This window comes from Dysgonomonas sp. 521, assembly GCF_010501055.1.
GTDB lineage: Bacteria > Bacteroidota > Bacteroidia > Bacteroidales > Dysgonomonadaceae > Dysgonomonas.
This window is the reverse complement of record NZ_QVMO01000029.1, coordinates 1-44,028: the sequence shown is the minus strand read 5'-3', so window position 1 is coordinate 44,028 and position 44,028 is coordinate 1. Positions and strand designations below refer to the sequence as shown.

Annotated in this window: 38 protein-coding genes; 11 read left to right on the top strand and 27 right to left on the bottom strand. The window is 40.2% G+C overall.

Annotated elements, in window-relative coordinates:
• Positions 1–149: 149 nt before the first annotated feature.
• Both D0T84_RS10000 and D0T84_RS09995 read right to left on the bottom strand, forming a co-directional pair.
• Positions 150–1,010: an RNA polymerase sigma factor RpoD/SigA gene (locus tag D0T84_RS10000; protein ID WP_006797564.1), complete on the bottom strand. Its 861-nt coding sequence runs from the start codon at positions 1,008–1,010 to the stop codon at positions 150–152.
• Between the two features lie 464 nt (positions 1,011–1,474).
• Positions 1,475–2,989 carry a Do family serine endopeptidase gene (locus D0T84_RS09995; RefSeq protein ID WP_163307742.1) on the bottom strand — a complete coding sequence of 505 codons (1,515 nt, stop codon included), beginning with the start codon at positions 2,987–2,989 and terminating at the stop codon, positions 1,475–1,477.
• 223 nt (positions 2,990–3,212) lie between these two features.
• Here D0T84_RS09995 and D0T84_RS09990 point away from each other — a divergent pair, with 223 nt between their 5' ends.
• Together D0T84_RS09990 and glpE are read left to right on the top strand one after the other, a co-directional pair.
• Entirely contained in the window at positions 3,213–4,664 is a 1,452-nt protein-coding gene (locus D0T84_RS09990; RefSeq protein ID WP_163307741.1) for a sodium:solute symporter, read from the top strand.
• A gap of 53 nt (positions 4,665–4,717) precedes the next feature.
• Positions 4,718–5,008 (top strand): thiosulfate sulfurtransferase GlpE, encoded by a 291-nt coding sequence (glpE, locus tag D0T84_RS09985; RefSeq protein ID WP_163307740.1) that lies wholly within the window; start codon positions 4,718–4,720, stop codon positions 5,006–5,008.
• Between the two features lie 176 nt (positions 5,009–5,184).
• Here glpE and D0T84_RS09980 read toward each other — a convergent pair whose 3' ends face one another.
• The 15 genes from D0T84_RS09980 to D0T84_RS09910 form a co-directional block, all read right to left on the bottom strand.
• A complete protein-coding gene (locus D0T84_RS09980; RefSeq protein WP_163307739.1) occupies positions 5,185–6,153 on the bottom strand; it encodes a hypothetical protein in 969 nt (322 codons plus the stop codon).
• Between the two features lie 51 nt (positions 6,154–6,204).
• Complete coding sequence (locus D0T84_RS09975) at positions 6,205–6,900, bottom strand: WbqC family protein (protein ID WP_163307738.1); 696 nt, start codon at positions 6,898–6,900, stop codon at positions 6,205–6,207.
• 31 nt (positions 6,901–6,931) lie between these two features.
• A complete protein-coding gene (locus tag D0T84_RS09970) occupies positions 6,932–8,053 on the bottom strand; it encodes a DegT/DnrJ/EryC1/StrS aminotransferase family protein (protein WP_163307737.1) in 1,122 nt (373 codons plus the stop codon).
• Between the two features lie 74 nt (positions 8,054–8,127).
• Positions 8,128–8,973 (bottom strand): glycosyltransferase, encoded by an 846-nt coding sequence (locus tag D0T84_RS09965; RefSeq protein WP_163307736.1) that lies wholly within the window; start codon positions 8,971–8,973, stop codon positions 8,128–8,130.
• A 54-nt stretch (positions 8,974–9,027) separates the two neighbouring features.
• Positions 9,028–9,876, bottom strand: coding sequence for a glycosyltransferase family A protein (locus tag D0T84_RS09960; RefSeq protein ID WP_163307735.1), 849 nt, complete (start codon positions 9,874–9,876; stop codon positions 9,028–9,030).
• Positions 9,877–9,889: 13 nt separating this feature from the next.
• Entirely contained in the window at positions 9,890–10,678 is a 789-nt protein-coding gene (locus D0T84_RS09955; protein WP_163307734.1) for a glycosyltransferase family 2 protein, read from the bottom strand.
• Positions 10,675–11,580, bottom strand: coding sequence for a glycosyltransferase family 2 protein (locus D0T84_RS09950; protein ID WP_163307733.1), 906 nt, complete (start codon positions 11,578–11,580; stop codon positions 10,675–10,677). The genes D0T84_RS09955 and D0T84_RS09950 overlap by 4 nt, the downstream gene beginning before the upstream one ends.
• The gene (locus D0T84_RS09945) at positions 11,577–12,344 is read right to left on the bottom strand and encodes a glycosyltransferase family 2 protein (protein WP_163307732.1); all 768 of its coding nucleotides are present in this window, start codon (positions 12,342–12,344) and stop codon (positions 11,577–11,579) included. Before D0T84_RS09945 ends, D0T84_RS09950 begins: the two co-directional genes overlap by 4 nt.
• Before the next feature lie 4 nt (positions 12,345–12,348).
• The gene (locus tag D0T84_RS09940; protein WP_163307731.1) at positions 12,349–13,095 is read right to left on the bottom strand and encodes an FkbM family methyltransferase; all 747 of its coding nucleotides are present in this window, start codon (positions 13,093–13,095) and stop codon (positions 12,349–12,351) included.
• 4 nt (positions 13,096–13,099) lie between these two features.
• Positions 13,100–14,401, bottom strand: a complete 1,302-nt coding sequence (locus D0T84_RS09935; RefSeq protein ID WP_163307730.1) for a polysaccharide ABC transporter ATP-binding protein — start codon at positions 14,399–14,401, stop codon at positions 13,100–13,102.
• Between the two features lie 13 nt (positions 14,402–14,414).
• Entirely contained in the window at positions 14,415–15,215 is an 801-nt protein-coding gene (locus tag D0T84_RS09930; protein ID WP_163307729.1) for a glycosyltransferase, read from the bottom strand.
• On the bottom strand, positions 15,209–16,042 hold the full coding sequence (locus D0T84_RS09925) for a hypothetical protein (protein WP_163307728.1): 834 nt from the start codon (positions 16,040–16,042) through the stop codon (positions 15,209–15,211). The genes D0T84_RS09930 and D0T84_RS09925 overlap by 7 nt, the downstream gene beginning before the upstream one ends.
• A gap of 110 nt (positions 16,043–16,152) precedes the next feature.
• Positions 16,153–17,013, bottom strand: coding sequence for an ABC transporter permease (locus D0T84_RS09920; protein ID WP_163307727.1), 861 nt, complete (start codon positions 17,011–17,013; stop codon positions 16,153–16,155).
• 160 nt (positions 17,014–17,173) lie between these two features.
• A complete protein-coding gene (locus tag D0T84_RS09915) occupies positions 17,174–17,395 on the bottom strand; it encodes a hypothetical protein (protein WP_163307726.1) in 222 nt (73 codons plus the stop codon).
• 177 nt (positions 17,396–17,572) lie between these two features.
• Entirely contained in the window at positions 17,573–19,240 is a 1,668-nt protein-coding gene (locus D0T84_RS09910) for an AMP-binding protein (RefSeq protein WP_163307725.1), read from the bottom strand.
• 190 nt (positions 19,241–19,430) lie between these two features.
• Here D0T84_RS09910 and mtaB point away from each other — a divergent pair, with 190 nt between their 5' ends.
• The 4 genes from mtaB (at position 19,431) to D0T84_RS09890 (ending at position 23,389) form a co-directional block, all read left to right on the top strand.
• On the top strand, positions 19,431–20,741 hold the full coding sequence (mtaB, locus tag D0T84_RS09905; protein ID WP_163307724.1) for a tRNA (N(6)-L-threonylcarbamoyladenosine(37)-C(2))-methylthiotransferase MtaB: 1,311 nt from the start codon (positions 19,431–19,433) through the stop codon (positions 20,739–20,741).
• A 3-nt stretch (positions 20,742–20,744) separates the two neighbouring features.
• Positions 20,745–21,659 carry a lysophospholipid acyltransferase family protein gene (locus D0T84_RS09900; RefSeq protein ID WP_163307723.1) on the top strand — a complete coding sequence of 305 codons (915 nt, stop codon included), beginning with the start codon at positions 20,745–20,747 and terminating at the stop codon, positions 21,657–21,659.
• The gene (locus tag D0T84_RS09895) at positions 21,656–22,684 is read left to right on the top strand and encodes a glycosyltransferase family 2 protein (RefSeq protein ID WP_163307722.1); all 1,029 of its coding nucleotides are present in this window, start codon (positions 21,656–21,658) and stop codon (positions 22,682–22,684) included. The genes D0T84_RS09900 and D0T84_RS09895 overlap by 4 nt, the downstream gene beginning before the upstream one ends.
• A gap of 84 nt (positions 22,685–22,768) precedes the next feature.
• Positions 22,769–23,389, top strand: a complete 621-nt coding sequence (locus D0T84_RS09890) for a DUF4294 domain-containing protein (protein ID WP_163307721.1) — start codon at positions 22,769–22,771, stop codon at positions 23,387–23,389.
• Positions 23,390–23,395: 6 nt separating this feature from the next.
• On the opposite strand, the gene D0T84_RS09885 is transcribed toward D0T84_RS09890, so the two are convergent.
• Positions 23,396–24,691: a hypothetical protein gene (locus D0T84_RS09885; protein WP_163307720.1), complete on the bottom strand. Its 1,296-nt coding sequence runs from the start codon at positions 24,689–24,691 to the stop codon at positions 23,396–23,398.
• 1,371 nt (positions 24,692–26,062) lie between these two features.
• Here D0T84_RS09885 and D0T84_RS09880 point away from each other — a divergent pair.
• The gene (locus D0T84_RS09880) at positions 26,063–26,407 is read left to right on the top strand and encodes a hypothetical protein (RefSeq protein WP_163307719.1); all 345 of its coding nucleotides are present in this window, start codon (positions 26,063–26,065) and stop codon (positions 26,405–26,407) included.
• Positions 26,408–26,700: 293 nt separating this feature from the next.
• On the opposite strand, the gene leuB is transcribed toward D0T84_RS09880, so the two are convergent.
• From leuB to D0T84_RS22915, 9 genes are all read right to left on the bottom strand, one after another.
• Positions 26,701–27,771, bottom strand: coding sequence for a 3-isopropylmalate dehydrogenase (gene leuB, locus D0T84_RS09875; RefSeq protein WP_163307718.1), 1,071 nt, complete (start codon positions 27,769–27,771; stop codon positions 26,701–26,703).
• Between the two features lie 416 nt (positions 27,772–28,187).
• Positions 28,188–29,195: an acyltransferase family protein gene (locus D0T84_RS09870; RefSeq protein WP_163307717.1), complete on the bottom strand. Its 1,008-nt coding sequence runs from the start codon at positions 29,193–29,195 to the stop codon at positions 28,188–28,190.
• An 11-nt stretch (positions 29,196–29,206) separates the two neighbouring features.
• Positions 29,207–30,718, bottom strand: a complete 1,512-nt coding sequence (locus D0T84_RS09865; protein ID WP_163307716.1) for an alpha-isopropylmalate synthase regulatory domain-containing protein — start codon at positions 30,716–30,718, stop codon at positions 29,207–29,209.
• A 32-nt stretch (positions 30,719–30,750) separates the two neighbouring features.
• Entirely contained in the window at positions 30,751–33,228 is a 2,478-nt protein-coding gene (locus D0T84_RS09860; protein WP_163307715.1) for a glycoside hydrolase family 127 protein, read from the bottom strand.
• A 401-nt stretch (positions 33,229–33,629) separates the two neighbouring features.
• Positions 33,630–34,220 carry a 3-isopropylmalate dehydratase small subunit gene (leuD, locus tag D0T84_RS09855; protein ID WP_163307714.1) on the bottom strand — a complete coding sequence of 197 codons (591 nt, stop codon included), beginning with the start codon at positions 34,218–34,220 and terminating at the stop codon, positions 33,630–33,632.
• A gap of 118 nt (positions 34,221–34,338) precedes the next feature.
• Positions 34,339–35,733 (bottom strand): 3-isopropylmalate dehydratase large subunit, encoded by a 1,395-nt coding sequence (gene leuC, locus D0T84_RS09850; protein ID WP_163307713.1) that lies wholly within the window; start codon positions 35,731–35,733, stop codon positions 34,339–34,341.
• Between the two features lie 111 nt (positions 35,734–35,844).
• A complete protein-coding gene (locus D0T84_RS09845; RefSeq protein WP_163307712.1) occupies positions 35,845–36,918 on the bottom strand; it encodes an acyltransferase in 1,074 nt (357 codons plus the stop codon).
• A gap of 93 nt (positions 36,919–37,011) precedes the next feature.
• Positions 37,012–38,502 (bottom strand): 2-isopropylmalate synthase, encoded by a 1,491-nt coding sequence (locus D0T84_RS09840; protein WP_163307711.1) that lies wholly within the window; start codon positions 38,500–38,502, stop codon positions 37,012–37,014.
• A 1,184-nt stretch (positions 38,503–39,686) separates the two neighbouring features.
• Positions 39,687–39,815 carry a hypothetical protein gene (locus D0T84_RS22915; protein WP_255495297.1) on the bottom strand — a complete coding sequence of 43 codons (129 nt, stop codon included), beginning with the start codon at positions 39,813–39,815 and terminating at the stop codon, positions 39,687–39,689.
• Between the two features lie 509 nt (positions 39,816–40,324).
• Between D0T84_RS22915 and D0T84_RS09835 the strand changes: the two genes are divergently transcribed.
• The 4 genes from D0T84_RS09835 (at position 40,325) to D0T84_RS09820 (ending at position 43,644) form a co-directional block, all read left to right on the top strand.
• Positions 40,325–41,065 carry an HAD family phosphatase gene (locus D0T84_RS09835; protein WP_163307710.1) on the top strand — a complete coding sequence of 247 codons (741 nt, stop codon included), beginning with the start codon at positions 40,325–40,327 and terminating at the stop codon, positions 41,063–41,065.
• Between the two features lie 11 nt (positions 41,066–41,076).
• Positions 41,077–41,958 (top strand): energy transducer TonB, encoded by an 882-nt coding sequence (locus D0T84_RS09830; protein ID WP_163307709.1) that lies wholly within the window; start codon positions 41,077–41,079, stop codon positions 41,956–41,958.
• Positions 41,959–42,058: 100 nt separating this feature from the next.
• Positions 42,059–42,733, top strand: a complete 675-nt coding sequence (gene rsmI, locus D0T84_RS09825) for a 16S rRNA (cytidine(1402)-2'-O)-methyltransferase (protein ID WP_163307708.1) — start codon at positions 42,059–42,061, stop codon at positions 42,731–42,733.
• 38 nt (positions 42,734–42,771) lie between these two features.
• Positions 42,772–43,644, top strand: coding sequence for a hypothetical protein (locus D0T84_RS09820; RefSeq protein ID WP_163307707.1), 873 nt, complete (start codon positions 42,772–42,774; stop codon positions 43,642–43,644).
• The last annotated feature ends 384 nt before the right edge of the window (positions 43,645–44,028 follow it).

The following is a 44,028-nucleotide window of genomic DNA, read 5'->3' as shown; positions in this document are numbered from 1 at the left end:
AAGGACACCCTTGCTCAAGGCTAGACACTTCCCGTTGTTAGGGCGTGTGAGGGACTTGCACCCATTAGAATACACCCATGCTGGGCGAACTAAAAAAAGAGAGCCGGTTTCTTACTGACTCTCTTTATAATTTATACCAGGTTATCTTATTAACCTAAGTAACTTTTCAATAATTTACTTCTCGAATTTTGTCTTAACCGCTTAATTGCTTTTTCCTTGATTTGACGTACACGTTCTCGTGTCAACTGAAATTTATCACCGATTTCTTCGAGGGTCATTTCCTGATACCCTATACCGAAGAACATCTTGATAATTTCACTTTCTCTTTCTGTCAAAGTTGATAACGCGCGTTCTATCTCCTGTTGGAGCGATTCGTTTATCAACGTACGGTCGGCAATAGGTGCGTCGTCGTTTACAAGTACATCCAACAGACTGTTATCTTCACCTTCAACAAAAGGTGCGTCCATCGAAATGTGGCGTCCTGAGACTTTGAGTGAATCGGCGATTTTATCTACGGGTATGTCTAATTGCTCTGCTAGCTCTTCTGCCGATGGCTTGCGTTCGTTTTCCTGCTCGAATTTAGAGAAAGCCTTGCTGATTTTGTTCAGCGAGCCTACCTGATTGAGCGGAAGGCGTACGATACGCGATTGTTCTGCTAATGCCTGCAATATTGACTGGCGAATCCACCATACCGCATAACTGATAAATTTAAACCCTCTGGTTTCGTCGAATTTCTCTGCAGCTTTGATTAGTCCCAGATTTCCCTCATTGATTAGGTCGGGAAGGCTTAGTCCTTGATTCTGATACTGTTTTGCAACAGACACCACGAATCTCAGATTTGCCCGTGTGAGTTTTTCGAGTGCAGCCCTGTCGCCTTTTTTGATGGCTTGAGCTAACTCTACTTCTTCCTCAACCGTAATCAAGTCTTCACGGCCAATTTCTTGTAAATACTTGTCTAATGACGCGCTCTCGCGATTAGTAATTGACTTTGTAATCTTTAACTGCCTCATATACAGATATGTATAATAAAATATCCCAAAAATGTTTGCAAATATAGTGAAAAAATGCTATATTTTCATCATTTACAGGGCGGATTTATTCTAGGATAGCTTTAATTAATAATTATAAACAGAATATTGCTTCGTCATTTATAAAGTTCATCTAAGTACATGATAAAAAAATAGATTATTATGGTTCACCCCCTCGCCCTGTGGGCACTCCCGACCCCACCCCGGCCCTCCCCAAAAGGAGAGGGAGAAGCGAGGGGAGAGTCGCAAAGCGAAGACAGATGCCGTTTGATCCGTCAGGCATTCTTCCCTTTTGATAAAGGGAAGTACCCGAAGGGGGGAAGGGTTAGAAGGATAGTATATATTTTTTGTCATGTACTATGAAAGTTCATATACATAAATAACGCTTAAGCCATGCAATTGTTTTGACTTAAGCGTTATTTTATATTAACCCGATTCGGGTAATATTACTCACCCAGATCGACTGCGTAATATTTCCTTGCTCCTGATGGGGTTATACCAGAGATAAACAATACTTTATCCTGGCTGTTGGCAGTAGATGTAATAATGTTTTCAACCTGACTTGCAGATGACACCGGCTGGTTGTTTATCTTTTGGATTACGAACCCTTTGGTAATTCCTTCTTTGTAGAATTTACCGCCATTGTCAACACCTGCCACTTCTACACCATAACTCACGCCTAAGTCTTTTTTCTTGTCGGCGGTCAGTTCTTTAAATGCCGCGCCTACGCTGGCTATACCGTCTCCTTTTTTAACAACGGAGGTGCTTCCCGAGCTGTTTTTCAAAGTAACATCGTAGGATTTGCTGGAATTTCCACGCATGATATCTACTTTCACCTTATTTCCCGGACGGAATCTGTTGACCTGATCCTGAAGTTCGCTCACACTCTTCACTTTAACACCGTTGATAGCTGTAACAACGTCTCCTTCTTCGATACCAGCCTGTTTAGCCGGGCTCATTTCGGCAAAACCTCCGACATACACTCCTTCTGTTGCTTTCAGGTCTTTTGTCTTGTCAGGGTTAGCTTCTTTGGCTACAGAAATATCCTGGATAAGGACACCCAGAACAGCACGTTGTACGGTTCCGTATTCTTTAATGTCGGCTACGACCTTTCCGGCTATAGAGATGGGCACGGCAAAACCATATCCTGCAAAATCTCCTGTCTGGGAATAAATAGCCGTATTGATGCCTACCAGTTCGCCGTTGGTATTCACCAGAGCTCCGCCACTGTTACCACGGTTGATGGCGGCATCGGTCTGAATAAACGATTGTATATCACTGCTGTTTGCACCTATACCTCCACGACCTTTGGCACTGACGATACCGGCCGTTACGGTTGAAGTCAGGTTGAAAGGATTGCCTACGGCCAGTACCCATTCGCCTACTTTTAGATTGTCGGAGTTGCCAAATGGTATATAAGCGAAGTCGCTACCTTCAATTTTCAACAGGGCTATATCTGTTTGCGGGTCTGTACCGATCAGTTTAGCTGTGAATTTCCGGTTATCATTCAATGTAACTTCTATTTCGTTCGCCTTATCTATCACATGGTTATTGGTAACAATAAATCCATCCTTTGATATAATAACTCCTGAACCGAATCCTACACTAGGCTGAGGTGCACCGAAATCCTGTCCGCCCCTGTCGCCGAACCCAAAGAAATATTCGAACGGATCGATCGCTCTCTGGCGGCCTTGAGATGAGGCTTGTGATTTTACTGTAGATTTTATATGGACTACGGCATGTACCGAATTTTCCGCAGCTTTTGTAAAATCAGGGTAGCCCTCTGCTGTCAGGCTGGCAAGTTGTACTCCCTTTTGGTCAAACTCGCTTCCGTAATTATAGAAGTCTGCCGAACTGTATCCTTTCCGGTGTTCCATGAAGCTGTACATACCATATGTAGCTCCTATACTCACTAATGCAACCACAACATAGGTTGAAATATTTTTCCAAATCTTTTTCATACGCAAGTATCTTTTAATTGTTTAATTAATTTTTATGTTATTCTATTTTTTCTCAAATGTAAACACAAAAACTATACACTTGATGTTGAACAACCCTATTTTTAACACTTTTAACCGTGTAAAAAACCTTTATCATTATTTTAACAATTCAATCGGACTTTTTGTCAGATACATAGCGGAAAAGATATATCTTTGCCGGCGGTTTTTAATGATACTTGTTTGGATGGGAATATCTATTCTTATTATCATTGCTGTATATTTCGGCGCGTTATTACTGATTTCGCACTTTGTAAGCAAGAGGAACAACAGCAATGATGCCTTCTTCCTCGGAAACAGGCAGTCGCCATGGTTTCTGGTTGCAATCGCCATGATAGGTACATCCATATCGGGGGTTACCTTTGTGTCGGTTCCCGGTATGGTCGGCAAATTTGATATGACATATATGCAGATGGTATTCGGGTTTGTTCTCGGATATTTTTTTATTGCATACGTGCTCTTACCTCTTTATTATAAGCTCAACCTGACTACCATATACGGATACCTGGAGAAACGCTTTGGCTTCTATTCTTATAAGACCGGAGCATCCTTCTTTATCTTGTCTAAGATCGTAGGAGCGGCAGCACGCCTGTATCTGGTAGCTATCGTATTGCAAAGGTTGGTTTTTGACCAGTGGGACATCCCGTTTTTTGTGACGGTTTCGGGCATTATTTTACTTATCTGGGCATACACATTCCGCAGTGGGATAAAGACAATTATCTGGACAGACACGTTGCAAACATCCAGCCTGATACTGGGTGCCATACTGATAATATGGCAGGTAGCCGGCAAAATGGATATGAACTTTCCGCAGGTCATAGACGCTGTGTATAATAACGAGCATTCGCGTATATTTGTCTTCGACGACTGGGCGTCGCGCCAGAACTTCTTCAAGCAATTTTTGAGCGGGGTATTCATTACCATTGTAATGACGGGGCTGGATCAGGATATGATGCAAAAGAACCTGACCTGCAGGAACCTGAAGGAAGCCCGTAAAAACATGATAACTTATGGTTTTGCCTTCATTCCGGTAAACCTTCTGTTCTTGTCATTGGGTGTGCTCCTGTTACTTTTTACATCACAATACAATATCGCCCTGCCGCAACAGTCGGATCAGCTACTACCTATGCTGGCGACCGGATACCTTGGTTTTCCCGTACTTGTGTTCTTTACCATTGGAATTATAGCGGCGGCCTTTTCCAGTGCCGACTCTGCTTTGACAGCCCTGACAACATCCGTCTGTGTGGATATTCTGGATATTAAACGCGAAGACGCGCTAACAGCCGTAAAGACCAGAAAGAAAGTACATTTGGCGGTAAGCGTTCTATTTTTACTGACAATACTTACTATAAATACGATTCAGCAGGAAAATGTACTGGATACTATCTATAAGGTTGCTTCCTATACTTACGGGCCGTTGCTCGGCTTATTCTTCTTCGGGCTTTTTTCTGAAAAGAGTATACGGGATAAATATGTTCCGTATGTGTGTATTTTAGCACCGGTAATCAGTTATTTAATCGAGTTTACTCTTCTGAAATTCTTCTCTTATCAGGTCGGTTACGAAATCTTATTATTCAATGGACTGCTAACTGCGACAGGATTACTATGTTTAACCCAAAAAGAGAAAACAAGAACCTGATTATTTTGTTATAGTTGTATACAAAGTTATTTAAGAACTATAATAAGATAAAAATGGCATTTAAACATATAGATTATTCTCAGGCTGAAGAATTGCTAAGCAATCATCACGCCATTCTGGTAGATATCAGGGACGAGGAAAGCTTCAATCTTTCTCATCACGAACGGGCTATTAATTTATCCCAGTGGTCGTTACCTCAATTTTTATTTGAGACGGACAGGGATATGCCTGTGCTTGTGCTCTGTTATCATGGAAATAGCAGCCAGACGATCGCCGAATTTCTCTCGCAGCAGGGCTTTCAGCATGTCCATAGTATCGATGGAGGCTATGAGGGATGGAAATAAGTAAATAGGGGCTCGAATATTGTATGTGTTGTGAACGTCTTTTGTTATAATAAATTGTTGAACAGGGCAACTCCAAAATCGGATATTTTTTTTGCATACTCCATATCCGTATCCGCCTTTAATCAACCTCTTATTCAGACTTTTTAATTCAAGTTGCGATTTATAACTTGTACAAGTTATAAATCGAAACTTGAATTATATATTACATCCACTATCCGCTTCATATCTTCTTCATCATACCGGTGGTCGCAAGGCAGCGGCAGCAGGTAGTTGACTATCCGGTATTCGGCAGAGTACTTTTCTACAAGGCCGAGTGTTTCTTTCCAGTATGTGGAAACGTAGATCTTGTTGCCGATAAGCCTTTTTCGTAATTCCGGATCTTCCGAATAGAACATATAGCTAAGCGGGCAGGTATCGGCGGGAAAGTCATCATATTCGAACTGGTTATCTTTACCCAGTACGGAATGCAGGTATCTAAAATTGCTGATTTGCTTTTCTCTCAGGTTCTCATAATCGATATTCGCTAACAAGGCATTAGCCAGATTCGACATTCGCTTTATAGGCTGGCCTACAAGGCTGGCACAATAATCGAGATAATCCTGATAGGCGGAACTCGCGCTTCCGTATTCGATACGTTTCATCAGGTGTGTCATGTGAGGGATAGACATATCCTGCTCAAAATCTTCATCCAACAATGTATCTGTATAAAGATAGGCGCCATCGGGCAAACCGAAAAACTTGCGTGGTGAATAGATTGTATCTATGCCTTCATACGGTTTAGAAAAAAAGGCATGGGTATTGTCCACAATCAGTTGTGTCCCGTATTTTTTCACCAGTTTATCCACAGTGCAAGGCTTGATGCCATAGGTATCGGAGTAAAAGAATACTTCGTCTTTCCCTAATTCTTTATCGAAAACGGGGTCTATCCTGAAATCCACGGAATAAAATTCATATTCTATACCCAGTTTTTTCATTGGTTCCCAAATAACTTCCGAATCAAGATAAGGAATATATATTTTCTTATATTTCTTTGCCCTGAGTATATATTCGAGGCAATTGCGGGCAGTGTTCAGCTGTACAGCCCCTTTATGGTAATGTTCTCCTTTACGGAGTTGAAGTTCGAAGTATCCGCCTATTTCTTTCATGTTATCAATTCGCAGATTAGCAAATAATAGAATCTGTTAATTTGCTAATTATCATATTAATTTATATTCATTCAACATATTCTGTATTTCTTCTACCGGATTGAACATCATCACATCCAGTATGGACAGCCAGGGAACAAATTCATTAGAGAACTGCTTGTATTCGATCGGATTACTGGATATAAATGACAGGTTTATACCTTCTCTGGCAAAGTCTTCTTTATTGTATAACGACTGGCCGCCTACAGCGTTGTAATACTCTTTTGCCCCCAGTGCTTTGCATAGGGCTAATACTTTGTCCTGCCCTTTCAGGGAGTGGTCCATATCTATTGTGGAGGATACGATTAGCTCCGTGTCTATACCCAGATAGTCGCGTATTTTATCTATCGAATTGAATATATAATAGGCTAGATTCTCCTCTTGGAAGTTTACAATATCTTCTATCAGAGGCATTACTGTCTCAAAATACGGGGCTTTGCGGTATGGTTCCCTTATCTGGTTCAGCAACTTTTTCTTGTCGAAGTTTTTGGAGACACTACGGTCTTTTATGTCCAGATAGTCCGAATCCTTTTCTAAGGGAATCGTTATCATCAGGTCTTTACCGTTCTGCAATATGCGGTTACGGTTTATCCATCCCTTTTTGGTATATTGTATATTGTCGTATATCACATACTTATCCACCGCGTTTAACAACTGGAAGTATCCAATGTAGGGCAGGAAATAAGGCTGCATGATACCAATTTTCATAATCCGGTTATAGTGTTATAGGTTTCAGTAGTTATTTTTTTGCTAACTCTTTAATAAAAGAACATATTTTTTCTACCTCTTCAAACTCAAGGTTCGCATACATTGGCAGACAAACTATTTCCTTAGAAACCTGAGTAGCCACAGGCAAATTGGTAGCAGTGGCAGACGGTAATCCCCTGTATGTAGGGAAATCGCTGATAAGCGGATAGAAATAGCGGCGTCCGAATATATCATATTCCTGCAGTTTGAAGTACAGGTCATCGCGGCTCATCCCAAACTCGGCGGTATTGATGCGTACCGGATAATATGGGTATGTATGTGATACGCCTTCTTCTACCGGCATGATGGTAATACCGCTGACATCACTAAGCAGGCTGTTGTATAGCTTTGCCAGTTCCAGCCTTTTGGCAATATAACTGTCTACATATTTTAGTTGCAGCGAGCCGTAAGCAGCCTGCAATTCGTTCATTTTCGCATTGATGCCCGGTTCTATAACGGTGGTTTCATTCCTGAACCCGAAGTTTTTCAGCAAGTCGATACGTTGTTTTGTTTTCTCATCCTGGCAAACGATGGCACCTCCTTCTATGGTATTGTAAACTTTTGTAGCATGGAAGCTGAGAATAGACAGGTCGCCCCAGTTCATCACAGATTGCCCGTCCTTTTTCACGGCAAAGGCATGGGCAGCGTCGTAAATTATGCGAAGCCCATAGGTATCGGCTATGCGCTGTATTTCTTCTACATCGCAAGGATTCCCATACACATGCACAGGCATAATGGCTGTTGTCTGCGGAGTGATAGCAGCTTCGATTTTCTTAGGGTCAAGGTTGTAGTATTTATCATCGATATCTACAAATACGGGCTTTATATTGTTCCACCACAGGGAATGCGTAGTGGCTACAAAGCTAAATGGTGTGGTAATCACTTCCCCCGTTATGCGCAATGCCTGCAAAGCCGTTATCAGTGCCAGTGTTCCGTTTGAGAAAAGGGATATATGCTTTACTCCGAGGTATTGGGCGAGTTCTTTTTCGAACTGCTCGTGGAAAGGGCCGTTATTTGTCAACCATTTATTATCCCATATTTTTTCCAGATAGGGAATAAACTCATCCAATGGAGGAAGAGCCGGCTGTGTTACCATTATTTTTTTCATATTCATTATATTTGGTCTCCTCAGCCCCCTCTGAAGAATGGGGCTAAAAACCTCCCCTAAGGGGAAGCTGGGAGGGGCTTTTATTTTCTGACTATTTTTCTTATAAATTCAGGTGTAATGCTTTTTATTCTGCCTTTGAATGATTTATCTCCATAGAGCAGTATTTCGAGCCGCCTTTTATGTTTTGTGAAAACTTCTGTGTATTTATAATTGAAATATTTATCGTATTGGCTTATCAGTTCTATAACTCTTATACACTGTTCTTTCTCATTCATCTTCGACCACTGCCCGTTATCGTGTATACGATATACCGTGGTTACGTCTTTGAGGTATAGTAACGGGCCAAATTGTCCCATATACATACCCAGCATCCAGTCGGCTATCTCCATATCGAACAGCTTCGGATCGAGTTGCTGAATCAGCCTGCCTCTGAAAACACAGCACGACAGATTGCCTATACGGTTACCCATTGCCAGTTGCTCTGTGGTAACGGGTTCGTAGTCTTTATCGTCTGCCCAGTCGAATATTTCTTCCCTATTTTGGTCTTCAAAGAGCCTTATATGCCTGTTGTAACTCATCGATGCTTCGGGTGTCTTTTCCAGATGTTCGATATGGTTTTGCAGGTGGGAAGGTTTTATCCAGTAGTCGTCACCCTCCATTATGGCTATATAGTCGCCTGTGCAGGCTGCAAAGGCCAGCTGGTAGTTCCTGTTGTAACCTACATTATGTTCCTTTGCCAAATATGTAAAAGAAAATGATGTTTTGTCCTCATACTCCCTGATTATCTCTATGGTATTGTCGGTAGAACAATCATCAGCGACAATGATTTCCACATCATGAGGTGTCTGCTGCATGATGATGCCTTCGAGCGTCTGACGAATATATCCGGCATGGTTATATGTAATGAGTATGATATTTACTTTCATATTTAGGCTCTATTCTTATTGACCGGGCTTTAAAAGTCCTTTTGTATGCTTGTATTATTTGGAGAAAATTCTCCCTATCGCTCTTTTTATAGAACGGAACGGCGCGCAAATCTTTCTTCCTACACGGTAATCGATTGTATGATAATGCCAGTACAGTTCTTTCTTATACGTTTCAGCATCTATCTTGTCTCTTACAGGATTGAAGTATTGAAGAAACAAAGGTACATGATTTTTGAACATTTGTAAAAGCATCGTGTCATTTCTTTCTTTGTGTGCATTGACTCCTATCGAACGCGATTCGGCTTTTATTCTGTAATAACAATGGAATGCATCTAGTTTTACAACCTTATAATCCGGTTTCAACAGGGACAGATAGAAGTCCCAGTCTTCGATGCCGTATATCATGTTGGGATTGTATCCTCCCGATTCGATGAAATCAGATTTCCTGAAAATAGCGGAGTTGTGTATCTGGTTTTCCGTCAGCATATTTTCAAATTTAAACGGAGGGCTTATCCTTTCTTCATTTACATCGCCAAACAAAACGGTATCGCAGTATATCAGCCTGACATCCGGATCTTTGGTAAATGTTTTGATGGCTTCGCTAAAGTAGTGCGGACCTAACTTGTCGTCGCTATCCAGCGGTATGATGTATTCGCCTACAGCTTGGTTTGCAGCATAGTTGCGTGTGTGGCACACACCGCTGTTGGCTTTCCAGAAGTACCTGAACCGGTTATCTTTTTGCATCCACTGGCGGGCTACCTCTTCGGTATTGTCAGGAGAGCCATCGTTTACCATGATACATTCCCAGTGAGGATAATCCTGATCGAGAAGGGATTGCAATGCTTCAGGCATATATTGCGCCTGATTGTAGCATGGCATGATAACAGATATAATCGGATTCATTATTGCTAAATGTTTATAGTTTAAGCCATTTCAGAAGGCCAAGTTTTTTAAGATACCTGACACTTACTGATGTTTTCAGTTTGTATAGCTCTTGCTTTTTATCCATCCAGTCTTTATACACACTATTATATAAAGGATATACAGCGGCTATATGTTCATTCCTTTCGTCCATAAGCAATTGCCTGTTGGTAGCGTCGGAACTGATACCATCGATATAGAATGTAGAGAAACAGTCGCTGATATGTTTATATGTACTATTGCGCAGACAAACAGCATCCATGAAAAACGCCCAGTCGGAAGTAATATTATTCTCTTCCGAATAATAACCATAGTTTACCAACAAGTCTTTTTTTATGAAAGAAGCTGTATGTGGCAGGCTATCTTCTGCAAAATATTTAAAATCGGGCTTGTCTGGATAAATTTTAATATCACTTGTACCGGATAGGTTGTCGGCTATTTCCATATCGAAATATACAATGTCCTCTCCCGTAATCTGATTTATTACCGACTGAAGATTTGCTTCTTTTTTTATTGTGTCTCCACTGTTGACAAAAAGTATATAGTCGCCTGTCGCCTGCCTTATACCCTTATTCATAGCATTATATATGCCGGAATCGGGTTCACTAACCCAATAATCTATATGGGGTTCAAATTCTTTTATAATATCCACACTTCCGTCATCGGAATTACCATCAATAATAAGGTATTCGAAGTTTACATGCCTCTGATTAATAATGCTTTCTACGGTTCTCCGTAATCCTGTAGCATTCTTATAATTGATTGTAATAATGGATACTTTCATCTTTTTACCAGTCTTGAAATCAATCTTTTTAGCTCATAATATGCAACCATTGGCTGCCGTTGTATAAACATCAACAAAATTTCCTTATTGACCGATTGCGGATAAGAGAATTTCAATTTATATGATTGCCATTTGTAGAACCAGTTTCGGCTATACGTATTATCCAGCTTCAAATGTAACCATTTTGCAATGATTCTGGAAACTTTATAGCCTTCTAATATGCCTAAACCTTTGTCTTCCGATTTGTTCGATACATTTACTGAGTGCGTCCTGAAATGGTTCAGATATTCTTTAATTTCGGAAACGGTTGTATTTTCATTCTCACAGAAACTGCCCCATAACAGCCAGTCGCCACAATATCTGTAGTTTATAATTTCGTCCCACAGATTGCCTGCTATGGCCTGTTTCTTAAATACAACCATGCTTGCATTGCAGATCGGGTTGCTGTATAACAGATATTCTTTAGTAAATTGGTTTATATTCATGGAGTAATGGGGTAGTATAGGAGGTTGCTCTACTACTACATTATTTTCCTTATCTACTACTTTAGTCTGGGAAAAGCAAAGGACAGAATTGTATTTGGCAATGGAATCCATCGCCTTTTGCAACAATGTCAAATCTGCATAATCATCGCTTTCTGCAATCCAGATATAATCTCCTTTAGCCAGTTCAATACCTTTTTTCCACTGCCTGAATGTAGATCCGGAATTGGTTTCGTTGTAGATAATATGTGAAATGTGCGGATTGTCGCGATATTCTTCAATCACATCCCTGCTATTGTCCGGAGAACAGTCGTCCAGAATGATAAGTTCGAAATCCTGATATGTCTGATTCAATATGGAATCGATACGCTGTTTCAGGTAGGGGGCGTGGTTATAGTTGGGAAGGATTACAGAAATCATTCGTTAAACAAATTTCTTATTTTTCTTATAGGAGACAGTATTATCTTTCCAAGTTTAAATTCTCTAGAATTTTCTAATGCCAAAATCTGGATATTTAGTTTTTCTATTTTCTGCCAATTCCTTATTCCATATATTTCAATAAATGAAGGGTCGTCAAGCCCAGAATTGCTTATTCCTGACATATCGTTGTAGTAAACTATTACCCGGTCTATATAGTTTATTTTCAGATAAGGAGTAGCGAAACATCTTATATTGAAATCCCAATCTGCATATAGCGGAAATTCAAGATTATACATTCCTAATCGACTGAAGATATTCTTACTATAAAAAATAGATTGATGACAAATGTTTGCAACATTAAACCTTTTTCGTGTAAAAATACCTGCTTGCCGGCATTGTTGGCCTACCATATATGCATCACCATATACTATATCTGAATCTTTTTCCTTTATGTAATCAGAAATATCCGATAAAACTGCATTATCATATAAATAATCGTCACTTCCTAAAAAGTATAACCATTCTCCTCTAGATTTCTCAATACCTTTATTCATAGCATCGTATACGCCATTATCTTTTTCAGAAATAACATGTATGCGAATATCTTGGTAAGAATTAAGAATATCCAAAGTATTGTCTGTAGACAATCCATCCATAATCAATATTTCATAGTCCGTATATGTTTGTGTTAATATGCTGTTTATGCAATTACCAACAGTTTTAGACGAATTATATGTAGGTATTATTATGGAAAAAGTAGGCATAAAATTATTCTTTTTTAAAAATTGCGTCAGCTTGTAATATTTTCCCGTCTTTCCCTCTTAGTTGTTCAAAGTTACCCATATATACAAATCCCTTATTTTTCAAAATTGTATATATTTTGTCAAAAAGTGGCTGATTTTGATATAGTTCGACAAATGAAACTTCTGTTATAATGTATTCTGCATTTTCTACAATTGAGGAGCCTCCGGCAATAACTTTCTCTTCAAATCCCTGTACATCCAACTTTAGCAGATAAGGCTTTTCTATACTATTAACATTCAATATATTATCCAGCCTCTTGACTTGTACTTTTATTATATTTTCGTTCTCTGTAAAAGGAAAATTCTCTTTATGTATGCGATTCATTTCGAGAAAGCTGGATGAATCTGAGAAATCATTAAGATGAAAATCTGTGTTGCCCTCTTCATCCCCAAGACCATAATTAAAAGCTTTAAATTTATTGTCTCCTTCAAAGTTTGCTACCAGTTTATTATATATTGTAGGTATAGGTTCGAAAGAAAATATATCAGCGTCAGGAAATATCAACCTGATTTTCTTTGCAAATTGGCCTGTATTTGCCCCAATATCCAAAATTGATTTTATTCCTGCTTGCTTTAGCCATAGGTTTTCATTAATATATTTACTCGTTTCTTGTTCATTGCTTATACGTATAGCTTCTCTTGTTGCTTTTTCTCCCCATTTTTTTACTTGGTATCCAAATAGATGGAAAAAAGATTGTATCAAAGTTTTCATATTGTCATAACTGGTCTTTATATTGAATAACTGGTGCTAAAAGTCCTGGTCTTTTTTCTTGCCATAATATTGAATCACTTAATCCTCCATTTATAGAGAGACCTATTGTTGGCGCTTCTTTTTCAGGATTGATAATCCAATCTATATGGTGTAAACTTATTATTGGTTTTATAAAATATTCACCTTCGTTGAGCATTCTTTTGGGAAACTGTGCATATAATGTATTGTCTCCGGCTTTTAATTCTATTTTGCTGTCTTCAGGCATATCTGTTTGGTACGACCAAAACAATAGTTGTTCATTTGCTGTATATAGAGAAAAACCTACACATAGAGCCGAGTGTAAATTTTTTATATGAAATTTGAGCTTTACATATAGGGTTTGATTGTTTTCTATATAGTTATTTGTTAATGGCTGTCCAGATTGAGTAACTAATGACATTTCTAATAAAGAACAAAATTCATTCTCATATTCTTTGTTAGTGTTATACCAAGATGTGTTACTTATATTAGCACTGCTTAATTTAAGATATTGTGAGATGATTGCTGATGTACTTCCGGAAGAACTTATTTTCCCATTTTCCATCAATATGCATTGATTGCATAATGACTGAACTGAATTTAGTTGATGGCTCACAAACAACACCGTTCTCCCCTCACTTGTAGACACATCTTTCATCTTCCCTATCGCTTTCTTCTGAAATTCAGCATCCCCCACAGCCAAAACCTCGTCCACAACAAGTATTTCCGGCTCCAGATGGGCGGCAATAGCAAAACCCAGACGGACAGTCATACCGGAAGAATATCTTTTTACTGGAGTGTCAATATATTTTTCGACACCTGCAAAGTCTACAATTTCATCCAGTTTCCTTCTGATTTCAGCTTTTGTCATACCCATGATTGAGCCATTCATAAAGATATTTTCACGTCCAGTCAGTTCAGGATGAAATCCTGTGCCCACTTCGAGCAGTGAAGCGATACGTCCTTTGGCCTTGATGGTGCCTGTAGATGGAGATGTAACCCGTGACAAAATTTTCAATAATGTTGATTTGCCTGCACCGTTTTTTCCTATAATGCCCAGCACCTCTCCCTGTTTTACGTCAAAAGAAATATCCTTCAATGCCCAGATATATTTACTCTGAGCTTTGGCTGAACGGTCATTTACTTCCCCTATTTTCAAGTATGGGTCTTCTTTCCCCCTTACTACATGCCACCAGCGATTGAGGTCATGCGTTATAGTGCCTGTCCCTACCAGTCCCAAGCGGTATTGTTTCGATATATTTTCAAATTTTATAGCAGTTTCTGACATATTTCAGATTTGATTATTTGTGTTGTTGATATTTATATAATCTTATTTCGGCACAAGTATCGTACCATGCCCAAAAGAAAGATAATAATAGCCCGTAAAAACCATCTTTATAACCTTTACTTTTGATAAAGCAGGAATAAAAAGCCTTGAGTGGACGTTTTGCTATTCCTTTTCTGGATGCAATAAAACCCATAAAGTTTCTTGATTCTCCCTCTTTCTCTAAATATCGTAGATGCTTTTCTCTCAGCTGGGAGAAGTTAATCATCCAGTAATGATGATCTACATTTTCTCCATTGTATGGAATCCAATAGGGCTCATATGGAGGCAATACAGTTCTGCCAGCATGAACAATTCCGGTCATACGGCATTTATCCTTGTGGAATAAGAGCATGCGTGAGTGAACACCGCCCCAGCGGGTTCCCTTTAACGGATGATTTTTGTAATAATAAATACATGGTACAAGAACCGCGCCAATATTATCAGGGATTCCATTATTAAAATGTTCTATAATTTCGTTTTGGAGAACAGGGCTAACCTGTTCATCGGGATCGATGATTAATATCCAATCATATTTTGTTTTATGATATAGTTCTTCGTGTATTATCTCAACCATTGGAACTCTCTCGTGCTCTATTATCTTCACTCCCAGCTTCTCGGCTACCTGTTTCGAGTTGTCCTTGGATTCTAAGTCAACATAGGTAATATCTTCACAGAACGATATGGATTTGAGACAATTTCCCAAAAGATATCCTTCATTACAACCTGTAATAATAGCACTAATGGGGAGTTTTTTATATTTATTATTATTTACCATATTTGCCAATCTACATCTAAACTAATACACTTTCCTTGTGTTGTCCTCATTCCTAAGAACATGCCGGGATTAGATCCGAATGTTCCTATAAAACATTGACTGAGACTTAAAATATCCAATGAAGCAAAAAGGTTAATATGTGAATCTCTTATCACTGCTTTATCTCCTCGCTTAAAGTTTGCGTGATTATAACCAATTTCAGTTTCTTTACATAACGTATAAATATTCCATTGTGGATATTTTTCCCTTATTTCAGATATTACCCTGTAGTCATCGGTCAATATAAATGCATTTTTCTTAAAAGTCTCCTCTATCTTCTGAAAGTATGCAGATATATCTATTAATTCTTGCTCTACAACCTTATCTCCTCTTCGTATATGAAAACCAATGTATTCGTCAGGTAGGTTTAATGAATTAATTTTATCCTTAATCAATGTTTTTACAATTGGATTATATTCCCACGTTATATTAATAAGTGACCTGCATGCATCTCTTAAAGAACTATCCTTAATACCTAGTTCAGGTATATTATAGACTTTCTTTTCATGCTCTCTGTCTCTGATAAGGAGCCACAAGTCCTGAGTAAAAAAATCTATTCCATGAATGAGTTTATGAAATCTTATTTTGAGTTTATCTTTTTTATTTAATTTTTGCCGAAAAAACTCATAATCTCTAAAATTGTACTTCTTATTGAAATCATCCGATATTTCGTCACAAAAAGGTAAAAAGTAATCAGTCCATCCTTTTTCGTAACCAAAGTTTGCATCTTTAGAATACAGAACAAATTGTATCTTTTCAGTTAAGCAATATAACATAGCCAGTATCATATTGTTATATTCTGAAAAAAAACCGGCGTCGAATCCCAGATGAAAAACTAATTTTTTTTTAAATGACTTATTTAATATGTAATATTGCTGTTTTAGACAGGTTTCTTCCATTACACTACATCAATAAAACTACGTTCCACTTTATTAAATACCCACGAGCCAAGTACTAATACGATTATCGTAATTACAAAGCTGTATCCCAGCCAGAACCAATCGAATGTACCTGCTCCCATAAAACCGTATCTCAATGTTTCCACAATCGAGGTCAGCGGGTTTAACTGGATAATCCACATGTACTCTTCATATTTTTCTTTCATTACAGAGAGAGGGTAGATTACCGGTGTTACATACATCCACAATCCGGTAACAAAACCAAATAGAATTGCCATATCTCTGTATTTTGTTGTTACAGAGGATATTATAATTCCAAATCCTAGTCCCAGTCCGGCCATCATCAAAACCAGAAGCGGGAAAAGTAATATATAAAGGTTTGGTTGGATATTAGCTCCTGCATTCAGAAAATAGAAATAAACTGCCAAAAACAGTATTAACTGAATGGCCAACCTTACCAGATTGGAAATTACACTTGATATAGGTACTACTAGCCGGGGAAAATATACTTTGCTAAAGACCCCTGCATTTCCGAGGAATGTACCCGACGCTTTTCCCATACAATCGGAAAAATAAGACCAGCACAGTATGCCGGACAGGTAAAACAAAGCTTGAGGCAGTCCATCGGTAGGTATCTGGGCTATATTACCAAATACGAACATATACATAACAGTGGTAAATAGAGGTTGTATAATAAACCATAAAGGACCAAGTACTGTCTGCTTATATATAGTTACAATATCCCGGCGGACATACATTTGCAGCAAATCGCGATATTGCCAGACCTCTTTAAGATTGAGGGAAAAATTACTTCCACGCGGTTTTATTTCTATATCCCAGTGCTCTTTTTCTGCTTCCATTTATGTGTTATATGATTATATATTCGTTTGTGTAATTATTTAAACGTACAAAGATAGATATTTTTCATTTAACAAAACGTTAAATAAAAAACAACTATAATAAAAAACCTGTATGAGTTATTATTCTCATACAGGCTTGTAAATCTTAACTGTTACTGTATTATTTTTTTACAGCGTTAGCTAGAGAATCAGCAGCAGCTTGAGCAACAGCAGCGATAGAGTCTGCAGTAGCTTTTGCCTGAGCTTCAACAGCAGCAGCTGCTTCTACAGCAGCGATAGAGTCAGCAGTAGCTTTAGCTTTAGCTTCTTCAGCAGCCTTATTACCACATGATGCGAATGAGATTGCTACAACAGCAACAGCAAATAAAACTAATTTTTTCATTTTCTTTTCTATTAAAACTTAAACGGTAAATGTATTTGAGTTATATTTCTGATAACACGGTGCAAATATATACATATTTCTTTAGATGTTGTATAACACAATTATGTTTTTTTTAGTTCTTTTTTTAATTTTTTCTTAAGAACTGTGGCTATTGTCTCTTAAAAACAGCATAAACATCTAATTATCATACAGATATCTTTTTATACTTTTTTTAGGAGTTTTCTCAAACTCGCTTGGATATATCTGTATGGCCGAAATATTTTCGTACGATGCCAGCATTTTGTTTAGGTTTTGCCTGTTTTGTTCCATAATGGCCGACAACATACCATGTTCCACTTGTGCAGCATCCATGGTCTCATAATCGGGATGTGTCAGCGCGACTAGCTTTCCATTACGTTCTACCACAAGGCTTTCCATCACAAAAGGCATATTGTTCAGTCTCGATTCTATTTCTTCAGGGAAAATGTTCTGTCCGTTTGGTCCTAGCAGCATTGTCTTGCTGCGTCCTCTGATGAAAATCGTATTGTTTTTGTCAATTGTACCCAAGTCACCGGTTCTCAGCCAGCCATCTTCGGTAAAAGCCGCTTTCGTCGCTTCCTCATTTTTATAATACCCCTTCATTACGTTTTCTCCCCTCACCTGTATTTCTCCAACAGTATTGTAGGGATCTTCCGAATCGATACGTACCTCCATTATATTGTCCAGCACCCTTCCGCACGAAGTAGGTATAAAATCATAATTATGTTCGTATGAAATAAGTGGCGCGCACTCAGTCATTCCGTAACCGACTGTAAATGGGAACTTTATTTTATGTAAGAAAGCTTCAACCTCACTGTTTAATGCAGCCCCGCCGATAATTACCTCATGGAAGTTTCCTCCCAGAGCATCCATCATACCCTTTCTTATTTTTGCATATATCTGATCCCTTACAATCGGTATCTTGAGAGCCATTTTTATAGCAGGCTTTTCTATTTTGGGTAAAATCGCCTTTTTATATATTTTCTCGATAACCAATGGTACTGAGATGATAAGGTGCGGTTTGATTTGCGCAAATGCCTCAGCCAGAATTTTGGGAGAAGGGGCTTTGCCTAACAATGTCGTATGCGAGCCTTCCGTCAGTGAGTAAAGGAATTCAAACGCGCATCCGTAAGCATGTGCCAAAGGCAGGAAAGATACGATGTCTTGCCCTCGAAAGAGGAGTTTCAGGTAGTTTGCATGAGTTATATTACCTGCTAGGTTATTTGCCGTAAGCATCACACCCTTGCTAAAACCTGTTGTCCCGGATGTATAGTTGATAAGCACTACTTCCGAATTATCAACCTTGGCATATTTTATATCATCCTGGGTATATCCGCCAGGATATTTCTTATTCATTTTATCATCTAAAGACTCTACTATAGATGTAAATTTTTCACCTTTCTGTTCATACAGGCATTTAAAGCCGAAATCATTAATGGAGAATGCTCCTCTGACACCCGGTATATGGTCTTCATCCAGCGAATCCCAAATGCCGGTGCTGGTAAACAGCAGCTTCGATTCGGAGTGATTTATGATGTGCTGTATATTATCTGCGTGAAAATCCTGAAGAATAGGAACTATAACCGCTCCATAAGTAAGTACAGCCAGATATGTTGTACACCACGGTATATTATTCTTACCTGTAAGCGCGATTTTATCCCCTTTCTGTATATGTGCTTCTTCTAGCAGGATGTGTATCCGTGCTATCTCACGGGCAAGGTCTTTATAATATAATGTCTTCTTTTCTGAGTAATCCGAAAGGCCTTTCAAGTCCCAGTTATACTTAAAACTATCTTCATATAAGGTAATTAGATTTTTATCAATCATGATTCTTGCTCATTTTTGGTGAATTTGTGCAAAAATATATAGTATCATTATAATCTACAACTATTTTATAGGTAAAATTTGCAGTAATTGTGTAATTTTGTACTCTTTTTATACAATTATAAGACATTTGCTTTTGTATAGAATAAGTTATGTGTCTAAATATTATTAAGTTAGATTCTACAATTATATAATGATAGATAATTCGATATTTGAAAATAAAAAAGCTGCATACCTAACCTTAGGGTGCAAGCTCAATTTTGCCGAAACATCAGCCATTGGCCGTCAACTATCTCAGGTCGGCGTACGCAGGGCAAGAGCCGGGGAAACTGCGGATATATGCGTGATAAACACCTGCTCGGTAACCGAATTTGCCGATAAGAAGTGCAGGCAGGCTGTGCGTAAGCTGATAAAAGAAAATCCCGGAGCCTATGTTATCGTGACCGGATGTTACGCGCAGCTAAAACCCGAAGACATAGCCGGAATCAAAGGTGTAGACATCGTTTTGGGTGCAGAGCAGAAGCTAGACGTTATCGCGTATCTCGACGAACTGAAGAAAAAAGATAAGGGAGTAGTACATACCTCTAAAACGAATAAAATAAAGACCTTTGTTCCTTCCTGCTCTCAGGATGACCGTACCCGTTATTTCCTCAAAGTACAGGACGGTTGTGATTATTTCTGTTCGTTCTGCACAATCCCTTTTGCTAGAGGGCGCAGCCGCAACGGTACGATAGAAAGTATGGTAGAACAGGCTCGTGAAGTGGCGGCAAAGGGAGGAAAGGAAATTGTCCTTACCGGAGTAAACATCGGCGACTTTGGAAGAACTACCGGCGAAACGTTCTATGACCTTATCAAAGCACTGGACGAAGTAGAGGGAATCGAACGCTACCGCATATCATCGATAGAACCGAACCTGCTCACTGATGAGATTATAGAGTTTGTAGCCCATTCGAAAAGGTTTGCGCCTCATTTCCATATCCCGTTGCAATCCGGTTCGGATGCCGTGCTCAAATTGATGCGCCGACGTTACGATACAGCCTTATTCAGGCATAAGGTAGAAAAGATACGGTCTGTTATGCCCGACGCCTTTATTGGTGTGGATGTAATCGTGGGCACAAGGGGAGAGACTGACGAATATTTCGAAGAAGCAAGGCTGTTTCTTGAAAGCCTGGACTTTTCGCAGTTGCATGTCTTTACATATTCCGAACGTCCCAATACTCAGGCGCTAAAGATAGATCATGAGGTAGACCCGAAGACAAAGCACGCCCGTTGCAAGACTTTGCTCGACTTGTCGGACAACAAACTGCAGGCATTTTATAAGTCGCAGCAAGGTACACGGCACAAAGTCTTGTTTGAGCATACCCAGCATGACAATGTAATGTACGGCTTCACTGAAAATTATGTAAAAGTGGAAACTCCATACCATATCAGTAAGGCAAATGAAATAAAAATGATAACTTTAGGCGATTTTAATATAGTAAAAACCGCTCTTACCGAAATCTGAAAAATGAACAAAATATTGTATTATATACTTTACACATGGATGTATCTGCATGCCTTGCTGCCATTCGGTGTCTTGTATATATTTTCGGATGTGCTCTACTTCTTGGTATATAAGGTTATCGGCTACAGGCTGAAGGTTGTGCGAGCCAACCTGAAAAACAGTTTCCCCGACAAAACGAAAGAAGAGCTGCTTACCGTTGAGAGAGCATTCTACCATCATTTCTGTGACTACTTTGTGGAGACATTAAAGCTTTTGCACATTTCGGATGAGGAAATGAAGCGGCGAATGGTCTTTGAGAATGTCGAGCAGATCAGGGATTTGATGAAGGAGGGCAACTCTGTACTGATGTTCCTTGGCCACTATTGTAATTGGGAATGGATTCCGTCAATCACAATGGATTTCAGAAAAGAAGGAGATGAGAATAAAATATTGGGACAGATCTACAAACCCCTGCGTAATAAAGCCGTGGATGACCTGTTCCTGAAAATACGCAGCCGTTTTGGTTCGTTAGGTATTGCAAAAAATGATACGTTACGCGCTATCGTGAGGCTCCGGAAGGAGAAGAAGCAGACATTAATCGGCTTTATGGCCGATCAGACGCCTTCTCTGAATAATATCCACTATTGGTCTACTTTCCTGAATCAGGATTCGCCTGTTTTTACCGGAGTTGAACGGATAGCCAAACAAACTGGGTTCGCTGTGATTTACCTTGATATGCAGAAGCAGAGTAGAGGACATTATAAGGCAACCGTAAGGTTGATAACCGATAAGCCACAGGAAGAACCTGAAAACCGTATAACGGAAACGTATATACGGGCAATGGAGAAGACCATATTGCGCAACCCCGCATATTGGTTATGGACTCACAAAAGATGGAAATGGACTCGTGAGAAAGTGGAATTAGCCCAACATAAATGAAAAAAACAGCTATCGTTATCCTTAACTGGAACGGAAAGAAACTCTTAGAAGAATTTTTACCTTCTGTCGTACAATACACTACACACCCCGAAGTAGAGATTGTAGTAGCGGATAACGGTTCAACCGATAATTCTATAAGCTTCCTGAAAGAGGTGTATCCGCAAATAACGTTGATTACCTTGCCCGAAAATTATGGCTTTGCTGACGGCTACAACAGAGCCTTGAAAAGTGTACAGTCCGAATACTTTGTCATACTCAACTCTGATGTTGAGGTAACAGAAAACTGGCTTTCTCCGGCGGTCGACTTTCTGAACAGGAATATGGATGTAGTAGCAGTACAGCCCAAAATACTGGCTCAGCGCAATAAGGACAGTTTTGAGTATGCAGGAGCATCCGGCGGCTTTATCGACAAATACGGCTACCCGTTTTGCCGTGGGCGTATCTTCCAGAAAGTAGAGACTGACAAGCATCAATATGACGCGCCCATCGATATACTGTGGGCTACAGGCGCATGCCTTATTATCCGTTCCAAAGAGTTCTTTGAGGCCGGAGGATTCGATTCGTCCTTCTTTGCACACATGGAAGAAATAGATTTGTGCTGGCGGCTAAACAGCAGGGGAAAACGTATTGTTTGCCTGCCATCTTCGGTGGTGTACCATGTGGGGGCTGCCACACTGAAAAAGGAGAATCCCCGGAAGACATTCCTCAACTTCAGGAACAACCTGATTATGCTATATAAAAACCTGCCTCAGCAACACCTTAAACGGGTAATGACTATCCGGCTCATACTTGATTATATCGCCGCCTTTCAGTTTGCCATCACAGGGAAATATGCGAATGCAAAGGAGGTAATCCACGCCCACAAAGATTTCTATGATAACCGCAGGGTGTATAGGGCTGTGAGGCAGGAGAACCTGCAAAAGACTGTTCAGGCCTATCCGCCAACCATCTATCCTAAAAGCATTCTGGCAGCCTATTACCTTAAGGGTATCCGGCTCTTTTCTAAGTTGCAGTATTTCAATTAGCCGGTTTGATTCTTTTAAAACTATTTTTTGCGTAAGCTTCCTTTTTTCTTGTATATTTGAAGCATATTTGCGCAACAGAACCCGATGAGAAGAATTGTATTTGCCTTTTGTTTATTCATGCTGTTTTCCGCTGCCTTAGGCGCGCAGGAAAAACAGGAAACATATATAGATATGGCAGTTATCTATCATGGGGATACTATTGCCGTAATGAATCTGAAACCGGTATATGTCTTTGCTCAGCTGAAATTCAAGAATGAAAAACAAAGGCAGGAGTATTCCAAACTGGTACGTGACGTAAGGATCGCCTATCCTTATTCGAAAATGATTACAGCAGCCATCGTGGAAACTTACGAATATATGCAGACCCTGCCTACCGAGAAGGCGAAGGAAAAATATATGGATGACGTGCAGAAGTTCATGATGGAAGAGTACAAGCCGAAGATGAAAAAGATGACAAAGAATCAGGGGAAAATACTGATAAAACTGATTGACCGCCAATCCAATACCTCTTCTTACAATATAGTGAAGGCACTTGTCGGCAGTTTCAAGGCCGGCGTTTACAACGCCTTTGCCGGACTGTTTGGTAATAGCCTCAAGACCGAGTATGACCCCGAAGGCAAAGATGCGGCGATAGAAGCCATCGTTGTGCAACTGGAGCAGGGAACCCTCGACTATTATTACTCTGTCAATTACCACGGAAGATAAGTAATCTTATTTTGCCAGATTATCACGGCAAGACTTAACAGCTTCTCTTGCACCGAATTTCTTAGGAGCGACAGTATCGAAAAAATCCAACCGTTTCTGTTTCGACCAATGTGTACGCTGCAGAATATTTTGCAGATTATATACCGATGCCGCGTTTTCCTTACACTCCAAAAACTTCAATATAACCTCCTCTTCAATTTCATAACCAAGGATATAGAAGGCGTGGATATAAAGTTCGCTTTGCCCGTTATGCTTTTTCTCCCGTTTTATGAAATAATCGCATAGTTGTTGCCTGAGTTGTTCATTTTGAACAGGATATGGAATTATCTCCACCAGCATTTCATCAAAAGCGTCATACAATACACCACCACGGTTATATGCCTGTAATGTGACAGATGGCTTCTCTTGCTGAGGGGTGGAAGTGAGGAGCGAAAACCATTCTTCGTAGAGATTCCCAAAAAGTGGTTTGTTGCGGGAAATTCGTGTATCCACTTCCCCGTATTTGTATTGTCCCCAGAATAATAAGGCCTGATGGCGTTGCTCTTTTTCATTGAAATAGAGTGCCCCAAGCGTATCATATATATATGTGGCGCTTTCGTTGTTGCTCAGGTGCTTGTGAAACTCATCGAATACATTTTTAGCAGGTAATACCAACAATGCTTTCATAAAAACGGGGGATAGCCAGTTTGCCTGATATGTGGCATATAATTCATCGGCCAGCTTTATCAGCCTGTCGTCCGGATTGTACAATATCGACATGGATAATATGGCAGGGAATATTTTCTTCTTATCTTCCCGCGAAATGCTGAAAAAGCGTAAATAGTCATTGATAATCAACGCTTCCGTGTTTTCATTAATGGTAAACGTTGAGAACTTATCGCTATTTTGGGCTGTAAGTGTATACACTTCCTGCATTTTTCCGCTTGCTTTTCCAAGCATCAGGGATATGTATGTTTTGAGATTCTCTAATTCGGCAGAAGTTAGGGTATAATCATCCGGTTTTTCGAAAAGTGCAGACAGGAAACTGTATATCTCATTAGCGATAACATCCGAAACCGAATCGGCAGTTGACTCCATCAGTATTTTTTCTCCTTTAGTCTTACTCTTTAAGAGCTTTTTCCATAGGGGGATTGCCGGAGTATAATCAAACCGGGCTAAAGCCATCATTGCTGCCTGTTTACAATTCCCTTTTTCTGTGTTCGACAAGGTAAACAGTGTTTCTGCATTCTTTATATCAGTTCCCAGTGCTGTGATAGCCTGTACTCTTTTCTCTCCTTTTGGCGGTAATGTGTTTAAATCCATAATGATTCTCTAATGTTTATGCAAAATCGGAATCCAAATATAACAGATAAAACTCTGAATAAAAAGTAACACTGGACTCTTAGTTCTTTAAAGATATTACTTTGTTGATAATCAATAGGCATTTCACATAGTACATGACAAAAAATATATATTATTATTCTAACCCTTCCCCCTTCGGGTACTTCAATTACATTAGCCGTTTTACATACGCTTCGCTCCTGTGAACGTTGTTTGTCGTGACTAGGCATAACATAAGTACATGACAAAATTTTATATCCTGCTGTAGGGGCATCCCCTTGTGGGTGCCCGTAAATGATGACAAGCGGGCAGGGACAAGCCACTGCCCCTACATCGTCTCCAAATCGTGTTTGAATAATTTTTGTCATGTACTGTGAGGCATAACATAAAATAAATTTTAGCTCTGCTCTCGCTACTTAAAACGTTCCCTTTATCAAAAGGGAAGAATGCCTGACGGATCAAAAGGCATCTGTCTTCGCTTCTCCTCTCCTTTTGGGGAGGGCCGGGGTGGGGTCGGGAGTGCCCACAGGGCGAGGGGTTGAACCATAATATTCTATTTTTTGTCATGTACTTAGGACTTTTATTAAAAAGTGACAATATCATTGGCTGATAAACAAAAACTACCTACTTTTGTATTATACAGATGCAAAGCGTTGCATATAAATTGAAATGTTACTTTAAAGTTTATTCTGTTCTCTAGAAAACTGGTAATTTTTAAGAACGAAACAGATATACGATAAAGTTCATGCTATATCGGCGTGGGCTTGGCGTTGCTGTTCGTTTGGGTATACCAGTACCTCTAGAGGCAGTGATGTCTAAGTTCCACGCTCTTTTTTTACCTCACATGAAAGCAACCTTAAAACCGAAGCACTTAACTACACCGTTATTGATCAATGGATTAATGATAGTAGCATTACTGATATATACGATTTTCCAACCAAACATATCGCCCTTCGTTTGTCTGATTTTTTTCGGGTATATGCCCCAATGTTGTTAAGTTAAGGCTTTCAGCCCTGTTTTTTGACATGTTTGCTCTATTACTATGTGAAAAACGAAGTTTCTCAACAAAGAATCCTGTATCACATCCATATTTTTAACATTTTGATTGGCTGATAAACAAAAACTACCTACTTTTGTTATCAGAAATACAGGGCTAAATGTAGCCTAGTTTAAAATATAACATTAGCGTTTAATTCATTCTTCCTGTTGAAAGACTGGTAATTTTTTAAAGGAAAGGAGAATGATAATTGAAACGCTCATGCCTTAAGGCGTGGGCTTGTCATTATCGTTTCCTTGGTATACCAGTGCCTCAACAGCGATTTTGATGAGTTCCACGCTCTTTTTTTACCTCACATGAAAGCAACCTTAAAACCGAAGCGCTTAACTACACCGTTATTGATCAATGGATTAATGATAGTAGCATTACTGATATATACGATTTTCCAACCAAACATATCTTTACATTACACTATTATGCTCATAATGAGTTTCCTAATCATTGTGTTCATAATCAATCTGCTTTTCTGGGCGTGGCTCGATAATAAAGAAAGCGAGACACGCCGGAAAGCATTATTAGACAGTTGTAAAGCTTTAGAGGAAAATTTTAAAGACCTGCTTATCAAACAGGATTTCAGAATAATGATACAGAATCATTATATGAAAGTATACGGGAGTATTATAGATGAAGCTTTAGATTAAATTCCGCCATAGGCATTTTGTTAAAAAGTGACAAAAGTAACACCTTTCCGGGTCTTTTTTAGTGTTACTTTTTCATTGTAATAATGCAATACGCCCCTACATTAAAAATATGACAACAAATATTATAAGCGACTTGGCTGCGCTGAATATCATTTCAAAGAACCCTTTATATAAGACAATTTTATAATAATTCCATTAATCGAACAGGGGCAGGATTAACCTGCCCCAAAAAAGAAAACCTCGTATGGCACAGGTTACAAACGTATGCCGATACGAGGTTATTTAGAAATTTTTTATCCCTTGATATAATTTACGATCCAGTCGCCTACCTGCGATGTGGAATGAACCTTTCCTTCTTTCAGCGAAATATCTTCGGTAACCACTCCCGCGTCCATAGAGGCAGTCACTGCTTTGCGTATTGTCTCGGCTTCTTCTTTCAGTTCGAACGCGTATTCGAACATCATGGCTGCCGACAGTATAGTTGCCAGCGGATTGGCTATATTCTTCCCCGCAGCCTGCGGATACGAACCATGTATAGGCTCAAACACAGATGTGTGGATACCGATAGACGCCGATGGCAACATACCGAGCGAACCTGTAATTACAGAGGCTTCGTCAGTAAGAATATCTCCGAACAGGTTCTCTGTTACAAGTACATCGAAGCGTTTCGGCCATTGTATAATCTGCATGGCGGCGTTGTCTACAAACATATATTCGGTTTCCACATCAGGGTACTGTTTTTCTATTTCCTGCGCCACTTGTCTCCACAGGCGGGAGGTAGCAAGTACATTCGCCTTATCTACCACGGTCACTTTCTTACGGCGCATCTTCGCATATTTATACGAAAGATGAAGTATGCGTTCTACCTCCTCGCGTGTATATACACAGGTGTCATAGGCTGTATCGCCATCCTCGCTGCGGCCTTGCGGACGACCGAAGTACATGCCGCCGGTAAGTTCGCGCACACACATAAAATCAGCGCCATCCACCAAGTCGGAACGAAGTGGAGATTTGTGTATCAATGTAGGGAAAGTACTTACCGGACGGAGGTTAGCATACAAACCCAGTTTTTTGCGCATAGCCAGAAGCCCTTGCTCGGGACGTACCTTTGCCGAAGGGTTATTGTCGTACTTCGGGTCTCCTATAGCTCCGAACAATACAGCGTCGGACAACATACACAATTCGTGTGTACCGTCAGGGTAAGGATTCCCTACCTGATCGATAGCCGACGCCCCTACAATTCCATACTCGTAAGTCAGTTCATGGCCGAATTTTTCGCAAACGGCTTCTGTTACTCTCAATGCCTGTTCGATTATCTCAGGTCCTATTCCATCTCCCGGAAGTACTGCAATGTTTAATTTCATGTAATTATGTTATTTATTAGTAATATTTTCACTTCTTTACTTTTCTATTTTGTATCGTCCCATGCGGGACTTGGTTCCAGCCTTAAAACTTATATTTTTATGATGCTCTTGTTGATTCATAACGTATCTTACTATCATATCTTTATCTTTCAAGTTGCAGGATAATGCTGCATATCCTTCTCCCCATGCCCTAAAATTTTCAAAACCTTCGTTTGCTTTAATAATCTTGCTCGAAGAGGCTTTAAATCCCCCATATATCCTGATATAGAAACTTTATCCGTTCATCTGTTGGTAATGTATTTTCACTTTTGTATGTACGAATAATAGCATGAATAAGCAACTGCACATAACTCATTATAACATAGTCCTTTTAGTAAACAGCTCGTGCCGTCTCATGTGGAACTTTATACATTTCATCAGTTTTCGCTATTTTTATTTAAATTCTTTTTACTGTATTTTCCTAAAAAGAGCACCTGCGTTACTTTAAACTTATTAAAGATATAATACATCAAATAAGGAATAATGGTTATCAGCACTATCGCGGGTGGCGATTTTATCTCGAAATATTTTCTGAGCAGCGCGTAAACAGGCAAATGGAATGCCATTATTACAAGGGATGCTTTCCCGAATCCGGATAGTATCCGGGTTAAAATATTGTTCTTCGTTACGAAAACGGAAATAACCCTAAGCATATTGATACAGACGATACCACAGACAAGTGTGACTACCGGGACCCCGTAACCATTCAGCATCATATTAAATGTATTCTGCGGGAAAAGCAGTAGGCTCAGAAAGGACAGGATGCCCCCGATAACAAACCAGACCGCATATTTATCCAGATTAATCTGCCGGAAAAGAAAGCCGATATGATATATGGGGATTGCCATCAAAGCTATATTCGCGCCCCAGTATAGCCAGAAGTCGGGAAAGCAGACACTGTTGATATAACCTGCTACCAGTAGTGCAATAACAATAATATGTACTATCTGAGGCTTAAAGCGGGTTTGGATAAAATTGTACAATACCTGCACTATAAACAAACAGGTAATAAACCACATAGCCACAAATACATTATCGATAATTTCCCTGAGGAGCCGCCCCCCCATCAGATAATAGGTAATGTCTATCCTGATATAGTCGGGAGAATAGTCGCGGGGGAAATAAATGAGGAAGAAGACAGCGTAAACAAGAACGAATACGGAAAAATAGGGAACGATTAGGTTCCTGAACTTTTTTACGATATAAGCCCCGTTGCGTTGTTCTTTCTTATATAAAAACCCGCTGATATAAAAAAACAACGGCATGTGGAAAAGATATATAATTTTATGCGCAAGCATTTGTGTAGAAAAGATATGCCCCATAACGACACACCCTATGCCAATGCCTTTTGCAATATCGATCCATTCTATGCGCTCTTCTTTCATCTGCACTGAGATTACATATCTTCTATCATGTTCAACATTTTCTCGGTAGCTTTTACAGCCGCCTCAGTCTGGTCGGCGTCAAGGCCTCTTGTTTTGAAGCTCTTGCCGTTAAACTCCCACGTGATAACGGATTGCACCAAGGCATCGGTGCGCCCGCCCGGCGGTATGTAAACGGCATAGTTCACCAGCGTAGGTGTCGGTTTGTTAAGACGCGAATATATCTTATACAAAGCCTTGGAGAAAGCATGGTACTGCCCGTCCCCCGGCGCTGTCCATTCGTGTTCCTGGCCGTCTATCTCAACTTTTACGGTGGCTGTCGGACGTAGACCTTTGGTCAGGATAAATGCAAAAGATAATATCTTGATCCGCTTCTCCTTCTCGTTATTCTTCAATACATCGGAAATGATGTAAGGAAGATCGTCCTGTGTAATGATTTCCTTCTTGTCGCCAAGTTCAATCACCCGGTTGGTCACTTTGAGCATTTCAGCCTCATCAAGCTCAATTCCCAGGGCTTCAATATTCTTCCGAATATTCGATTTTCCGGATAGTTTGCCCAATGCATATTCGCGGACACGGCCAAAGCGTTCAGGGAAAAGATCGTTGTAATAAAGGTTATTTTTATTATCTCCATCGGCGTGAATACCAGCACATTGAGTAAACACATTGTCTCCTACGATTGGCTGATTAGGAGCCACTTTTATGCCAGAGTAGCCTTCTACTACGCGGCTCACCTTATTCATTTTTTCTTCGCGAATCGAGGTTTTCAGTTTCAACTGATCGTGAAAGACAGCGATTACACTTGACAAAGAGGCATTTCCGGCACGTTCACCCAAGCCGTTCATCGTTACATGCACCCCTTTCACTCCCACTTCGGCAGCCACCATTGTGTTTGCCACAGCAAGATCATAGTCGTTGTGTGCATGGAAATCGAAATGCAGGTTTGGATAACGGTTTATCATCCTGCGGCAGCAACGCCACGTACTATGCGGATTCAGTATCCCCAGCGTGTCGGGAATCATAAAGCGTTTGATCGGCAAGTCTTTCATACCATCCATCATGAAATAAACATAATCTTCGGAATTGATGATACCATTCGACCAGTCTTCCAGATAGACATTCACCGTGATACCGAGCTTCTGAGCTAACAGAACCTCTGCCTTAATATCTTCGAGATGCTGTTCCGGCGTTTTACGCAACTGCTCAGTCACATGTTTGTAAGAACCTTTAGTCAGAAGGTTTATGGTTTTGCATCCGGCATCTTTTATCCAGTTGAGGGATGCACCTTTATCAATAAAACCAAGAATCTCTATCTTATCAATATGCCCTATAGCCTTTGCCCAGTTTGCAATTTTTTTTACTGTTTCAAATTCTCCGTTCGAAACGCGTGCCGATGCTACCTCTATACGGTTTACACCGAGGTCACCCAACAGCAGATGAGCTATACTCATCTTTTCCTGAGCCGAAAACGAAACACTGGATGTCTGTTCTCCATCTCTCAGGGTAGTATCCATTATTTCTATCATAGCTAATTTGCGATTTTGATCTTTAACTAAATTTATTTCGTATCGAATTTAACCTGTAATATTCCTACCGCACTATCGCTGCGGGGAGTCATATTCAGTCTTATATCTTTCACTACAAACGAATCGCCGTCAGAGTGTACCAGATTGAACTGGTCTTTGAGCAAGCTGTACGAATCTGTACTATAGAGTGGAAAGTCTACCCATTGTCCGTCTTTGCCTTTATAAGACAAACTCCAGGATTCAGGTATTTGCACACCGCCGTTATCGTCGTACCAATACACCGAAAATGCTTTGATATCAGTAGGATGCTCAAATGTAAACTCTATTGTCTGTCCCACTCCTTTTTGTGGCCATGCTGTCCATCGTTGCACTTTGGTTTCGGAAGAGCTATCCGGGTATTTACCGTCAATAACAGAAAGTACCGATTCGCCATCGTTTGTATGTGATGCTTTTATGTCTTTTACCAGTAAAGAAGCCTCTGAAATATTCGCCATGACTATATCCGCAGAATGGGGAAACCATACATTCATCGAAGATACTCCCCTATTGTTCCATGCATAATACGGCAGCATTTTCAGTTCATCTTTTTGCGTATTTCCATCAGCCTTTACATATCCGGCAGGAATATATAAGGTTTCAATTCCCTGTAATTTTCCTGTGCGTTCCTTGTTTACCTTTGCATCCTGAGAATAATTCTGAATAAAATAACGGTTTAAACCCTCATTATTGTCTACACCTTCAGCGCAATAAACCAACGGCCCCCGGGTTACCGCCACTCTTCCCCTGTCGGCTTCTACCTCATCTATGGCTTGTGTATAATGTACGGGCATAGGTAACCTGAGCTCTATCTTATCTCCTTTTTTCCATTTCCGGTTAATAGAGACAAAGCCTTTGTCGACAGAAACATCCCCTCTCTTATAGTATTTCGGTCCAACCTTTTCATTATTAATATACAATTCGCATAGTTTCAGATTGTTATCTATATAATTATATAATTTACCCGGTACAAACTGTGAACCTGTCCATGTGGGAATACGCATTTTGAGTGTAAACTTCTGGTTCTCCTTTTCCGGGTTTACGATAAAACGGGTTACTTCATCAAAAGGATAATTTGTTACCTGTTCCAGAGCTACATTTCCCGAAACCAATGGAATATCTACCTTACTCCCTGTATAAAAAGAGCAATAGATTTCATTACTCGTATATGCATACATAAGACCGGAAACCTGAGGGATCAGCCTTGCCAGATTTGTAGGGCAACAGGCTGTACCAAACCAGTGAGACCTGTCATTCATACCCTCCGATTCGAGGGGATTCACATAAAAGAATTTATCACCGTCGAGATTCACTCCGGCCAATACATTATTGAGTAATGCTACTTCGGCTACATCCATATATTTTCCGTCTTTTTCAAGTAAAAACATACGATGGTTAAAGAATACATTACCAACAGCTGCACAAGTTTCATTATACGCTTCTTTGTTAGGCAACAAATACTCCGGCCCGAAACCTTCTATACCATGAACAGCACCCAATCCGCCCGTTATATGCATACGGGTATCAACTATATTATGCCATATCTTATGTAAGGCCGGGGATAAAGTAGAATCACCTGTAAGCGAACCAACATCAGACATGCCGGAATACAGGTAAACAGCTCTTACTGCATGCCCTACTGCTTTACGCTGCTCTCTCACGGGGGCATGCTGTTGCGCATATTCCGGAGACATTGTTCCTTCCCCGTCAGGGATGTATGTTACTCCACGAATATCAATGAACTTTTTTGCCATATTCAGGAATAATTCATCGCCTGTTACCCGGTATAGTTTTACTAAAGCAATCTCAATCTCTTCATGGCCGGGAGCCTGGTTTACAGGCTTTCCGTTGTTATAATTAACATCGCCTTCAAAAAAGACCTTATTGATATGCCTGGCACTCTTGATAGCAATATCCAGCAAATTACGCTTCCCTGTAGCCTGATAGTAAGCAGCCGCAGCTTCGTAAAGATGCCCTACATTATAGAGTTCGTGGCTGTGCACCACCCAGGAATAAGGTTTGTCGCCCATGCCTGCACCTCCCCATAGTGGAGCAGTCTTGTACGACCCCGTAATATGTGGAGGATATAGATATCCGTCCTCTTTCTGGGCTTGCGCAATTATATCAGCAATATCATCAATCTGTTTTTCGAGAGCATTATCGCGTTGCATCTTTAACAGGTAAGAAGCACCTTCCAATACCTTAAACAAATCAGATGTATTAAAGCGGCTATCGGAGGGTAAAGGCCCTTCTATACCCTTCAGATAATTTGCTGTACGCCTCAGGTCTTCTACAGCCTCTTGTGTGCGTTCGATAGCAACCGGAACCAAAACATCCTTCTGTATCTTCATCCTGTCACTCCAGAAATGGTCTGTCAGGGTCACTTTCTCAAATGATACAGGGGTAAGGATATCCTGTGAGCATATATTCACAGAAGCAGATAAAAAAATAAGCAGTACAATAATATTTCTCATTCCAATTGTATATTTGAGGTTATATAAGTTTGGTTATCTGTGCTTTAGTTGCCTCCACTTTCAAGTGGAGGAGATAAAGAACCATATTTAAAGGGCTTTAGCCAAAACATTTTGACTAAAGTCTTTTTATGCCGACATTATTATGAGGGTGTCTCAAAAGTATCTTTCCATATCTTTTTGTCATGTTGAACGGAGTGAAACATCTCGTATCTGGTAGCTCGAGATTCTTCGTTGCACTCAGAATGACAAAGAGAGTAACAATTTGATAGAGATGTTTTACTTTTGACACACCCCCCAACTAAAACAAACGCCTTACACTTTTATTCAATATGAACCCTATTATTAATTGATATGTTTTGTTTCTTGTTTTGCATTTGTCTTTTCCGGCTTTTATAGCAATACTATAATGTATGTTCTTTTTCGTATTGCTCGGTCACTTCTTTCTTAGACAATAGGTAATCGATATCGTCGAGTCCTTTAAGCAGACATTCTTTTTTGTAAGGATTTATTTCAAAAAACTCGGATTTCCCTGTTGCATTGTTTGTTATGCTCTGCTTTTCCAAATCTATTGTCAATGTAGCTTTCGGGTCTGCATTTACACTGGCGAATATTTCTGACAGAAATTCCGGTGTAACGATAACAGGCAACACGCCGTTATTTAAGGCATTATTCCTGAAAATATCTGCAAAAAAGCTGGAAACCACTGCCCTGAAACCGTATCCGGCAATAGCCCATGCCGCATGTTCGCGGCTGGAACCGCTACCGAAGTTTTTACCGGCAACAAGTATCTGCCCGCTATAAGTTGGGTTATTCAGTACAAAATCTGTCTTAGGGCTTCCGTCTTTATTGTAACGCCAGTCGGCGAAAAGGTTATCTCCAAAGCCTTCCTTGTCTGTTGCTTTCAGGAAGCGCGCAGGTATAATCTGGTCTGTGTCCACATTCTCTATCGGAAGCGGAACGTATGTCGATGTAAGTGTTTGAAATTTTTCCATTGTGATCAATTTGAAAATTATAAATGCCGCCCCTCCCTACCTCCCCAAAAAGGAAGAGCTGAAAAATACCCTCTTTGTACTCCCTATCTTTCGGCGAGTCTTGGGGAGAGGTGTATTGTTAAAAACCTCTAGGATCTGTTATCTTTCCTGTCACAGCAGCAGCGGCAGCAACCAGCGGGCCTGCCAGAATAGTGCGTGCACCGGGTCCCTGACGACCTTCGAAGTTACGGTTCGATGTAGAAACAGCATACTTACCTGCCGGAACCTTATCATCGTTCATCGCCAGACATGCAGAACATCCGGGTTGGCGAAGTTCAAAACCGGCATCTTTAAGGATGTCATACAGTCCTTCGTCTTTTATTTGTTGTTCAACTTTCCAGCTGCCGGGAACTAGCCAAACCACAACATTATCCGCTTTCTTTTTCCCTTTCACAAAGTTGGCAAATGCGCGGAAGTCCTCAATACGACCGTTGGTACAACTGCCAAGGAACACGTAGTCTATAGCTTTCCCCTCTACTTTCTCTCCCGGCTTAAAGCCCATATAGTCCATCGACTTCTGGAAAGAAATACGTCCGGCTTCATCTATTTCATCCAACGTAGGGATTGTACTATCGATAGCCATACCCATACCCGGATTTGTTCCGTAAGTTATCATCGGTTTGATCTCAGATGCATCAAACGTCAGTTCTTTATCAAATTTTGCTCCTTCATCTGTTTTTAACGTTTTCCAGTAAGCCAGCGCCTTATCCCATTCTTCGCCTTTTGGTGCGAACTCACGTCCTTCCACATAGGCGAAAGTAGTTTCATCCGGAGCTACAAGACCTCCACGCGCACCCATTTCGATACTCAGGTTACACAAGGTCATACGTTCTTCCATCGACATATTGCGGATAGCTTCTCCTGCATATTCTACAAAATAGCCTGTTGCACCGCCTGTAGTCAGTTTTGAAATCATATATAATGCTAAATCTTTAGCGGTAACACCTTCGCCCAGTTTCCCGTTGAAAGTAATGCGCATTGTCTTCGGGCGGGTTTGCAGTATACATTGGGTTGCCAGTACCATTTCCACTTCGCTGGTGCCTATACCGAAGGCTATTGCACCAAATGCTCCATGAGTAGATGTATGGCTATCACCGCAAACGATAGTCATCCCGGGTTGGGTAAACCCGTTTTCAGGGCCAATTATATGTACTACACCATTTTTGGCATGTCCCAGTGGATAATATAAATTAATGCCGAATTCTTCTGCATTTCTGGATAATGTATCCAACTGATTTTTTGAAACAGGGTCTTTTACAGGCTGATCCTGATCTATTGTCGGTGTATTATGGTCGGCTGTAATAGTCGTCTTTTCGGGACGAAATACTTTCAGCCCTCTGGATCTAAGACCGTTGAATGCCTGTGGGCTTGTAACTTCGTGACAGAAGTGACGGTCGATATACAACTGTGTAGGACCGTTTTCTACAGAGGATACCACATGTGCATCCCAGATTTTATCGAATAACGTTTTCATTTTTTTCAAATATAAATAAAAGATAAAAATTATAGCTGTATTTTAAAGTTATAAGCATCAATAGTTTTTATACTTAAGAAAGTAATAAAAAGCGCTGGGTGCTTATTTTTGTTAATTCAGTTTTTTGATTAGTTTTCTGCCCAGATTCTGTCCGGGGACTTCAATTGCTCTATATGTAAAACTGGATATAATAAATGCCGCGATTGTTACGATGATGTACATTAGTACAAAGTTGAGCAGGGATGTACCAAAATCCGATACCGGAATCACATGCGAAAACCCAAATCTGTTGAATAAATATATTACGGCAAAATGTATCAGATACATACTGAAACTAACCTTGCCGACTGCGGCCAGTAAACGGTTCGAAAACAGCCTGAAGTCATATTTGGCCTGAATAATAAGCAATAGCATAAACACCAGGCTAAACATAATATGCTTTGGCACGGCTATATAGCAGAACACAAGCATCATTATAGCCGTATATACCCACGTTACAGGTTTTATATTATGTTCTTGTCTGTTCAGATAAAAATAAGCGATTATTCCTAATGGAAAGACAGATAATTGTACAAAGAAATTATATTCATGAAAATACGGATATATTGTATTCTCCCTGATAAACGGATCGACTATAATAGCCAGTGTCAGTGTAGACAGAAAAAATATCAGAGCTGAATTCATAGTCTTTACCTTACTGCATATAAACGGCAACATGAAATAAAACAGGAATTCCACCGAAACCGACCAGCCTCCCGGCACATAATTATTTGTATATTCAGGTATCAATGCATTGATAAACAAAACATCACTCAGCATGGAACGCAACGGTATCGCCGAAAAATCAGGATTTACAAAATCAAATTGCAGATACTTATCTAACGTAAAATAAATAATAGCAATATAATACATAGGTGCAATCCTAAAAAAACGCCGGATAAAGAAATTCCGGTTTTTATGTGGTTCGTCCAGCCTGTTGTAATACGACATCGTCAGTGTGTATGCACTCGCTATCAGGAACAGTTGAACACCAAAGGCTCCATTAAAAATAACAGATACTAGGAAACTGCCTATTGCAAAATAATCAAGTGTATTATCCAATACAACACCGATGTGAACAAGTACAACCAGAAGAATCGCTATTCCACGTAAACTGTCTATATATTGGTATTTTTTCGGCTCCATATATTTTTTCAAATTATGAGTTATAAATTATGAATTATGAGTTCTAAGTTTGAGATTATAATTCATAACTTAAATTTTATAACTCACAAAAACTTATTTTACAAATTTATTTACTGCATTTATAAAAGCTTCTGCCGATGCCGCCACAATATCGGTATTTGCCGAAAATCCGTAATAGTTTACGCCTTCGTGTTCAACCTGCATGTGTACCTTACCAATGTCGTCACTTCCCTTGTTTATTGCCTGAATCAGGAATTCTTCAATAACCATCTGGCGGCGGATAATTTGTTTTATCGCGCTTATAGCAGCATCCACGGGGCCGTTTCCGGAAGAAGACGCCTCAAACTTTTCGCCTGCGATGTCGAGTCCTACATTCGCTACGTTGCGAATGCCAAGACCGGATATTACCTGCAGGTAGTCCAGTTTTATACGGTGCATCTTATCTGTTTCCTTCCCGGCCAATATCAAAATATCTTCATCTGTAATATCTTTCTTGCGGTCGGCAAGGTCAAGGAAACGGTGATAGTATTCGGCAAGCGTATCATCATCAACTTCAATACCCAGCAAATTTAATCTATTTTTTAATGCGGCACGTCCACTTCGGGCAGTTAATACGATGGCATTGTCATCTATTCCCACATCTTTAGGGTCAATTATCTCATAAGTTGACAAATGTTTCAATACTCCGTCCTGATGGATACCCGATGAATGAGCAAAAGCGTTGCGTCCCACTATGGCCTTATTCGGCTGCACAGGCATATTCATCAGGCTGGAAATCATACGGCTTATAGGATAGATTTTCTGCGTATTTATATTTGTTTCTATATTTAACTCTTTATGGCTCCTGATCGCCATTACCACCTCTTCCAACGAAGTGTTTCCCGCACGTTCGCCTATACCGTTAATAGTCACTTCTACCTGACGCGCACCATTCAAGACCCCCATGACTGAGTTTGCCGTAGCCATACCCAAATCCTGATGGCAATGCGTGGAAAGTATAGCGTTCTTCATATCCACATTGTCTATCAGATATTTTATTTTAGCGCCATATTCGGTAGGCAGGCAATAACCTGTTGTATCCGGAATGTTTACGACCGTTGCGCCCGCGTTTACCACAGCCTGTACCACACGTGCAAGGTAGGCGTTATCTGTACGGCCTGCGTCTTCCGCATAAAACTCGACATCCTCAACAAAACGTTTCGCATACTTTACAGCAGCTACGGCTCTTTCTACGATTTCATCCTGAGTGGAGTTGAATTTATATTTGATATGATAATCCGATGTCCCAATACCAGTATGGATGCGCTTCTTCTTCGCATACTTCAATGCATCTGCCGCTACTTCTATATCTTTTTCCACAGCACGGGTAAGGGCACATATAGTCGGCCATGTTACAGCTTTGGATATTTCGACAACCGAATTGAAATCAACAGGGCTGGACACCGGAAAACCGGCTTCTATTACATCAACGCCGAGTGTTTCGAGGGCTTTGGCTACTTCGATTTTTTCTATCGTGTTCAACTGGCAACCCGGAACTTGCTCTCCGTCTCTTAATGTGGTGTCGAAAATAAATAACTTATCCATAACTGTTTTTTTATTAAATCTAAACTTATTCTACATAAAAAAAGCCTTTCTCATCATTTTAAGAGTGAGAAAGGCCCTAGTTTTTTCTTTATTATTTATACTACATAGCAATGCTCACTCTAAATTTCTCCAGAGCAGAATGAGTGAACTAATAATACTATGTAACTTCATATTTTTTCTAATTGGGTAGCAAAGTTATTTCATTTTTTCAGAAAAACAAATAAAAAGTTTTATTTTTTGAGTTTTTGTGACAAATATTCATTTTAAAGTAGATTGTATGATATCAAAAGTAGATAAACGAGAAACATGACATTGAAATGATATGTTCCCTTTAATAATGCGAATCAGGGGTTGAAAGCATCTCAACACCTGCCTGAAAGGCAGAATCTTCATAACCGTATGCAAGCACAGCGTAGCTTACGGAGCAAGGGGCAATTACACTCCCCCTGCCCGAAGCGGCAGGACACACAGCATGTCCTGTCTTTCAGACAGCTGGTATTACTCATCCTTTTTCCGCAGGTCGATGACCCGCGGTTATGAAGATTTGGCTTTTCAAGCCATTTCTCAACTACTGATTGGCATTAATAATATAAGTAACTGTTTAAATTTTATACGAATATTTTATTATACCTTTTTCTTCGTTCATTTTTCGGCTGTTTTCGGCTGTTTTTTCCTTTCTCTCAACTCAAATAGCCCGCTATTATCGTTTCGAGGAAGAAAAAAACATCGCTAAAACATCGCTAAAAATTTGAACGAATAAAATTTAAACAGTTACTAAATCGAGGTTATCCTGGTCGCATAAAATCTATCTTTCGTGAACACATCAACTTACGTCTAATTCTAACGCGCCCTCCCGGGCTTGTTTTTACTTTTGCATTGCCCAAAAGTAAACAAAAGTCTAGTGCTTCGTCCCTCGGCGACCCAAAACCGCAGCTACGGCTGAACAAAAAGAACTCGCTCCAAATTTTCTGAAATACGAATCTTCAATCAAGCTCAAACAGCTTTTTGTTCCACGCCTCCGCTGACGGATTGGGTACCCCGCCTGCGGAACGTATGCACGGAGTCGCAACGCAACGCCAAGAACTCCGAAAGCGATTATTCTCGTCATGCGTCAGCCAGCGCCGTTAGCAAGCCTACGGGGTACCCACCCGGCGCAGGCGGCGTAGAATGAAGTGCGGGCGCTTTTAATCAAAATCTCCTAACCAGTAGAACGATGAATCCTTCATCACTTCATTCAGCCGGCAAGCCGATGGTGGGTCGTACAGCGAAGCGGGGCGCAATGCTTTTTTGCTTACTTTTCGAGCTTTGGCCAAAAGTAAGGCAAAGAAGTGGAAGTCTATCGGAACGAAGTGGAGATAGACGAGAATTCTGCGCAGATTATTACATAATATAGCCTCGATTTATATCATTAATACCACTTTACATATTTATGCGAATCAAGGTTAAAAAGCACAGTAACTTATTGTCCCGAAGGGACTGAAAGTGGATAACCACGGGTAAAACCCGTGGCAGGAACTGACAGAAGAATATGTCTCCGTAGGAGGCAAATAGCAAAAACAAATGCCATTCGCCTCCTACGGAGACGGCCTCTCCCTATCCGATTTTTCCACGGGTTTTACCCGTAGTTATCCATGATTAGCCCACTTCGTGGACTTAGAACCCTGACTGCAAAACAGAAGATTGATTTATAATAGTATACTTCAACCCTAAGCAACCCTTGATTCGCATTATTTATATAATTACCGACCCGAACCGTTTCAGAACCATTTTGGGTAATCTCATCCAGAAACTGTATATTTGCACTAATAAATAAAATATCACAATGACTACTGCATTTAACAACTATCTGAACAAGCATAATTACCCAAAAATTGATTTAAAAGCCATCCTTTTCGATATGGACGGCGTACTATACGATTCGATGAAGTGGCATGCCAAATCGTGGAAAGAGACAATGGACGAATTTGACATCCCCAGCACTTCCGAAGAATTTTACTTGTACGAAGGCATGGTAGGCAGCCATACGATAAATGACCTGATGAAACGGGAAAAAGGAAGGGAAGCCACAGAAGATGAAATAAAAACAATATATAAACGCAAAACCGAATTATTCTCAAAATACAACGATGGCAGCCTGATCCCTTACGCCTACGATTTTGTAAAGATGGTACACGATGCAGGCCTGACATGTGTAGTTGTCACAGGCTCGGGACAGCCTACATTGATAAATAAGCTGGAACATAACTTTCCCGGCTTGTTCCAAAAAGAGCTCATGGTTACGGCATTTGATGTGAAGCATGGAAAACCGCATCCCGAGCCCTACCTGATGGGATTGGAAAAGGCCGGACATCTAAAACCCAACGAAGCCATCGTGGTAGAAAACGCGCCCAGAGGCGTGGAAGCAGCCGTAGCTGCCGGAATATTTACCATAGCCATAAATACCGGGCCGATGCCGGACAAGGTGCTGGCCGATGCCGGAGCGGATATCGTTCTGCCATCGATGAAGGCATTGTATGACAGATGGGATGAATTATATGGAATAATAAAAGCTACAAAAGTTTAATAACTCTACATATGAGACTGCACTTACATATTTTATTTCTGTTTATTACAGTTTGCGCTTTTTCCCAAACAGTGGAAAAAGAAGACCCTTTCCGTCCTAAATACTACTTTTCTAAATTTCCGGGAGGGAAAAAAGAATTGAATAAGTTTCTGAGCGCTAACATAAAATATCCTGCCTCTGCACAGGAAAGAAGAGTAAATGGTAAAGTAGTAGCCAATTTTACTGTAAATAAAATTGGAGAAATAACCAACGTGAGAATAGCGCAATCACTTGATTCTGCCTATGACAATGAGGTGTTGAGAGTTATAAAACAGATGCCCAGGTTTATTCCCGGCAAAGCCAGAGGAGTCAGCATACCAACTGTCTTTATTGTTCCTTTCTATTTCCGCACATACGGAGCTCCCGACGATAATGCAGATACAACAAAAATGAGGTATTACACCCCGGTATTTCCCGGAGGAATAAATAAGTTTGAAAGTTATCTCATAAACAATATTAAAAGATCATGCAATACCGGGCAAAGTAAAACGCTTAGGGCTAGTTTCAAAATATCCGAAACGGGCAGAATATCTGACATCGGTATACTGTTCAGTGCAGACAGTTGCTTTACACGGAGCGTTATACAAACTTTGGAGGACTCGCCACAGTGGATACAAAAAGAAGGTACACCCTTAGATGTAGATTGGGAACTCAACATTTCATATTACACAGATAGTGAAATAGATTATTTATCCAGTTATGTTTTTGCCCGTGATATTGATATATCCGGGATGCTAATCAGAGATAATGCTATTATAGAGATAGATAAGGACACTTTTCTGTCAGAAAAAATACAAATACTCGACCCGGTTTTGTGCATAATACTACCTCCTCTGGAAACAAATCCGATATAAAAGGATTACACAACAAAGTGACAATATTTCCGTTTTTTAATTAGCAGTTCATTTTTTTTCTATCTTTGTGAACAGTATTTGGTAATAGTCTGGAAAGGAAATGGGGAAACTATACATTGTGCCTACACCCGTAGGAAACCTAGAGGATATGACATTCAGAGCTATCAGGCTGTTGAAGGAAGTATCTCTTATTCTGGCAGAGGATACTCGCACTACCGGAATACTACTCAAGCATTTCGACATCCAGAACAAAATGCAATCCTATCATAAATTTAATGAACATCAGGCTGTATCGCATATTGTAGGCCGCATAAATGCCGGAGAAGATATTGCGCTGGTCTCCGATGCGGGAACCCCGGGTATTTCCGATCCCGGTTTTCTGGTCGTACGCGAATGCGTTGCCGCCGGTATCGATGTAGAATGCCTGCCGGGTGCTACGGCATTCGTACCTGCGCTGGTAGCATCAGGTATCCCATGCGATAAATTTTGTTTCGAAGGGTTCCTCCCTCAGAAAAAGGGAAGGATGACCCGCCTGAAAATACTGGCTGAGGAAAACAGGACTATCGTCTTTTACGAATCGCCTCACAGGATATTGAAAACATTGAACCAACTGTCCGAATATATGGGAGAAGACCGGTATGCAGCCACATGCCGCGAAATCTCTAAAAAGTTTGAAGAAATAAAAAGAGGAACACTCAAAGAATTAATATTACATTATACTGTGAACGAACCGCGAGGAGAGTTTGTTATAATTTTAACAGGAAAAAATGAATAAAATAAAAAAATAGAATCTAACAACTTAAATATTTATTTATGAAGAAGTTAATAGTAGGATGTATGTGTTTAATGGCGCTTGCATCATGTAATGTGAAAAATTCGGATGAATATAAAGCTTTACAGGCTCAGCGCGATTCATTAATGCAGGTTTCGAGCCAAAGTAATACAGAACTGGCTGAGGTAAACGGATTGATAAACGATGTAGAAGAAAATTTCAGACAAATAAGAGAAGCTGAAAAATATCTCTCTATCGAATCGAAAACAAAAGGCGAAATGTCGAATGATACAAAAACCCGTATCAAAGATAATTTCGAAATGATCAATGAAATTCTGAAAAAGAACAAAACCGATATCGATAAGCTGAATCAAAGGCTTAAAAGCAATTCAGGACAAATGTCGGGTCTGAAAGCGACTATCGAACGCTTAAACTCGGAACTGGTGGAAAGAGCAAATACGATCACCGAACTCCAAAAATCATTATCCAGCCGTGATGCTCAGATAGCCTCACTTCAGACAGACGTGAAATCATTGACTGATAATGTTGAAGTACTAAATACTCAAACAGCCGAACAAGCTGCAAAAATCAAAGAACAGGATAAGGAGCTGAACACAGCGTATTATATGTTCGGAACAAGCAAAGAACTGAAAGAAGCTAAAGTTGTTTCGGGCGGATTCCTTGCCTCTCCAAAAATACTGAAAGAAAGCATCGAAAAGAGCAAATTTATAAGGATAGATATACGCGATACCCAGAGCATCCCGGTATATGACAAAAAGGCTAAACTCCTGTCTGACCACCCTAGCGACAGTTATACGCTTGAAAAAGACGCTAAAGGTACAGTTGTGGTAAAAATCACCGATTATAAGAGATTCTGGAGCCTGACTAAATTCTTAATCATAGAAGTAGGTTAATAATGCCAATCAGTAGTTGATAAGTTAAACGTTCAATTCCATTAGTCGTTTTACATACGCTTCGCTCCTGTGAACGTTGTTTATCGTGACTCGGCATAACATGAATTTCTAATTCAGTTCTGCCCTCGCTACTTAAAACGTTCTTTCATTTTTTACATAAAGGCTATCCTAGGCTAAATACTTTAGTTGTAGCTCCCTGCTGCCGCGCCCTCCCGGGCTTGCCCTTCCTTTTGGCATTGCCCAAAAGGAAGCAAAAGGCTAGTGCTTTGTCCCTCGGCGACCCACCAACGGCTTGCCGGCTAAACGGGACGAAACTCGCCTTCGGCTCGGACAACATCCCGTTTCACGCCGCCTGCACCGGGTGGGTACCCCGCCTGCGGAACT

What these genes read in the sequence shown, in the direction of transcription:
- D0T84_RS10000 (WP_006797564.1), bottom strand. Translation starts at nt 1,010, where the DNA reads ATGAGGCAGTTAAAGATTACAAAGTCAATTACTAATCGCGAGAGCGCG.
- D0T84_RS09995 (WP_163307742.1), bottom strand. Translation starts at nt 2,989, where the DNA reads ATGAAAAAGATTTGGAAAAATATTTCAACCTATGTTGTGGTTGCATTA.
- D0T84_RS09990 (WP_163307741.1), top strand. Translation starts at nt 3,213, where the DNA reads ATGGGAATATCTATTCTTATTATCATTGCTGTATATTTCGGCGCGTTA.
- glpE (WP_163307740.1), top strand. Translation starts at nt 4,718, where the DNA reads ATGGCATTTAAACATATAGATTATTCTCAGGCTGAAGAATTGCTAAGC.
- D0T84_RS09980 (WP_163307739.1), bottom strand. Translation starts at nt 6,153, where the DNA reads ATGAAAGAAATAGGCGGATACTTCGAACTTCAACTCCGTAAAGGAGAA.
- D0T84_RS09975 (WP_163307738.1), bottom strand. Translation starts at nt 6,900, where the DNA reads ATGAAAATTGGTATCATGCAGCCTTATTTCCTGCCCTACATTGGATAC.
- D0T84_RS09970 (WP_163307737.1), bottom strand. Translation starts at nt 8,053, where the DNA reads ATGAATATGAAAAAAATAATGGTAACACAGCCGGCTCTTCCTCCATTG.
- D0T84_RS09965 (WP_163307736.1), bottom strand. Translation starts at nt 8,973, where the DNA reads ATGAAAGTAAATATCATACTCATTACATATAACCATGCCGGATATATT.
- D0T84_RS09960 (WP_163307735.1), bottom strand. Translation starts at nt 9,876, where the DNA reads ATGAATCCGATTATATCTGTTATCATGCCATGCTACAATCAGGCGCAA.
- D0T84_RS09955 (WP_163307734.1), bottom strand. Translation starts at nt 10,678, where the DNA reads ATGAAAGTATCCATTATTACAATCAATTATAAGAATGCTACAGGATTA.
- D0T84_RS09950 (WP_163307733.1), bottom strand. Translation starts at nt 11,580, where the DNA reads ATGATTTCTGTAATCCTTCCCAACTATAACCACGCCCCCTACCTGAAA.
- D0T84_RS09945 (WP_163307732.1), bottom strand. Translation starts at nt 12,344, where the DNA reads ATGCCTACTTTTTCCATAATAATACCTACATATAATTCGTCTAAAACT.
- D0T84_RS09940 (WP_163307731.1), bottom strand. Translation starts at nt 13,095, where the DNA reads ATGAAAACTTTGATACAATCTTTTTTCCATCTATTTGGATACCAAGTA.
- D0T84_RS09935 (WP_163307730.1), bottom strand. Translation starts at nt 14,401, where the DNA reads ATGTCAGAAACTGCTATAAAATTTGAAAATATATCGAAACAATACCGC.
- D0T84_RS09930 (WP_163307729.1), bottom strand. Translation starts at nt 15,215, where the DNA reads ATGGTAAATAATAATAAATATAAAAAACTCCCCATTAGTGCTATTATT.
- D0T84_RS09925 (WP_163307728.1), bottom strand. Translation starts at nt 16,042, where the DNA reads ATGATACTGGCTATGTTATATTGCTTAACTGAAAAGATACAATTTGTT.
- D0T84_RS09920 (WP_163307727.1), bottom strand. Translation starts at nt 17,013, where the DNA reads ATGGAAGCAGAAAAAGAGCACTGGGATATAGAAATAAAACCGCGTGGA.
- D0T84_RS09915 (WP_163307726.1), bottom strand. Translation starts at nt 17,395, where the DNA reads ATGAAAAAATTAGTTTTATTTGCTGTTGCTGTTGTAGCAATCTCATTC.
- D0T84_RS09910 (WP_163307725.1), bottom strand. Translation starts at nt 19,240, where the DNA reads ATGATTGATAAAAATCTAATTACCTTATATGAAGATAGTTTTAAGTAT.
- mtaB (WP_163307724.1), top strand. Translation starts at nt 19,431, where the DNA reads ATGATAGATAATTCGATATTTGAAAATAAAAAAGCTGCATACCTAACC.
- D0T84_RS09900 (WP_163307723.1), top strand. Translation starts at nt 20,745, where the DNA reads ATGAACAAAATATTGTATTATATACTTTACACATGGATGTATCTGCAT.
- D0T84_RS09895 (WP_163307722.1), top strand. Translation starts at nt 21,656, where the DNA reads ATGAAAAAAACAGCTATCGTTATCCTTAACTGGAACGGAAAGAAACTC.
- D0T84_RS09890 (WP_163307721.1), top strand. Translation starts at nt 22,769, where the DNA reads ATGAGAAGAATTGTATTTGCCTTTTGTTTATTCATGCTGTTTTCCGCT.
- D0T84_RS09885 (WP_163307720.1), bottom strand. Translation starts at nt 24,691, where the DNA reads ATGGATTTAAACACATTACCGCCAAAAGGAGAGAAAAGAGTACAGGCT.
- D0T84_RS09880 (WP_163307719.1), top strand. Translation starts at nt 26,063, where the DNA reads ATGAAAGCAACCTTAAAACCGAAGCGCTTAACTACACCGTTATTGATC.
- leuB (WP_163307718.1), bottom strand. Translation starts at nt 27,771, where the DNA reads ATGAAATTAAACATTGCAGTACTTCCGGGAGATGGAATAGGACCTGAG.
- D0T84_RS09870 (WP_163307717.1), bottom strand. Translation starts at nt 29,195, where the DNA reads ATGAAAGAAGAGCGCATAGAATGGATCGATATTGCAAAAGGCATTGGC.
- D0T84_RS09865 (WP_163307716.1), bottom strand. Translation starts at nt 30,718, where the DNA reads ATGATAGAAATAATGGATACTACCCTGAGAGATGGAGAACAGACATCC.
- D0T84_RS09860 (WP_163307715.1), bottom strand. Translation starts at nt 33,228, where the DNA reads ATGAGAAATATTATTGTACTGCTTATTTTTTTATCTGCTTCTGTGAAT.
- leuD (WP_163307714.1), bottom strand. Translation starts at nt 34,220, where the DNA reads ATGGAAAAATTTCAAACACTTACATCGACATACGTTCCGCTTCCGATA.
- leuC (WP_163307713.1), bottom strand. Translation starts at nt 35,733, where the DNA reads ATGAAAACGTTATTCGATAAAATCTGGGATGCACATGTGGTATCCTCT.
- D0T84_RS09845 (WP_163307712.1), bottom strand. Translation starts at nt 36,918, where the DNA reads ATGGAGCCGAAAAAATACCAATATATAGACAGTTTACGTGGAATAGCG.
- D0T84_RS09840 (WP_163307711.1), bottom strand. Translation starts at nt 38,502, where the DNA reads ATGGATAAGTTATTTATTTTCGACACCACATTAAGAGACGGAGAGCAA.
- D0T84_RS09835 (WP_163307710.1), top strand. Translation starts at nt 40,325, where the DNA reads ATGACTACTGCATTTAACAACTATCTGAACAAGCATAATTACCCAAAA.
- D0T84_RS09830 (WP_163307709.1), top strand. Translation starts at nt 41,077, where the DNA reads ATGAGACTGCACTTACATATTTTATTTCTGTTTATTACAGTTTGCGCT.
- rsmI (WP_163307708.1), top strand. Translation starts at nt 42,059, where the DNA reads ATGGGGAAACTATACATTGTGCCTACACCCGTAGGAAACCTAGAGGAT.
- D0T84_RS09820 (WP_163307707.1), top strand. Translation starts at nt 42,772, where the DNA reads ATGAAGAAGTTAATAGTAGGATGTATGTGTTTAATGGCGCTTGCATCA.